The sequence below is a fragment of the Clostridium sp. MCC344 genome (assembly GCF_018785365.1).
GTDB lineage: Bacteria > Bacillota > Clostridia > Lachnospirales > Lachnospiraceae > Pilosibacter.
The window spans coordinates 1-57,671 of record NZ_WQPQ01000114.1 but is presented as its reverse complement, the minus strand read 5'-3'; the positions used below and the strand labels follow the sequence as shown (position 1 = coordinate 57,671).

The 57,671-nt window shown below is 51.2% G+C and carries 52 protein-coding genes (1 of these 52 running past the window's edge); 7 read left to right on the top strand and 45 right to left on the bottom strand.

Annotation, left to right across the window (positions count from 1 at the left end):
* From GPK90_RS18300 to GPK90_RS18275, 6 genes are all read left to right on the top strand, one after another.
* Positions 1 to 170 carry the 3' portion of an ATP-binding protein gene (locus GPK90_RS18300; protein ID WP_215703622.1) on the top strand. 1,453 nt of this gene lie to the left of the window's left edge, so only the last 170 of its 1,623 coding nucleotides appear in the window; the start codon falls outside the window, past its left edge; it ends in the stop codon at positions 168 to 170.
* Positions 158 to 844 (top strand): response regulator, encoded by a 687-nt coding sequence (locus GPK90_RS18295; protein ID WP_215703621.1) that lies wholly within the window; start codon positions 158 to 160, stop codon positions 842 to 844. The genes GPK90_RS18300 and GPK90_RS18295 overlap by 13 nt, the downstream gene beginning before the upstream one ends.
* A gap of 333 nt (positions 845 to 1,177) precedes the next feature.
* On the top strand, positions 1,178 to 2,428 hold the full coding sequence (locus GPK90_RS18290) for a sodium/glutamate symporter (RefSeq protein WP_142412393.1): 1,251 nt from the start codon (positions 1,178 to 1,180) through the stop codon (positions 2,426 to 2,428).
* Between the two features lie 421 nt (positions 2,429 to 2,849).
* On the top strand, positions 2,850 to 4,100 hold the full coding sequence (locus GPK90_RS18285; RefSeq protein ID WP_118297058.1) for a sodium/glutamate symporter: 1,251 nt from the start codon (positions 2,850 to 2,852) through the stop codon (positions 4,098 to 4,100).
* Between the two features lie 210 nt (positions 4,101 to 4,310).
* Positions 4,311 to 5,324 carry a TAXI family TRAP transporter solute-binding subunit gene (locus GPK90_RS18280; protein WP_215703620.1) on the top strand — a complete coding sequence of 338 codons (1,014 nt, stop codon included), beginning with the start codon at positions 4,311 to 4,313 and terminating at the stop codon, positions 5,322 to 5,324.
* 195 nt (positions 5,325 to 5,519) lie between these two features.
* Positions 5,520 to 6,143 carry a DUF1836 domain-containing protein gene (locus GPK90_RS18275; RefSeq protein WP_118297060.1) on the top strand — a complete coding sequence of 208 codons (624 nt, stop codon included), beginning with the start codon at positions 5,520 to 5,522 and terminating at the stop codon, positions 6,141 to 6,143.
* Positions 6,144 to 6,298: 155 nt separating this feature from the next.
* Here GPK90_RS18275 and GPK90_RS18270 read toward each other — a convergent pair whose 3' ends face one another.
* The 36 genes from GPK90_RS18270 to mtaB all read right to left on the bottom strand — a co-directional run bounded on the left by GPK90_RS18270 (position 6,299) and on the right by mtaB (position 45,924).
* Complete coding sequence (locus tag GPK90_RS18270) at positions 6,299 to 6,619, bottom strand: YerC/YecD family TrpR-related protein (protein ID WP_118297061.1); 321 nt, start codon at positions 6,617 to 6,619, stop codon at positions 6,299 to 6,301.
* A gap of 227 nt (positions 6,620 to 6,846) precedes the next feature.
* Positions 6,847 to 7,680, bottom strand: a complete 834-nt coding sequence (locus GPK90_RS18265; RefSeq protein WP_118297142.1) for a Cof-type HAD-IIB family hydrolase — start codon at positions 7,678 to 7,680, stop codon at positions 6,847 to 6,849.
* Between the two features lie 80 nt (positions 7,681 to 7,760).
* Positions 7,761 to 9,380 carry a phosphoenolpyruvate--protein phosphotransferase gene (gene ptsP, locus GPK90_RS18260; RefSeq protein WP_118532853.1) on the bottom strand — a complete coding sequence of 540 codons (1,620 nt, stop codon included), beginning with the start codon at positions 9,378 to 9,380 and terminating at the stop codon, positions 7,761 to 7,763.
* A 16-nt stretch (positions 9,381 to 9,396) separates the two neighbouring features.
* Positions 9,397 to 9,654, bottom strand: a complete 258-nt coding sequence (locus GPK90_RS18255) for an HPr family phosphocarrier protein (RefSeq protein ID WP_118532855.1) — start codon at positions 9,652 to 9,654, stop codon at positions 9,397 to 9,399.
* A gap of 36 nt (positions 9,655 to 9,690) precedes the next feature.
* Positions 9,691 to 11,883 carry a PTS sugar transporter subunit IIABC gene (locus tag GPK90_RS18250; RefSeq protein WP_215703619.1) on the bottom strand — a complete coding sequence of 731 codons (2,193 nt, stop codon included), beginning with the start codon at positions 11,881 to 11,883 and terminating at the stop codon, positions 9,691 to 9,693.
* An 80-nt stretch (positions 11,884 to 11,963) separates the two neighbouring features.
* Positions 11,964 to 13,085: a M23 family metallopeptidase gene (locus GPK90_RS18245; protein WP_215703618.1), complete on the bottom strand. Its 1,122-nt coding sequence runs from the start codon at positions 13,083 to 13,085 to the stop codon at positions 11,964 to 11,966.
* A 216-nt stretch (positions 13,086 to 13,301) separates the two neighbouring features.
* Complete coding sequence (locus tag GPK90_RS18240) at positions 13,302 to 13,718, bottom strand: DUF3842 family protein (protein WP_118297066.1); 417 nt, start codon at positions 13,716 to 13,718, stop codon at positions 13,302 to 13,304.
* A gap of 87 nt (positions 13,719 to 13,805) precedes the next feature.
* Positions 13,806 to 14,720: a ketopantoate reductase family protein gene (locus GPK90_RS18235; RefSeq protein WP_118532861.1), complete on the bottom strand. Its 915-nt coding sequence runs from the start codon at positions 14,718 to 14,720 to the stop codon at positions 13,806 to 13,808.
* A 3-nt stretch (positions 14,721 to 14,723) separates the two neighbouring features.
* Positions 14,724 to 15,689: a TPM domain-containing protein gene (locus tag GPK90_RS18230; RefSeq protein WP_252197620.1), complete on the bottom strand. Its 966-nt coding sequence runs from the start codon at positions 15,687 to 15,689 to the stop codon at positions 14,724 to 14,726.
* Positions 15,689 to 16,867: a TFIIB-type zinc ribbon-containing protein gene (locus tag GPK90_RS18225; protein WP_215703616.1), complete on the bottom strand. Its 1,179-nt coding sequence runs from the start codon at positions 16,865 to 16,867 to the stop codon at positions 15,689 to 15,691. Before GPK90_RS18225 ends, GPK90_RS18230 begins: the two co-directional genes overlap by 1 nt.
* Positions 16,868 to 16,936: 69 nt before the next feature.
* Positions 16,937 to 18,259 (bottom strand): SPFH domain-containing protein, encoded by a 1,323-nt coding sequence (locus GPK90_RS18220; protein WP_215703615.1) that lies wholly within the window; start codon positions 18,257 to 18,259, stop codon positions 16,937 to 16,939.
* Positions 18,260 to 18,276: 17 nt separating this feature from the next.
* Entirely contained in the window at positions 18,277 to 19,107 is an 831-nt protein-coding gene (locus tag GPK90_RS18215; protein ID WP_118297071.1) for a deoxyribonuclease IV, read from the bottom strand.
* Positions 19,108 to 19,164: 57 nt separating this feature from the next.
* A complete protein-coding gene (locus GPK90_RS18210; RefSeq protein ID WP_215703614.1) occupies positions 19,165 to 20,085 on the bottom strand; it encodes an ABC transporter permease in 921 nt (306 codons plus the stop codon).
* Positions 20,075 to 21,025, bottom strand: a complete 951-nt coding sequence (locus GPK90_RS18205) for an ABC transporter ATP-binding protein (protein ID WP_118321126.1) — start codon at positions 21,023 to 21,025, stop codon at positions 20,075 to 20,077. The genes GPK90_RS18210 and GPK90_RS18205 overlap by 11 nt, the downstream gene beginning before the upstream one ends.
* Complete coding sequence (locus GPK90_RS18200; protein ID WP_215703613.1) at positions 21,025 to 23,499, bottom strand: hypothetical protein; 2,475 nt, start codon at positions 23,497 to 23,499, stop codon at positions 21,025 to 21,027. The genes GPK90_RS18205 and GPK90_RS18200 overlap by 1 nt, the downstream gene beginning before the upstream one ends.
* 18 nt (positions 23,500 to 23,517) lie before the next feature.
* Positions 23,518 to 24,660 carry a sensor histidine kinase gene (locus GPK90_RS18195; RefSeq protein ID WP_118532873.1) on the bottom strand — a complete coding sequence of 381 codons (1,143 nt, stop codon included), beginning with the start codon at positions 24,658 to 24,660 and terminating at the stop codon, positions 23,518 to 23,520.
* Positions 24,650 to 25,354, bottom strand: coding sequence for a response regulator transcription factor (locus GPK90_RS18190; RefSeq protein WP_118297076.1), 705 nt, complete (start codon positions 25,352 to 25,354; stop codon positions 24,650 to 24,652). The genes GPK90_RS18195 and GPK90_RS18190 overlap by 11 nt, the downstream gene beginning before the upstream one ends.
* Positions 25,355 to 25,857: 503 nt before the next feature.
* On the bottom strand, positions 25,858 to 27,540 hold the full coding sequence (locus tag GPK90_RS18185; protein ID WP_215703612.1) for a M3 family oligoendopeptidase: 1,683 nt from the start codon (positions 27,538 to 27,540) through the stop codon (positions 25,858 to 25,860).
* A gap of 72 nt (positions 27,541 to 27,612) precedes the next feature.
* Positions 27,613 to 28,104, bottom strand: coding sequence for a DUF5721 family protein (locus GPK90_RS18180; protein WP_118532877.1), 492 nt, complete (start codon positions 28,102 to 28,104; stop codon positions 27,613 to 27,615).
* A 265-nt stretch (positions 28,105 to 28,369) separates the two neighbouring features.
* On the bottom strand, positions 28,370 to 29,491 hold the full coding sequence (locus tag GPK90_RS18175; RefSeq protein WP_346011305.1) for a peptidylprolyl isomerase: 1,122 nt from the start codon (positions 29,489 to 29,491) through the stop codon (positions 28,370 to 28,372).
* Positions 29,481 to 30,068 (bottom strand): Maf family protein, encoded by a 588-nt coding sequence (locus tag GPK90_RS18170; RefSeq protein ID WP_215703610.1) that lies wholly within the window; start codon positions 30,066 to 30,068, stop codon positions 29,481 to 29,483. The genes GPK90_RS18175 and GPK90_RS18170 overlap by 11 nt, the downstream gene beginning before the upstream one ends.
* Positions 30,069 to 30,231: 163 nt before the next feature.
* Positions 30,232 to 31,620, bottom strand: a complete 1,389-nt coding sequence (locus GPK90_RS18165) for a glycine--tRNA ligase (RefSeq protein ID WP_118532883.1) — start codon at positions 31,618 to 31,620, stop codon at positions 30,232 to 30,234.
* Positions 31,621 to 31,791: 171 nt separating this feature from the next.
* On the bottom strand, positions 31,792 to 32,433 hold the full coding sequence (locus tag GPK90_RS18160) for a hypothetical protein (protein ID WP_118532885.1): 642 nt from the start codon (positions 32,431 to 32,433) through the stop codon (positions 31,792 to 31,794).
* A 186-nt stretch (positions 32,434 to 32,619) separates the two neighbouring features.
* Positions 32,620 to 33,273 carry a DNA repair protein RecO gene (gene recO, locus GPK90_RS18155; RefSeq protein WP_118603289.1) on the bottom strand — a complete coding sequence of 218 codons (654 nt, stop codon included), beginning with the start codon at positions 33,271 to 33,273 and terminating at the stop codon, positions 32,620 to 32,622.
* Positions 33,274 to 33,376: 103 nt separating this feature from the next.
* Positions 33,377 to 34,279, bottom strand: a complete 903-nt coding sequence (gene era, locus GPK90_RS18150; RefSeq protein ID WP_015555002.1) for a GTPase Era — start codon at positions 34,277 to 34,279, stop codon at positions 33,377 to 33,379.
* 132 nt (positions 34,280 to 34,411) lie between these two features.
* A complete protein-coding gene (locus GPK90_RS18145; RefSeq protein ID WP_215703609.1) occupies positions 34,412 to 37,345 on the bottom strand; it encodes an insulinase family protein in 2,934 nt (977 codons plus the stop codon).
* A 209-nt stretch (positions 37,346 to 37,554) separates the two neighbouring features.
* Positions 37,555 to 38,376, bottom strand: a complete 822-nt coding sequence (locus tag GPK90_RS18140) for a YdcF family protein (RefSeq protein ID WP_486463526.1) — start codon at positions 38,374 to 38,376, stop codon at positions 37,555 to 37,557.
* A gap of 66 nt (positions 38,377 to 38,442) precedes the next feature.
* Entirely contained in the window at positions 38,443 to 39,672 is a 1,230-nt protein-coding gene (locus tag GPK90_RS18135) for a peptidase U32 family protein (protein ID WP_118321136.1), read from the bottom strand.
* 2 nt (positions 39,673 to 39,674) lie between these two features.
* Positions 39,675 to 40,331, bottom strand: a complete 657-nt coding sequence (locus GPK90_RS18130) for an O-methyltransferase (protein WP_118532889.1) — start codon at positions 40,329 to 40,331, stop codon at positions 39,675 to 39,677.
* Positions 40,328 to 40,732 (bottom strand): endolytic transglycosylase MltG, encoded by a 405-nt coding sequence (locus tag GPK90_RS18125; RefSeq protein WP_118297088.1) that lies wholly within the window; start codon positions 40,730 to 40,732, stop codon positions 40,328 to 40,330. Before GPK90_RS18125 ends, GPK90_RS18130 begins: the two co-directional genes overlap by 4 nt.
* Before the next feature lie 169 nt (positions 40,733 to 40,901).
* Positions 40,902 to 42,569 carry a ribonuclease J gene (locus GPK90_RS18120; protein WP_118297144.1) on the bottom strand — a complete coding sequence of 556 codons (1,668 nt, stop codon included), beginning with the start codon at positions 42,567 to 42,569 and terminating at the stop codon, positions 40,902 to 40,904.
* Positions 42,559 to 43,044 carry a Fur family transcriptional regulator gene (locus tag GPK90_RS18115; RefSeq protein ID WP_118297089.1) on the bottom strand — a complete coding sequence of 162 codons (486 nt, stop codon included), beginning with the start codon at positions 43,042 to 43,044 and terminating at the stop codon, positions 42,559 to 42,561. Before GPK90_RS18115 ends, GPK90_RS18120 begins: the two co-directional genes overlap by 11 nt.
* 101 nt (positions 43,045 to 43,145) lie before the next feature.
* A complete protein-coding gene (locus GPK90_RS18110) occupies positions 43,146 to 43,415 on the bottom strand; it encodes a DUF1292 domain-containing protein (protein ID WP_118297090.1) in 270 nt (89 codons plus the stop codon).
* Between the two features lie 98 nt (positions 43,416 to 43,513).
* Positions 43,514 to 43,939, bottom strand: coding sequence for a Holliday junction resolvase RuvX (gene ruvX, locus GPK90_RS18105; protein WP_118532891.1), 426 nt, complete (start codon positions 43,937 to 43,939; stop codon positions 43,514 to 43,516).
* Positions 43,940 to 44,057: 118 nt separating this feature from the next.
* Positions 44,058 to 44,321 carry an IreB family regulatory phosphoprotein gene (locus tag GPK90_RS18100; protein ID WP_215703608.1) on the bottom strand — a complete coding sequence of 88 codons (264 nt, stop codon included), beginning with the start codon at positions 44,319 to 44,321 and terminating at the stop codon, positions 44,058 to 44,060.
* Positions 44,322 to 44,604: 283 nt separating this feature from the next.
* Entirely contained in the window at positions 44,605 to 45,924 is a 1,320-nt protein-coding gene (mtaB, locus tag GPK90_RS18095) for a tRNA (N(6)-L-threonylcarbamoyladenosine(37)-C(2))-methylthiotransferase MtaB (protein ID WP_118321137.1), read from the bottom strand.
* Between the two features lie 272 nt (positions 45,925 to 46,196).
* Here mtaB and GPK90_RS18090 point away from each other — a divergent pair, with 272 nt between their 5' ends.
* Positions 46,197 to 46,433 (top strand): HPr family phosphocarrier protein, encoded by a 237-nt coding sequence (locus GPK90_RS18090; RefSeq protein WP_015555013.1) that lies wholly within the window; start codon positions 46,197 to 46,199, stop codon positions 46,431 to 46,433.
* A gap of 93 nt (positions 46,434 to 46,526) precedes the next feature.
* Here GPK90_RS18090 and thiI read toward each other — a convergent pair whose 3' ends face one another.
* From thiI to hrcA, 9 genes are all read right to left on the bottom strand, one after another.
* Positions 46,527 to 47,708, bottom strand: coding sequence for a tRNA uracil 4-sulfurtransferase ThiI (gene thiI, locus GPK90_RS18085; RefSeq protein ID WP_118297094.1), 1,182 nt, complete (start codon positions 47,706 to 47,708; stop codon positions 46,527 to 46,529).
* Positions 47,709 to 47,735: 27 nt separating this feature from the next.
* Positions 47,736 to 48,899, bottom strand: a complete 1,164-nt coding sequence (locus GPK90_RS18080; RefSeq protein ID WP_118297095.1) for a cysteine desulfurase family protein — start codon at positions 48,897 to 48,899, stop codon at positions 47,736 to 47,738.
* Between the two features lie 109 nt (positions 48,900 to 49,008).
* Positions 49,009 to 49,764, bottom strand: coding sequence for a 16S rRNA (uracil(1498)-N(3))-methyltransferase (locus GPK90_RS18075; protein ID WP_118530814.1), 756 nt, complete (start codon positions 49,762 to 49,764; stop codon positions 49,009 to 49,011).
* Positions 49,764 to 50,720 (bottom strand): 50S ribosomal protein L11 methyltransferase, encoded by a 957-nt coding sequence (prmA, locus tag GPK90_RS18070; protein ID WP_118297097.1) that lies wholly within the window; start codon positions 50,718 to 50,720, stop codon positions 49,764 to 49,766. Before prmA ends, GPK90_RS18075 begins: the two co-directional genes overlap by 1 nt.
* Before the next feature lie 263 nt (positions 50,721 to 50,983).
* On the bottom strand, positions 50,984 to 51,391 hold the full coding sequence (locus tag GPK90_RS18065) for a hypothetical protein (protein ID WP_215703607.1): 408 nt from the start codon (positions 51,389 to 51,391) through the stop codon (positions 50,984 to 50,986).
* A 757-nt stretch (positions 51,392 to 52,148) separates the two neighbouring features.
* Positions 52,149 to 53,309: a molecular chaperone DnaJ gene (gene dnaJ, locus GPK90_RS18060; protein ID WP_118299190.1), complete on the bottom strand. Its 1,161-nt coding sequence runs from the start codon at positions 53,307 to 53,309 to the stop codon at positions 52,149 to 52,151.
* Between the two features lie 266 nt (positions 53,310 to 53,575).
* Positions 53,576 to 55,453 carry a molecular chaperone DnaK gene (dnaK, locus tag GPK90_RS18055; RefSeq protein WP_118299191.1) on the bottom strand — a complete coding sequence of 626 codons (1,878 nt, stop codon included), beginning with the start codon at positions 55,451 to 55,453 and terminating at the stop codon, positions 53,576 to 53,578.
* A 91-nt stretch (positions 55,454 to 55,544) separates the two neighbouring features.
* Complete coding sequence (grpE, locus tag GPK90_RS18050) at positions 55,545 to 56,123, bottom strand: nucleotide exchange factor GrpE (RefSeq protein WP_243022267.1); 579 nt, start codon at positions 56,121 to 56,123, stop codon at positions 55,545 to 55,547.
* Between the two features lie 8 nt (positions 56,124 to 56,131).
* Complete coding sequence (hrcA, locus tag GPK90_RS18045; protein ID WP_118299193.1) at positions 56,132 to 57,184, bottom strand: heat-inducible transcriptional repressor HrcA; 1,053 nt, start codon at positions 57,182 to 57,184, stop codon at positions 56,132 to 56,134.
* Between the last annotated feature and the right edge of the window lie 487 nt (positions 57,185 to 57,671).

The window sequence follows — 57,671 nt, the reverse complement described above, 5'->3', positions numbered from 1 at the left end:
ATGAGCGTGGAGTCTCATCCAAAGGCGAAAACCGCGGAACCGGACTTTTCCTGATCAAACAACTTGTCGAAGAATCGCACGGGGATATCTCCATCGAAACAGAAGAAGGAGAAGGAACCTGCTTTACCATTACATTTACCGGAAAGGAGAAACCATCATGTACCATGTAATCATCATTGAAGACGACCCGATGGTCGCATCCATCAATAAACAATATATCGAAGTCAGTACCAACTTCCGTGTAGAACATCTCTTCAAAAACGGAGCGGAGGCTCTGCCCTATATCAAAACAAAGCCTGTTGATCTCGTGATCCTCGATTACTATACGCCAGTCATGAACGGCGGTGAATTCCTCGACGCGCTCCATGCGGCAGGACTCACCCCGTATGTGATCATGGTCACCTCCGCGAATGACACGGATATCGTCCGCTCGCTCTTAAACCGCGGCGTCACGGATTATCTTGTAAAACCGTTTGAATATACACGTTTTAAGGCGGCTCTTGACCGTTTTGCGGAGATGAAGAAGTACCTGGAAGATTCCCATGCCAATCTGGACCAGCACGCCATCGACCGTCTGGTTTCCGGAAGCGAGCCCACAACAGAGGCAAAACCGACGCTGGCAAAGGGATTGAACGAGACTACCCTCAATATGATCCGGGAATATCTGATGGCAAATCCTGACGGCTTCTTCACCAGCGAACAGATCGCCGAGCAGATCCATCTCTCCCGCATTACGATCCGGCGATATATGAATTATATGGTGGACACCGGAGAGATCATCAGCACCATCGACTATAAGACGGGAGGACGCCCTTCCATCAAATACGGATTCGGGAAAAAATAATAAACAGGCATTTCTTAAGACTCCGCACGGATCTGATCCGGCGGAGTCTTCTGTTCAGAGCGTGGCGAACGAAAGTGATTTTTCCGGTTACGATAATTACATAATTCGTTAGATACTTACATAAATTGACATTATATACAAAATATTTTATTCTTTTTATAAAGTTTTTACACTTTTCCCACCAAAATAAGCGGGGTATAAACGGTGGAAGCTGTTTTTTTACTGTGAGCAGTTTTTAAAAATACAGAAACTGAAAGATCTCAGCAACGCAAAAGGTAAAAACGACTGTAACTGATGCAAGACAGTTACCAAAAAAGGATTGGAGGATTTTTTATGGAAAGTATCATCAGCTATTTCGGCACCTACACACCAGCTGCCGATGGTGCAATCGCAAATTTCAAATTTGAGTATTTATGTACTCTCGGCTTTGCAGCAATCGTAATCTTCCTCGGACGCGCGATCGTCGCACATTCCGCGGCATTAAGAAAATACGCGATTCCTGCTCCGGTCGTTTCCGGTATCATCTTTTCACTTCTGATTTCCGCGATCAAGATGACCGGCACAGTCAGTATCAGTTTTGACGCAAAGGTCATGAAAGATCTCTGTCAGAACCTCTTCTTCCTCTGCGTGGGCTTCGGCTTCAGCGCAAAGATGTTAAGACATGCCGGCGGAAAGCTCTGCGTCATGATCGCATTTGCAGCCTGCCTCCTGATCACCTGTCAGGATGTTCTCGGTGTTGCGATCGCTCACCTGATCAATTTAAATCCGCTCCTCGCTCTCCAGTGTTCTTCCTCAGCGATGTCCGGTGGTGTTGGTACCGCATCTGCCTTTGGTCCGATCTTCGAGGGCTGGGGTGCACAGGATGCTACAACGATCGGTGTTGCGGCAGGTACTCTTGGTAACGTTATGGGCTCCCTCATCGGTGGTCCGGTTGCGGCTTTCCTGATCGCAAAGCACGGTTTAAAGGCTGACCCGAACGATAAGCCGGAAGCAAAGGCAACCGGCAAGGCACCGGAGCTTGACAACACAAAGATGATCATGATGTTCGCAATGTGCTTACTTCTCGCAGCTCTCGGTATGCCGATCTACTGCTTACTCGACAATATCCCGATGATCGAGATGCCGAAATTCATCGGCTGCCTCTTCGCAGGTGCCATCGCAAGAAACGTCATGGAAGCTGCAAACATCAAGTTCTATGTTCCGGAGGTTGACGCCATCGAGCATATGTTCCTGGAGCTTTACCTTGCACTTGTTCTTATGACAACAGACTTCACAAAGCTTGCCCCGGTTGCAGGCCAGATGGGTATCATCCTCGTGGCACAGGCGATCCTCATGGCTCTGTTCGGTATCTTCGTATCCTTCAATCTCTTCGGTCGTGACTACGGCGCAGCTGTTATGACAGCCGGCAACATCGGTTGGGGCTGCGGTTCCGGTCCGAATGCCGTTGCGAACGAGAAAGCCGTTATGGATCAGTACGGATGGCACAACATCGCATGGGTTCTTTACCCGTCCTTCGCGGTTATCATCGATGATATCTACAACCCGATCTTCCTTTCCATCTTTGGTGGATTATTCAAAGGCTGATCGGAAACATAAGGTTTTCACGAATTATACAGAACCTCCCTTAAAAATCCCTCAGGAGAGCTCCCCACTCTCCCGGGGGATTTTTTTACGACTTATTTCTTACTGTCAAGTCTTTCTCCGTTAAGTATCTGTTCATCTTTATTGTTTCTCTGTATCTGTTTTTGTAAGTTTTTTACTGTGATTTTATAACTTTAGTTACTTTTATCGGTTAATAGTTTCGAAAAATTGCAAATATTTTTATAATATTTTATACTTTTTTCATAAATTTTAGCAACGGTCCTTCCTGATTTTCAAGTTACTAAAGTTTTATCTTCCGGGTGATCCGACCGTTTCCTCTGTGGGGAGACAGAAAACCTTCCGTTCTCAGAAGCGGACGGAATGATATGACCCGGAAAGCAAAAAAAGGATTGGAGGAACTCTTATGGAAAGTATCATCAGTTATTTCGGCACCTACAAACCGGCAGCCGACGGAGCAGTCGCCTCTTTCAAGTTTGAGTACCTGTGTACTCTCGGTTTCGCGGCCATCGTGATCTTCCTCGGCAGGGCCATCGTTGCCCGTTCTGAGACGCTCAGAAAATATGCGATTCCGGCGCCTGTTATTTCCGGTCTGATCTTCTCGATCATCGTATCCTGCATCAAGGGGGCAGGAATCGTCGGAATCTCCTTCGACGCGACGATCATGAAGGATCTCTGCCAGAACTTATTCTTCCTCTGCGTGGGCTTCGGCTTCAGCGCAAAGATGTTAAGACATGCGGGCGGAAAACTCTGTGCCCTGATCGCATTCGCTGCATGCCTCCTGATCACCTGCCAGGACCTTTTAGGTTATGCCCTGAGCCAGCTGATCGGCATGCATCCGCTCCTGGCCCTTCAGTGCTCTTCCGCAGCCATGTCCGGCGGCGTTGGTACTGCTTCTGCATTTGGCCCGATCTTTGAAGAGTGGGGCGCTGCAGACGCTACCGTTGTCGGTGTTGCGGCAGGTACCATGGGAAACATCATGGGCTCCCTCATCGGCGGCCCGGTCGCTGCTTTTCTGATCGCAAAGCACGGCTTAAAAGCTGATCCGAACGACAAGCCGGAAGCACACGCAACCGGTAAAGTTCCGGAACTCGACAACACAAGAATGATCATGATGTTTGCATTATGTCTTCTTCTCGCAGCACTCGGTATGCCGATCTACTGCTTACTCGACAACATCCCGATGATCGAGATGCCGAAATTCATCGGCTGCCTCTTCGCAGGTGCGATCGCAAGAAACGTCATGGAAGCTGCCGGCATCAAGTTCTATGTTCCGGAAGTAGAAGCGATCGAGCATATGTTCCTTGAGCTTTACCTTGCACTCGTTCTCATGACCACAGACTTTACAAAGCTTGCTCCGCTTGCAGGTCAGATGGGAATCGTTCTCGTTGCACAGGGTATCTTCATGGCACTCTTTGGAATCTTTGTATCCTTCAATCTCTTCGGCCGCGATTACGGCGCAGCTGTCATGACAGCCGGAAACATCGGCTGGGGCTGCGGTTCCGGTTCCAATGCCGTCGCAAACGAGAAAGCGATCATGGACCAGTACGGCTGGCACACCATCGCATGGGTTTTGTATCCGTCCTTTGCCGTTATCATCGACGATATCTACAACCCGATCTTCCTTTCTATCTTCGGAGGCTTATTCCGTTCATAGAAATACATGTGACATTCACCAAAGGTCATTTGACCTCCCTCTTTTCACCGGGCGGAATCCCCCACTTTCCGCCCGGTTTTTTGCCCGGTTTTTTCAAAATAACATTGAATCTGCGATGGTTTTTATGCTATACTCATTCCAAAAGTTACAAAACTTGTCAGGTTCTTTTTACAGCCGACAGGTTTTAATACAAGGAATGGGATATACTTCATGCATAAATTTTTACACACAATTTCTTTGTTCCTCGCCTGTACCGGTCTTGTCCTTGGTGGCTGCGGAAAATCATCCGAAACTGCGCAGCGCCAGACAGAAGCAAGATCAGATTCTTTAAAGATCCTTACGATCGGAACTGCCGACAGCGGCGGAACGATGTATCCGGTCGGAAAGGCGATCTCCCTCGTGATAGGAGATGCTGATTCTTCCATCAAGATCAATATCAGCGCCTCGACCGGCTCCTCCGGAAATGTCCACTCTCTCCAGGACGGCAGTATCGATCTCGGACTTGTGAGCGGCGACATTGCTTTCTCCGCGGTAAACGGGACCGGTGAATTCAAGGATCACGAATTCAAAGATCTGAAAGTCATTGCGGCTCTCTATCCGAGTCTTTCGAACTGGATGGCGCGGGATGACTCCGGGATCTTTTATGTTCACGACTTAAAAGGAAATCGTCTCGGTGTCGGTCCCCAGGATTCCACCACAGAGCTCGCGGCAAAGGTTTCCCTGGGCACTCTCGGAATCACCGACCAGAACTCCACCTTCGTCAACTGTGGTCTCGGATCAGGCGCTGACAAGGTTAAAAACAGGGCGCTCGACGCGATCCATGGATTTACCGGGGTGCCGATCTCCGGGGTTGCGGAGCTGGCAGACACGGTTCCATGCCATCTTTTAAAATACACAGACTCTGAGCTCCGCTCCATCATCCGCTCGAACCCGTTCTACTATATGGATCAGATCCCGTCTGGAACTTATAAAGGCCAGGACGAAGATATCGCAACCTTCGGGATCAAGGCCCTCCTCTGCGTCCGCGCAGATCTGGATGAAGACCTCGTCTACGAGATCACCTCGATCCTCTATGAGAACCGTGACCGCTTAAAGGACCTTCACCCCGCCCTCTCCTACACCGCCCAGTCCGGGTTCATGTTCAACGATCTCCCGATCGAACTGCATGCCGGAGCAGAGCGTTTTTATAAGGAAAAGGGACTTTTGGAGGAACACAGCAGGTAGGCGGCAGGATTTCGAATGCATGGTTTCCACACATCACCAGATTTTTTCTGGTGGTGTGTTTTTTGTTACAGTGCGCAGGCATAGAGTGCCCGTGTACTGTAACGTGTTTTTCTTTTCGTACGCAGAAAAATCATCTTTACCCCTTGTCATATAGTTTTTAATACTATATAATAGATGGATGAAAGGAGTTTCACCATGAAAACGAATGAAGAACGACTGAATGAGCTGCTCGCTCACCTGGACAGCCTAGACCATATTCATGTAGACGAGATCCCGCAGATCGACCTTTACATGGATCAGGTGACGACCTTTATGGAGAAGCACCTCGGTGAGTTAAAGCGCTACCCGGAAGACAAGGTCCTGACAAAAACGATGATCAACAACTATGCGAAGAACAACCTGCTTCCATCCCCGGTAAAGAAAAAGTATACCCAGGAACATATCCTGCTCCTGGTATTTATCTATTATTTTAAAAATCTGCTGAGTTTTACGGATATCGAAACGGTTCTTTCCTATGTTACAGAGCACCATTTCGATACGGATGACGAATCTTCCCTTGCGGAGATCTACACGAAGGTCTTCTCGATGGAACACGGACAGATGGATCGGTTAAAGGAAGATGTGAAAGAGAAATTTGAGAAGGCGAAGGAGACGTTTCCTTCCGGCGCAGAGGGCAGCGCAGAGCCGGAAAATGCGGAATCGCTCCAGCTTTTCGGGTTTATCTGTGAGCTCGCCTTTGATGTGTTCTTAAAAAAGCAGATGATCGAGCGCCTGGCCGACGAACTCAGGGCTGAGAATCCGCCGAAAAAGAAAAAATAATGTAGCTGTTCAGTACCTTCACACCTACGGGGACCTCCCCCCGGAGCTTCCCTTCGGATGCATGGCAGATTACGGGCAAACTAATATACCAAAAGACCTTCGTCCGGAAGCAGATCCCCATTCCGCTCCTGTACGAAGGTCTTTTTCTTCATATCTTATTTTTCCGCATCGTCCTCATCATCGAGTTTTTCGAATCCGAGACGTTTAAATACCATATCATATCCGTCGCTTCCGTAGTTTAAGGAACGGTTTACACGGCTGATCGTCGCGGTGGAAGCACCTGTGCTCTCCGCGATATCGAGATACGTCCGTTTCTCTCTCAGCATTTTTGCAACTTCATAACGCTGGGATAAGGACAAAAGCTCATTCACTGTGCAGACATCCTCAAAAAACGCATAGCACTCTTCCGGTGTCTTTAATGTCAGGATTGCCTCAAAAAGATGGTCGACCGCATCTGTCTTGATTTTCTTGTTCATGATACCTGTTACCCCTTCTGCTTCATATTTGCAGCAGAGTCTGGATCTTTTTCTGCTGCATTTTTATGGATCGATCTGTTTCACGCACTAATCACAGTTTAACACGTTAGATTCAAAAAGTCCAGTCTTTCTGTATAAAAAAGCGGAAATAGTTATGGCTGCCATATCCCGATGGAATATCGGCAGCCAATTTTGCATTTCGATATCATGAACCTTTTTTTCATTTCTCACGCCAGCATAAATTTCTCGACAACCAGCCCCACCCCGTCATCGTTGTTCGATGCCGTGATATAGTCCGCCGCGTTCCGCACCGGAAGGACCGCATTCTCCATCGCGACGCCGAGACCGGCGTATTTGATCATCGTGAGATCATTGTAACCGTCCCCGCAGGCGATCATCTGCTCTCTCGTGAGTCCCAGAACTTCCAACAGGCGCTCCAGACTCTGGGCTTTGTCGATCCCCTTCGGGAGGATCTCGAGAAAGAACGGATCTGAGCGGTAAACACTGAAATTCTTTCCCATCGCCGCCTTCACCTTCGGCTCCACCATTGCGAGGTAATCCCCGTCCTCCATCATGAGGAATTTCGGCACCTCGAAATTTACATACTCCGCCATATTCTCCGGCTTCCAGATCTCCATCCCGTTGATCCGGCTCTCCAGTTTTGTGTATGGGGATTCCGGGTTCGATGCGATGATCCTGCTGCCCTCGTATGTCACGATATCCACCTGATTTTCCTCCGCAAGTCCGATGATCTTTTTATTTGCGGACACCGGAAGGGATCTCGCAAACACCGTCTCCCCGGTCTTGCAGTTGATGATCCGCCCGCCGTTGAAGGAAAGAATGTATCCGCTGTATTCCTCCAGGCGAAGCTCTTTTGCGAGCGGCATTACGCCCTGCGTGGGACGTCCCGACGCGAGGACCACCTTTTTTCCGCGCTCCTGCGCCTTCATGAGTGCCGCTTTCGTCCTCGGTGTGATCACCTTGTCCCGGTTCGTCAGCGTGCCGTCAAGGTCCAGGACGATGATCTCGTAAGGACCTGCCATATTTTTTTCTGTCTGCATATCTTCTCCTGTATCAGCGGACTCTGAAACCGGATCCGTTTCCGGTTCTCCCGCAGTATTCATTTTTATTCGCTCAGACATCAGGAGAGATCGATCTCCCTGATCTTCTTTCTCACCGTCAGTAAGAACGACGGGGACACAGAGAGTTCGTCGATCCCCATCTTAAGGAATTCCTCCGTGAGATCTGTCTCCGCACCCAGCTCACCGCAGATTCCCACCGTACATCCATATTTGTGGCCGCTCTCCGCCACATAGCGGATCAGTTTCAGGACGGCCGGATGTTTCGGATCGTAAAACTGGTCCAGTTTTTCATTCTGCCTGTCGATGGCGAGTGTGTACTGGACAAGGTCGTTCGTTCCGATGCTGAAGAAATCCACCTCTTTCGCGAGGTCTTCGCTGATGATCGCTGCCGCTGGGGTCTCGATCATGATGCCGATCGCCACATCGCCGAACGGAACTCCCTGTTCCTTCAGCTCATCCCGGACGGAAGCGGCGATCTCCTTCGCCTTTTTTACCTCCCAGAGGGACGCAATCATTGGGAACATGATCGAGATCTTCCCGAAGGCACTCGCGCGATAGATTGCCCGAAGCTGCGTCCGGAAGATCTCCGGTCTTGTCAGGCAGATCCGGATCGCGCGGTATCCCATCGCCGGGTTCTCTTCTTTCTTTAATTTAAAATAGTCCGCCTGCTTATCGGCGCCGATGTCAAGCGTCCGGATGATGACTTCCTTTCCCGCCATCATCTCCGCCACCTGGCGGTATGCGGCAAACTGTTCCTCCTCGGTCGGGTACGTCTTCTTCTCAAGGTACAGGAATTCACTCCGGAACAGACCGATCCCAGCCGCATTGCTCTTTAATGCCTCCGCGACATCTGAGACGTCCCCGATGTTCGCATAGAGTTTTACCTTCGTCCCGTCCAGGGTGACATCCTCTTTATCCTTTAACTCCTGGAGCAGACGCTCTTTCTCTTCCTCCGCCAGCTTCTTTTTCTTCATATCCGCCAGCGTTTTCTCATCCGGATCCACATAGAGGGTTCCGGTCTCGCCGTCGATGACCGCCATCTTTCCGTCCCAGGACTCTTTCACCGGCACGGAGACCAGCGCCGGAATGTTCATGCTGCGCGCGAGGATCGCCGTGTGGGAGTTCGGAGACCCCTGTTCGGTGATAAATCCGAGCAGCATGTCTTTTTCCAGCTGGACCGTCTCGCTCGGCGCGAGGTCCTCCGCCATCAGGATCACCGGTTTTGTCAGGAAACCGGATTCCACCGCATCGCCGGAGAGGATCTTTAGCAGCCGGTCTGTGATGTCCTTTACATCCGCCGCCCGGGCACGGAAATATTCATCGTCCATGTCCGCAAAGAGCCGGTAAAAGTTGTCACCGGTCACCGCGGCTGCGTACTCTGCGTTCGTCTTCTGATTTTTGATGATATTCAGAACGGAATCCCGGTAGTCTGCGTCCTCCAGCATCATCATGTGGACCTCAAACACTGCCGCTCCGGTCTCTCCGACCTGCTCACACGCCTTTTTGTGGAGTGCCTTGAGCTCGTCCTCGGCGCATTTCACTGCCGCTTTGTACCGGCTGATCTCCGCTTCCGTATTTTCCACCGTGCGGCGTTTGACCTGGCTCTCCGTCTTTCTGTGGTAGAGGATCGGTCCGATCGCCACTTTATTTAAAATTGATTTTCCTTTAATGATTTCCATACTTTTTGTTTCTGCCTCACAGTTTTGCCTCAAAAAACTTCCGTACCGCTTCTGCCGCCGTCTTTTCATCCGTCCCGTCGATCTCAACGTTGATCGTCTGACCATGACGGATCCCGAGAGCCATCACTGCCATCAGTTTTTCCGCGTCTGCCTGTTTTGTGTCTGTCTTCAAGGTGATCTTTGAACGGAATTCTTTTGAAAGCTTCGCGAGTTCCCCCGCCGGTCTTGCGTGAATTCCGATCTCGTCTGTAATTGTATACTGAAACTTCTCCATAATCAACCCACTTCCTTTTTATTTTCGCATTCCGGATCAGCAAAATCCAACGTCAGCTTTCCGGTGCACTTCCATGAAAGGCTCACCTGCATGGATCTGCCCTTTTTTCAATACCCTGACTTCCATATTCTCCGCAAGGTCCGTGAAGAGGACCGGCGATGCCATGGACGGAACCCGGTCCCCGATCTTCCGGATATCCACCTTTAAAAGCGGCTCTCCCGCCCGCACATGATCCCCGTCGCTCACGAAAGCCTCAAATCCGTCTCCGGACAGGGACACCGTGTCAATCCCGACATGGATCAGCATCTCATGACCGACATCCGTCCGGAATCCGACGGCATGCTTTGTGGGAAACACAAAGGTCACCTCTCCATCCGCCGGGGCCTGCACGATCCCGTCTGTAGGTACGATCGCCGCACCGTCCCCCATCATGGCTCCGGCAAACGCCTCGTCCGGGACCTCTTCAAGCGGAATGACGGTCCCGGTCATGGGACTTCCGATCACAGTTGACGCATTTTGCGCCTGTTCACGCGCTTCCATATATTCTTCCAGATCCGACTTGATGACAGACACCTGCGGACCATAGATGATCTGGACGCCGTTTCCTTTTTTGATGACGCCGGATGCCCCGGTCGCTTTTAAGATCGTCTCATCCACTTTCTTTTCATCTTTTACAGTACAGCGGAGCCGCGTCGCGCAGCAGTCCACATCAGTGAGGTTGTCCATGCCGCCGAGTCCCCGGAGGATTTTTCCCGAGCGCGACTCCCCGGATCTCTCCGGATTTTTTTCGTTATCATTCTGACTTTGGTGCGGTCCCCCGGCTGTCTCTGCGGGATTCTTTGCTTCTTTTGCTCTATCTTTTTCGTTTTTCGCGTTTTTTGAAACAGTTTTGTTTCTTTTATCCTGTTTCCTCTGCTCCACATCATCTCTCGTATAAAGCTTCGCCGCGGTCCCGCTCTCCCGCCCCGGCGTCTTATAATCGAGTTTCCGGATTACGATCAGGAACACCGCATAATACACGAGGAAATAAAACACACCGATCACCACGATCCAGAGCCATCCGGTCTTTTCATTCCCCTGAAGGATCCCGAACAGAAACAGGTCGATCAGTCCGCCGGAGAATGTCATTCCGACGCCCACGCTGAGCATGTGCATCAGCATGTACGCCAGACCGGCAAATACACAGTGGATCCCATAGAGCAGAGGCGCTGTAAAGAGGAATGTAAACTCCAGCGGTTCCGTGATCCCTGTGAGCATGGAAGTCAGTGCGGCGGAGAGGAACAGCCCCGATACCTCCTTTTTCTTTTCCGGCAGCGCCGCCTGATACATGGCGAGAGCTGCGCCGGGGAGTCCGAAGATCATAAGTGGGAACTTTCCCGCCATGAACCTTGTCGCCTCCACAGAAAATCTCGCTGCTGCAGGGTCCGCGAGTTCCGCAAAAAAGATGTTCTGGGCGCCTTCCACGACTTTCCCGCCGATCTCCATGGACCCGCCGACCGCTGTCTGCCAGAATGGGATGTAAAACACATGGTGCAGACCAAACGGAATCAGCGCCCGCTCTACAAAGCCGTAAAACCAGGTTCCCGGGTAACCGGAGCGGAGCACGAACCGGCCGACTCCGGAGATCGCCGTCTGGACCGGCGGCCAGACAAAGTACATGAGGATCCCCACGAGAACGTAAAACAGGGCGCACACGATCGGGACAAACCGCGTTCCGCCGAAAAACGAGAGCACCTGGGGAAGCTCGATCTTATAATACCGGTTGTGGAGCCATGCCGTCCCAAGCCCCACGAGGATCCCGCCGAACACTCCCATCTGCAGGGACCAGATCCCCGCGACCATGGCGCCGGCGCCCTCTTTCAGGGAATCCGCTCCGCCGTTTACTTCGATCATCGCTCCGATCGCAGCATGCATGACGAGGAACGAGATGACCGCCGCTAACGCTGCAACTTCCTTCTCCTTCTTTGCCATCCCGATCGCAACACCCATGGCAAAGAGGATCGGGAGATTTGTGAACACGATGTCCCCAGCCCGGCTCATGACCATGAACAGTGCGTTCCAGAAGGTTCCCGGTCCCATGATCCTCGTCAGCCCGTATGCCTTGAGCATCGTGACATTTGAGAATGAACCGCCGATACCGAGCAAAAGTCCCGCCGCCGGAAGCAGCGCGATCGGCAGCATGAACGATCTCCCGATCCTCTGAAGGACACCAAAGACCTGATCTTTCATGAATCTCACCCTTTCGTTTTCTGTTAGTTTTGCAGGCAGTGCCTTATTACTCTGATTATTATGGGGAGATTCTTAAGATTTTATCCATGACCTCTCTCTGAATTTTCCTCTTCTCCCGGTACATCCGGATCTTTCATCCCGTAGACTCTCGTCCACTCTTTAGTCCCTTCCACCTTCACAGTCTCGCTCTGATTCAGCCGCAGGAACTTCACGATCTCGTAGCAGTCAATCCAGATCTCGTTGTTTCCCTCTTTCTGGGATTCATCGAAGATGAGCTGGATCCCGAAGTGCAGGTGCGGAGTTGTGATGTTGTTGGTGTTCTCCGTGGTGCTGTATCCGGTCCTGCCCAGGTATCCGATCACATCTCCCGCCGTCACGATACTGCCCTCTTTGAGATTTGACTGGTATGGGTAATTCTGGCGCAGATGGGCGTAATAATAGTACCGTTTTTTATCGAAACTCCGGATCCCGATCCGCCATCCGCCGTACTGGTTCCAGCCAAGTGCCTCCACATATCCGGATTCCACCGCGATCACCGGCGTCCCCACCTGCCCCATCATGTCATGGCCCAGGTGTTTTCTCTTGAATCCGTAGGATCGGGATGCACCGAAATCGTCGAAATCACTGTACGGGAAGTTTTTCGCGATCGGTGAGAATGCTTTCAGACCATATTTTCTGAGCCAGACGGTCTTCGCATTTCCATTTTCACCCGTTCCGCTCTGTGTGAGGTCTTCCGGCGCCTCCGTCTCCTGCTCAAAATATCCGACCATCCCGTCGAGGACTGCACCGTATGCCTCCCGGTAATAGGCATAGTATTTCATGTCCTTCGTGAGCTCCTCCATCGTCATCCCGGACTTCAGTTTTTCCGTCACCGCGTCGAGATCTGCCTGCCGGAACCACTCGAAATCCCCGCCGTATTTTGCTCCGAGATATGCAAGCAGTTCCACCCAGTTCAGATGAACATCCTCCTGGATACTTCCCATGTCCAGGCGGAATGCTTTCTGCATGACTTCCGCCGGGACGGTAAATTCCACCCAGTGGATATAGTCTTTCTTTTCCCCGCCGCTCTCCTCCATGATCGCATATGTATTCTCCGCCGCCGCTTTCCTGCTCTGGACACACAGGGAAGCCGTCAGGATCAAAAGGATCACAAGCTGCGCTCCGATCACAGCTCCCGATCCCGGATGCATCTTTTTCCCCATGGCAGACACTCCTTCCGTCACCTTTACGCGCACGCGCCTGATGCGCCTGCATACACATCAGTGTATGCGGACAGGCAGAAGAATATGCGCAGTGGACACGCTGGCAAGAATCACAGAAAAAGCTCTGGATGATATGGAAGAACTAAACAATAAAAAAAGACGAATCCACCCAGATCATCAAAAATCAGGTGTCTTCGTCTTTTTATCAGCGCTTATTTACAGCTCCCCGCGCCGGATCTTCAGCACTTCCTCCACCGCGAGCTTTACATATTCTCCCATCGAAACGTCCCTGCAGCCCACAACAAAATGCTGGCAGCGGTTCACCGGGATCAGAACCTTTTTTGCCGGGCTCTGGCCGATCGCAACGGCCATCTTCGGGGTGATCTCCCCCATCAGGGAGTCCGCGATAACGATCCCCATCGGGCCCACGATGATGTCCGCCGTGCGGCTTGTGACGACCGCCGGGTTTTCTCCCGTCGCACCGGCATCTGCCCCCGCCTTTAACATCGCCGCCGTAGCGATGCTGTTCGTCCCGATTGCTAGGATCTCGTCCTCCGGGCAGCTTTTCTTCAACATTTCCACCAGACCTTTTCCCATCTTTCCGCCCTGGCCGTCGATTACCATGATCGTCATGTATTTCTCCTTCTTTCACCTTCCTGCCATGTTTCAGCACTGCAGGCACAAAGACCTGCCGGAGCGTTCCCGCAGCTCTCCTTACTTTCAATCTTCAGCTGTCTCCAGCTCCTTCAGCCGCTCATACAAAAACGCGTTCACCGGAAGAGAAAGTCCCTCTTCCTCCGCGATCTTTAACATCGTCCCCGCAAACAGCTCCACCTCCGTCGGCCGTCCCGCGAGCACGTCCTGGCACATGGACGTATGTCCATCCGGATTCAGGGTTGCAAGAAGGTCCAGCCAGTAGGAAATGTCCGCCTCCGAAAGATCCACATCCTGAGTGTCCGCCACGCGGAGAACCTCGCGCATGGCCTCGATCATCATGGTCCGCGCCTCTCCCTCTTTCTGGATCAGGCTGTACGGTGCGCCGTAGACTGCCGTCACCTGGTTGACGCCGGTGTTCAACATGAGTTTGTTCCACTGTTCCCTCAGGATATCGTCCGGAACCTGGTAGGAAAGTCCGGTCCGGTCAAACAGATCCGTCACCACTTTTAACTTCTCATCGCGGCTCTTATCCTTATTTCCGATGGTGATGTAGCCCATATTTTTGTAAGTGACCGCGCTCCCATCCTTTCCAGCGTCCATTCCCTGAACGCAGGCATAGAGCACATGATCCGCCCCGTAGACTTCCTCGATCATCCCCTCGCTGGAGATCCCGTTGAGCACCGACAAGAACAGGGTATTCTCCCCGACAAACGGCTTCACGGTCCGGATCGCACTCTCCATTCCCATAAATTTGACGGCAAAGATGATGAGATCTGCCGTCACTGCTTCCGCCGGGGAGCGGTATGTAAATCCGCATTTCTCCCCGTTGCAGCTCATGCCCGTCTTGCGGTATCGTTCCACACGCGTTTCGTCCGCGATAAAAAATACATGCCCATTTCCGAGCTTCTTTGTCAGATGATTTCCGTACATGACGCCGAGCGCGCCCTGTCCGATGATCCCGATCGTCCTGATCTCCATTCCTTAAAACTTCCTTCCCCCGCCGCCGTGGCTGTTTCCACCGTAACTGTGGGTGGATGACCTGCCGCCGCCGGAAAAACTTCCTCCTCCGGTGCCCGGACGGTTATTTTTCTGTGATGCGATCACCTGCTGCGTAATATACGAAGTCAGCAGGGCATCCGCGAGAATATTTCCCATGGTAAACCGGCTGTCACGCCGATAAGAGAGCTTAAAGTTCGCAGCCATCCGCTTATCTTCCCCGTGAAGACTGTAGCTTCTGAGCACAGAGGCCACCGCCGCGCCGCCGCAGACTGCCGCAATGCCGATCGCAAACAGGATCTCATACCATTCCAGATGATGGTAACGGCTGATCTTTCCCGTCTCCGTGTCATAATTGTACTGATCTTTCGAGATCCCGTTCGCATAACACGTTTCCGTATCTGCAAGAAATGCTGAAGCCGCCCCGTAATAATCGGCATCCGATGCATACCCGTAAACATCATCCAGGACGTCCTCGATCCGGCTGTCCGTCATATACCGGATCATCTGTCCGGTCGTGGAAATATAGAGCTCCCGGTTGTCCATGTCGATGAGGAACAGGATTCCCGAATGGTCAGAGCCTGTTCCAAAGCCGCCCTCCGTGTAAAATCCGTCCGCAAACACCTGCGCGGAGTCAGAATTTTCCTCCGTCGTGACGATGACCGCCTCCATCTTCATCTTCTCAGAAAGCGTCTGCGCCTGTCCGGAGAGCTGTTGTTCTTCTTCGTCCGTAAAAAGATCCGCCATATCGTAGACATCGGCATAGTTTTCCGTTCCCTCCGCCATGCGGTACGCGTCCTCACCGGACGCTGCGAAGGCAGTTCCCGAGAGGAAGATCCCAAGGACGCCTGCTGCCAGGAAAACTTTCAGCGATCTTCCTGCCGCTCCCAGAATGCCCCTGTTTTTCCCACTGTTCTTCCCCGTCTTTTCAGTTATCCACTTCATTTTCATCACAGGAACCACCCTCCGATCATCAGGATCGCCGCAACCGGCACAAAGATCTCCAGGAACAGTTTCACAAGCTTTCCTTTTGCGACCGGAAGCTTTCCGCAGATCTTTCCTGTCTGCCCGTTCATCGCAAAGTAATAGAGTTCGTCTTTTCTGACCTTATCCCTATATGTAAGGATCCACACCGGGAGCAGGGCATACTGCCACTTTGCGTCCCGGATATTTGTGTCACTCTGATCCACGCGGACTGCGGAGTACTGTCCCATCACGTCGTTTTTCAGCTGTTCCACCGTGTACTGCTTTACTTCCTGCTCCACCTCCGGCGTCAGAGCTTCTTTCTCCATATCCCGCTTTTCCGCCTGGAATCCCGAGAGGTATCCCATATCAAACGATTTCAGCTTTTCCATATCGAAGGGCAGAACGCCTTCCACGAGTGCGCTGTTATTTTTCTTTAAGGCATTTCTCGTCACATTTCTGACATCGAGTTCCCCTGCGCGCTCCATCCGGTATTTTTTATGCTCTGTATACCGGATATTTCCTGCAACCCAGGTCCGCTGTTTTTCACCTTCCGCCTGGATCTTTCCCTCCACCTTGCAGCTGTACATCAGGTACGGGAAATACACGCCGGAGAACTTCTCGATCTGACTTTTTGAGAAAAAGTCATCCGGGATATATTTTTTCTTTTTGATCCAGTCAAGGAAGATCCCCGTCGCCTGTTTCTTATCCATCGCAAACGGGATCACATAGTCCGGCAGGAATTCCCCGGAAAGCTTTCCGGAGAGGACGACCGGGTTGTGGCAGTAATAGCAGAACGTCGCCGCTGTCGTGGCATCCGTCACGACCTCCGCACCGCAGCTCGGACAAATGTAGACGAGAGCGTCCTCTTTCTGATCTGTGCTGCCTGCACGGCCACTCTGTGCCATATCGGATATTTGATCTGCACCTGTTTCGGTGCCTGCTTTCGCATTAACCCCGCTTTCTGCCTGTGCCTCCGTTCCCGCTGTCCCGGAGGTATCACCCCCATCCTGCACACCGCTGGTCTCTGTTGAACTCAGAGCCGCGGCTTTCATCTCTTCCTCCGTAAATTCTGACATGCAGAACTCACAGCAGAATTTCTGCTTTTTCGGATCAAAGACCACTGAGCCGCCGCAGTTGGGGCATTTATAACTTACAAGTGCCATCTCTTTTTCCCCCTGTATCTGGCATAACTCCCGGACTGTCATTCCGAAACAATCCGGGAGCTGATTCTTTTATGGTCTCGGCTTTCCGCAGTTCGCACAGAAGTTTCCTTTATTTTCCTGACCGCAGGAGCAGGTCCAGACAGTGTCCGGGCGCTTCTTTCCGCAGTTTGAACAGAAATTGCCCGTATTTACCTGTCCGCAGGAGCAGGTCCAGGAACCGCTCTCCTCCGGCTTCTTCTTTCCGCAGTTGGAGCAGAAGTTTCCGGTATTTCCCTCCTGACCACAGGAGCAGGTCCAGCCGGATAACGGCGCCATCTTTGCCGGTCCGCCGGATGTCTGCGGAGCCTGGGCAGCCATATTGGAATCACCCTGCTGTCCCTGGGCAGCTGCCATGTCAAACAGTCCCTGGGCATTAAATCCGCCGTTCTGTGCAGCCATGTTCATTCCGGCGAACGCCATCATCGGGCCGGTCGAAGTGTTTTTCGCCGCACTCTGCATCGCCTCCGCCTGTGCATTTACGAGCTGCGCTGCCGCCATTCCAGGGTTGCGAAATGTCGCATTTCTCTGCAGCTCCTTGATCATCTTCTCGTCTTCCTCGGAGGCTTTCACGGAGCTCACTCCGATCTTGCTCACCGTGATCCCGTAGACATCGTCCCAGCTGTCGGAGAGGATCTCACGGAGCGCATTTGCAAGCTCTACCGTATGCCCCGGAAGTGCGCTGTAGCGGACTCCCATCCCGGAAATCTTTGCGAATGCCGGCTGCAGGGCTGTCAGGAGCTCGCTGCGAAGCTGGGAATCGATCTTGTCTCTCGTATAATCCTCCTCGATGTTTCCGCAGATGTTCTTATAAAAGAGGATCGGATCCACCATCCGGTAGGAATATTCGCCGTGGCAGCGGATCGCAATATCCATGTCGAGACCGATGTTCTGGTCCACCACGCGGAACGGGACCGCATTCGCCGTGCCGTACTTGTTTCCGACGATCTCCTTTGTATTAAAGAAGTAGACTCTCTGGTCTCTCGCCGTGTCGCCGCCCATCGTGAAACGCTTTCCGAACTGCTTAAAGCTGTCCCCGATGCTCTTTCCGAGATTTCCGTAGAAGATACTCGGCTCCGCGGAGGTATCGTACACAAACTCTCCGGCTTCCGCGCAGACCTCAACGATCGCTCCCTGATCCACGATCATCATGCACTGTCCCTCATTGACCGCAATGATGGATCCGTTGGAGATCAGGTTGTCACTGTTTTTTGTGTTATAGCTTCTATTTGACTTTCTGTTTTCCCCTTTTTTGACAAGGACATCCGGTTCCATCGCCGGACAGTAGAAATACTCGCGCCAAGAATCCTCCAGTACACTCTTTAACGCGCCGACACCAACTTTTAAAATACCCATATCCCATGTTCTCCTTTTTATTGTCTGTGTTCTTTCAGAAAGCGGATCTCTTCTGCATATCCCGGAAGCTCATTCGGAGTCTCCAGACAGAACGGCAGATCGCGCAGCGCCGGGTGGTTGATCACCCTGACAAGCGCCTCCGCACCGATCTCGCCTTCCCCGATCCGTGCGTGGCGGTCCTTTCCGGCTCCCCGCACATTCATGCTGTCGTTCAAATGGACCGCTTTCAGACGGTCGAGACCCACGATCCGGTCAAACTCCGCCAGCACGCCGTCAAGATCATTTACAATGTCATACCCGGCATCCCAGACATGACACGTATCCATGCATACTCCCATCTTATCAGAAAGTTCGACTCTGTCAAGAATTTCCCGAAGCTCCTCAAAGCTTCTCCCGACCTCGCTCCCCTTTCCGGCCATCGTCTCGAGGAGTACCGTCGTGTGGAGATCCGGACGCAGGATCTCATTCAACATTTCTGCGATATAAGTGATCCCAGCTTCCACGCCCTGTTTTACATGGCTTCCGGGATGAAAATTGTAGAGATTTCCCGGGATCGCCTCCATGCGCTCCAGGTCATCCGCCATGGTCCGCTTCGCGAAATCACGGATCTTTTCGTCCGCTGAGCAGCCGTTTAATGTATACGGAGCATGGGCCACCAGTGTTCCGATCCCCAGCTCTTCCTTTAATTTTAAAAATGCCTGGATATCCTCATGGTCGAGCGGCTTTGCACTTCCGCCCCGTGGATTTCTCGTGAAAAACTGGAACGTCGTCGCTCCGATCTTTTCCGCGTCCTTTCCCATCGCGAGGAACCCCTTCGCAGAGGAGAGATGGCATCCGATATAAAACATTCCTGTTACCTCCACATGAATTTTTTCTCTCTGACTGTTCCGCCCGTAAAAAGTAACTCAGCGGGTACTCTGAAGATCAGCCTTTTTCTGTCTTCTCACCGGTTCCAGGAAAAAGACGGCTCCCCATATGAAGATCGCCGACAGGACAAGCTGCAGGATGAGGCTAAAGAAGACCCAGTGATCCGTGATCAGATTCCCAGCCTGACTTCCGAGAAAGTTCCGGATCTTAAAGTTTCCTCCGCCTCCCGCAACCTGGCCTTCCAGGATCTGCGCGAACGTGATCGCCGGATTCGCGAGCAGCAGATAGACGGCCGCCCCGGAAGTCGGCTCAGGGATCGTCTCCCCCGCCCCCAGCACCATCATATTGATCTCTGTCTCCGAGATCCTCAGCAGGAACACATTCAGCATGTACGTCCCCACCACGAGGACCAGCATGATCCCGTAGGTGATGACATTCGAAAATGTCGAGCGCTTCATCAACGAAGAAGCAAAGATTCCGAGACTTCCGCAGTACAATGCAACGGTCACATAGCTGAACAGCAGCAGGAAGAGATCCTGCGAACTGATGCTCCCATAGATGAAGGTCAGCATCAGGACCGGAAGACTCGAGAACACGAGGATCATCAGATGCGTGAACGCCGACGCGAGTTTTCCGATCACAATGTCGACCGGGCGGATCTTTGTCGTAAACATCAGCTCCAGCGTGTGGCGTTCCCGCTCCCCGCTGATGCTGGCCGACGTCAGCGCCGGCATGATGAACATCAGCATCATAAACTCCAGGGCAGCCACAAACGTGTAGAGCTGTAAAAAATTCTCATAGGTGACGGATCCGCTCACCTTTACCTGCGCGATGCTCTGGTACATGTTTAAGAGCGCCACCAGAGCCAGGATCCCGTTAAAGATCATGATGATGAGCGGGATCCGGAAACTTCTCGACCGGACCAGCATTTCCCTCTTATAGACCGGATTATTCTTCACTCGTCATCACCACCTTTTCCATATCATGATCCGTGATCTGCATGAAGATGCTCTCCAGGTCCCCCTGTTCTCTCCAGAATCCGCAGATCCCGATGTTGTGCGCTACCAGTTTTGCGAGAAGCATCGCCTCCGCGTCCTTTCCGCCGTGGAATCCCACGACGAGGTCGTTTCCTTCCACAGTGATCGTCCGGACCTCCGGCTCTGCCCTGAGAAACTGTACCGCCTCCCGGACATTCTCGACAACCTGGACACGGATCGGGTTCGAATCATTGACCTGCTTTAAGATATCCCCCATGTTTCCGGACAGAACGATCTTTCCGGCATCAATGATCCCGATATCGGTACACATCTGCGCCAACTCCGAGAGGATATGGGAGCTCACAAGGATCGTCTTTCCCTCCGCGCACAGCTCCTTTAAGAGCTCCTTGAATTCCACACGCGCTCTCGGGTCCATCCCGGAGGTCGGCTCGTCCAGGATCAGAAGCTTCGGATCGTGGATCATTGCGCGGGCCAGACAGAGCCGCTGCTTCATTCCGCGCGAAAGACTGTCCACGAAAAAGTCTTCCTTATCCGCAAGCTTTACCTGTTCCAGGAGGTTTGTACACCGCTCTCTCGCCACCAGGCCGGAAAGCCCGTAACAGGAGGCAAAAAAGTCCATGTATTCCCAGACTTTCAGATTGTCATACAGACCAAATTCATCCGGAACGTATCCAAACAGATCCTTCACCTGGTCCCGGTAGCAGAACGCATCTTTTCCGTCGATCAGGACAGAACCTTCATCCGCATTCAGGAGTCCCGTGATGATACGGATCGCTGTGGTCTTTCCGGCTCCGTTCGGTCCGACAAAGCCGTAAAGCGCTCCCTCCGCAACTTCCATGTCGAGTCCGGAGAGCGCCTCAAAATTGCCAAATTTCTTTTTCAGTCCCTGTATCTTCAGCATCAGTTTTCCCTCCCCGTGACCATCAGGAGCGGAAGTGCCTGACTGGTTCCATTCTCCGCGTCATTCCCGCCGGAATAGCGGACCGTGATCTTTCCGTCCGCGGCAATGTAATCGCTCAGTTCCTCCCTCGTAAAATCCTGTTTCCGGATATCGACCGGATCGTAGGTTCCCGTCTTCTCATTATAAAATGACGCTTCTCCGGAAAACCGGCCGATATAGGAATATCTCGCATCCTCGAAAAACTGCTCCGAAACAGGCAGGAAGGAATATGTCCCGATCTGAATATCCGTTCCCGGATCATATTCCACGATCACCGGATCCGTTCCGTACAGGACCATGGCGTTTCCGTAGCTGACGCCCATTCCGGTACTCACAGACGGCTCCGCCATCTGACCACAGCGGTAGATCTCCCCGTCCTTTCCCATCTGACAGCTCACCGATTCCGTATAGAACGTCTTTCCGTCCTGGTTGTCAGCAGGGATTCCGGCCGATCCCGCGTAGGATGACGGAATAAAGCCGCCGAGTCGGACTTCCGGGTTATATCTGGAATAATAATGATCCGCAAAATATCCTCCGAGACCGGATTTCTGAATATTTTCCATGTACTCCTCGTTCGAATCGTCCGCGCGGTCCGGATAGCCGCAGACCCGATCCGCGAGCAGCCATGTCATTCCGACCGGCCATACCAGAAGCTTCTCATTCTCCAGTTCGATCCTCTGTCCCGGCTCCAGATCGCCCAGGATCACGACCTGTCCGTAGAGATAGACCGCCGCATTTTCCAGCTTCACAGGCAGATGATTCTCAACATAACCGCTGATCTTTCCGCCCGATACCGTGAGACTGGCATCCGTTTTGCCCTGCATCTCTGTCTCCCGTTCCAGAAGAAAATACCGGGAGTCAAACGCTTTTGATCTTCTGCTGAAGATCACGGTGTCATCCGCCTCTTTCCGGATCCCAATCGCAGCCTGAATGTTCTTTTCAAAGTTCTCCACGCGGACCGTATCATACCGTCCGCTCCTTGTCAGCGGGGAGACCCGGTAGTCCGGCGTGAGCTTCACGGAAAATCCGCTGCTGTCCGGCGTCCGGATATTTAAGAATGTCTTCTCACGGACGGTATCGTTCTCCGCATCCAGGATCGTCGCACTTGTACAGAACTCACTCGTGAATCTCGTCTTTCCCCCCATCGCCCAGATCACAACGCAGGCTGCTGCCGAAAAGACAAGCAAAGAACCGCCGTAATACCTGTTCAGTCCTTTTCTTTTCAGCGTCAGATAGAGACCCGGCCCCGCGATGACCAGATATCCAAAGATCACAAAGCCGTAGAGGACAAGGTTCGGAAGCCGCTTCGCATTTCCTCCGCTCACAAGATTCTGGGCATTCCAGTAGCCGGCATCCCGGCCATAGGAATAGTAATAGATCCTGTTCAGTTCTTCCTCCCGGAACACCTCCCCGAGAAACCAGGCCGCGTAGGAAGGATTTCGTTTCACGAAGCCGGTGATCTCCGAAAGATCGATCCCCAGAACGCCGATCCGTCCGTTTCCGCAGCTCATGATCTTTAAGAGCGGGGTCCCGTCTGTGACCATCCGTTCCGAAGCGCCAGGAATCTCCGCCTGCGCGTAGTTTAAGCGCACCTCAGATTCTGCCGGATTCTGATCCGCGTACTCGGTTCCCATTCCGATCCACACGGTCTTCGCGTCCTCCAGCGTGATATCCGTCTGCATTTCACTCAGGAGTTCCAGTGTTTTCCCGCCGTTTTTTCCGGTGCCGAGGATCAGGGTACCACCGTCGCTCACCCAGTCCGCCACGGCCTCTTTCTGTGCCTGGTCAAGAGTCCCGCAGTCGATCCCGTTTACAATGAGCAGGTCGAACATCGAAAGTCCTCTCGGGTCATCCGGAAAGTCCTCCTTCGCGATCTCGACCGTTTTCGACTGGACCATCCCGTAATTCAGACCGACTCCGTCGAGCCAGTTTAAGTTTCCCGGTCTGTTTTCGATAACTCCCGCAAGGAGACGGCTCTCTTCCTTTGAAACGTCAAAATCCATGGAGGTTTCCCCCATGGTCCTGTTTTTCGCGTCTTTTAATGTCAGATAGATCCTGCCGTTTTTCTGCCCCAGCGGGACGTAGAGCTCCATGTTCTTTGTCTCCGCAGGCGAAACCTCGACCGACCAGGAATATTCATACGGTTCCGCCGTCCCGTTGTTTACGCTCTCCAGCGTCGACACGGTAAGAGTCCCCTGAAACGCACTCTCCGACTGGCCGTAGAGGCGGATCTTTAACGGGACAAAACTCCCGAGCCTGGCCGTCTTCCCATACACGGCCGTGATGTCCAGAGCGACCGGAGCTTTCGCCTGTTCTTCCTGATCCAGGCTGACTCCGTAGAGTTCCGAATCCCCGGCAAAAGCGGGAAAGCTGTCCGCCGTCACAAGGACGGCAGCCATACACCCAAAAAGCAGATATTTTTTCGTCTGATTCATATATTTCCCCTGATATTCCTAGCGTGAAGCATTGCCTGCAAAATTTTCCTTATTCACATCAAAATCCACCTTCAGCTTTACGGTGAACACCGTTCCGTTCAGGTCACTGGCCACGCTGATCGTTCCGCCATGCATGTCCACGATGCTCTTTGCAATGGCAAGTCCCAGACCGGTTCCTCCGGTCTTTGATGAGCGGGACTGCTCCACGCGGTAAAATTTATTGAAGATCAGCGGCAGCTCCTCCGCCGGGATCACATAGCCGTAGTTCGTGACGGACACCGTGACTATATCGTCCTTCGCGAGCACCTGGACCAGGACTTTCTTTCCTTCGGCCCCGTATTTGATCGCGTTGTTGATCAGGTTGTCGAAAAGTCTCGCGAGGAGATTTCCGTCCGCCGTGATCACCTGGGACGGGACATTGCTCTTTAACTCGTAAGTCAGGTCCTTATCCATAAAACTCGGATAAAATTCCTCCAAAAGCTGCCCGAGAAGCTTAACGATGTCCACTTTTCCGACGTTCATGGAAATCCTGCCGTAGTTCATCTTCGTAAAGCCGAAGAGATCTTCGATCAGTTTTTCCAGGCGTTTTGCCTTCACATAAGCGATATCGATATACTTTTTCTGCATCTCCTGGCTGATCGCCGGTCCGGAGGAGAGAAGCTCCAGATAGCCGATGATGGACGTGAGCGGTGTCCGAAGGTCATGGGCGACGTTCGTGATCAGCTCATTCTTCGTCCGCTCCGATTCGCGCTCCTTATCCATAAGCTTCCGGATATCTGCTTCCATCCTGTTCAGATTGGATGCCATTGCAGAGAATTCATCGTCTCCCACGACCTCGATCTGGGTATTCAGATCGCCTTCGGAGATGTTCTGGATCGCCATCGCGATCTTTCCGATGTATTTCATCGTCTTTCTCTCAAGCAGCAGAAGCGTGAGGGAAAAGACTCCGATCCCGATGAGGACATAGAGGATCGTCGTGATCGTCCCCATCCGGAAGATCTGGAAGATCATCATATTCGCGTACCTGGTCTGGTCCAGATATGCCAGCAGAAGGTTGATATTCATGATCAGGAACGCGTCCACCAGACATGCGATCAGAGCGCTGTAAAAGATATTGACCGCGATCTGCGTGTAAAAGTTTCTGCTCCAGTCACTTTTCAATTTTGTATCCTACCCCCCAGACCGTCGTGATGATCTTATCCTGTCTCGTGTCTTCTTTCATCTTTCCGCGCAGTCTCCGGATATGTACCATGACGGTATTGTTTGCCTCGTATACTTTTTCGTTCCACACCTTCTCAAAGATTTCATCCGTGCTGAACACGCGGCCCGGATTCGACGCGAGAAGGTACAGGATATCGAACTCGATCGGAGTCAGCTTGATCTCCTCCCCGTACACGATGACCTTGTGGTTGTCTTTGTTGATCGAGAGTCCGCGGATCGTGATCTCGTTCTTTGCCGCCTTTCCGGTATTGCTGTTCGGGTTTAACTGGGTATAACGGCGGAGCTGGGATTTCACACGGGCCGTGAGTTCAAGCGGATTGAACGGTTTTACCACATAGTCATCCGCGCCGGTCCCAAGTCCCAGGATCTTGTCGAGATCCGTTGATTTCGCACTCAGCATGATGATCGGGATGTTGTTCGTCTCCCGGATCTTTCTGCACATCTCGAGTCCGTCCATTCCCGGCATCATGATGTCCAGGAGCACCAGATGGATCTCCTCCTTTTCCAGGATCTCCAGTCCCTCTTTCGCATTGTTTGCCTTAAATACTTTATATCCATCGCTGACCAGGTAGATCTCCACAAGGTCCGCGATCTCTTTCTCATCATCCACAACAAGGATTGCGATCTGTTCCATGATTTGTCCTCCTTTTTAGGTTTCTTATGATACCGTATTGTTCCGCACTTCGTGCTCTCACAATACTCAAAAACATTCATAATCCGCTCATTTTTCTGCGAAAAATGGCTGCTTATTCATGTTTTTGGCGGGTCCCAAGGTCGGAAATCCTCTTGCAAGCAAGCTTGCATCGGATTTTCGTCCTTTTGACCCTAGTATCATCCTACCATATTTCGATCCTTTTTTCCTTACTTTTTTCTGAAAACTAAGAGGAAGTTTTTACAATTTATGTTACAGTACACGGGCACTCCATGCCCGCGCACTGTAACAGGATTTTGCCGATGCTTCGCATTCCAAATCGGCAAAATCCGCGGCCATAACGGTATCATACGGAATTTTCAGTTCAGAAAATTCCTACCCGTGAAAAGTAACCAATTTATGCCGTATTGCATGTTGTATTCTTCTCGATGAAAAAAGCAGCGGAACTACTCTCAGAGAATAAGTTCCGCTGCTTATCTTTCTTTTTATAATCCCAGCTCCTCAAACACGCCCTTCATGATGATCTTCACAGAACCGTCATCCAGGACTTTGTGGAGTCCGCTGTATTTTAAGAGATCGAAATATCCCATGGAACCGCCGGCTGCGCAGAGTTTGTAGTAGTCTGCCCATGCCGCTTTCCGGTCTTCCTTCATCTTTGTGTAGAACTCAAACGCCCCCATCTGGGCCATCGCGTAGTCCACATAGTAGAACGGATACAAGAAGATGTGCTGCTTCTGCATCCAGAATCCGCCGCCCTCAAGGAATTCGTTGCCGTCATAATCTCTCCACGGCATATAGATCTTTTCCAGGCTGCTCCAGACTGCTCTCCGCTCTATCGCGGTCATCTCCGGATTTTCAAAGACCTTGTGCTGGAATTCATCCACGCAGACCATATACGGGATCTTCATGAGAGCGTCCGCGAGGTGCTCTTTCCGGTACTGCTCCGCGCGGTCCCCGAAGAATTTCTCCATCCAGGGGTAAGTCCAGAGTTCCATGCTCATCGAGTGGATCTCCGCGATCTCACTTGTGGAGTGGCAGAGCTCCGGGATCTTCTGGAATTTTGCCGCTGTGAAACCGGCAAACGCATGGCCCGCCTCGTGGGTCAGGACATTCACATCGGCGTCCGTGCCGTTGAAGTTGGAGAAGATAAACGGTGCATGGTAGAGAGGAAGTGTCGTGCAGTATCCGCCCGCGCGCTTTCCATGTTTCGACTCCAGGTCGAAGAGATCATGTTCGATCATGAAATCGAAAAACTCTCCGCTCTCCTTCGAGAGTTCGCGGTACATCTTCTGAGCCTCACCGACCAGGTATTCCTTATCACCGACCGGGACCGGATTTCCGTCCGGGGAGGTCAGGGACTCATCGTAATAATAGAGATGCTCGATGCCGAGTGCCTCTTTCTGGCGCTCATAGAGCTCCTTCGCAGCCGGGACAATGATCTCCCGCACCTGTTTCCGGAACACTTCCAGGTCTTTCGCCGTATAGTCGAAACGGCGGCGGCGCAGATATCCCATCGGGATAAAGCTCTCAAATCCGAGCTTTTTCGCCATTCCGGAGCGCACCTTCACGAGACCGTCATAGACTTCGTCGAGCTTCGGGGCGATCCCCGCATAGAGCTTCGCCCACGCCTCAAACGCCGCTTTTCTCTCAGTGCGGTCCGTACTCTGCATGTGTTTTAAGAGTCCGTATGTCCCGAGCTGCTCTCCGCGGAAATCCACGGTGGCCGCCGCCTGGGTCTTCATGTACTGGTTGACAAGCTCGGCTTCCTCCACCTGATCGTCCACAATGCACTCGTCGGAGAGCTGTTTCTGCGCTTCCATGTTCTGCAGGAGGATGGAGCCGAATTCTTTCTCCATCTCGCCTTTGAACGGGGATGCCACAATGACCTCTCCCATCTCTTTTTTCAGGATCCCGTATTTCGGCATCTGGCTGTTGAAATATGCCATCTCGCCCTCGTAGAAGCTGTCTAAAAGGTTGATCGTGTTCCGGATATGAGCGACTGTCTTTGCCGTCTCAAGCTCCGTATCCGCCTCCACGAAGTCCATGTAGGCATTTTTAAACTCCTCATAGCTCTTTGCTTCCTTTAACGCTGCGATATCCCCCGATACGCGCGCAAAGACTTTTTCCATGTCCGGACGGACATACTGAAGATCCGCAAATTTTTCCATGATAGTAACCCCTTTCCCAAAATGATGCTGCTTTCCGGTCTGTTCCCCATATTTTACAGACCGCAGCCGGTCCTAGCTGACTGCTACCCCGTTTTTCCGGAGGAATTTCCTTACATTCTCGTCCCATTCATTCTCCAGCGTCCGATCCATGGTAAACTGTTTCATGGACGTCCCCGTAACGCAGATCATCTCTTGGTTTTCATACTGGACATTGATGTAAAGTCCTCCTACCTGATCCGGACTGATCCCCGGAACTCTCCCGGAAACAAACCGGTCTCTTGCCGACGGCGGCATCAGAAATACGATCCGGAAGCTCTCCGGCAGCCGTTTTCCCCTGATCAGGGAGTAGCAGATCGGCTTTAAGCTCTTCCAGGAAGAATATTCTTCGATCCGGTTCTCCTCTAGCTCTTCTTCCGAAAAATATCCCTGACGGATCTTTCCGTCGATGGAAAACCGGTTCCAGGTCACGATCTCCGCTTCCCTGACAAGAAATTTATCAAAGATCTCCCCGATAAAAAGCCCTTCCGTAAATGCTTTCTGCTCTTCGACCTTTAATGCTACCATTGCTTACCTCCATATATTTTTTGCCGTTCCGTAACTGTTCAGCACCCTCACACCTACAGAAACCTCCCCTGGAGCTTTCCTTCGGATGCATGGCAAGTTACGAGCAAAAATCCATTCCAGATCGGCTTCGCCAATGGGATTTTTGCCTACAATCCTGTGCTTTATTATGGTCAGCGCAGCAAGTGCGCAGACCTACTGAATAGTTACGCCGTTCCGTCTATGTGATCTCACAGTCCGCAAACAGATGCGCAGACCAGAGGGACCGTCATTCCGTCTCCTTACATACCGTCTCAAAGATCTCGAAGAAATCTGCCGATGTCTTCTCCCCGTCTGTGATGGAAAGATTTTTCCACAGACTGTCATCCTTCGCGAGATGGACCTTCGCCGCGTACTCCGAGTATGTCTCATAGAACGCCTCGTTCTTCTTCTCCCGGACCATCTCTTCCTTCCGGATCTTCGTCGCGGCCTCATCGTAATCGCTCACGCAGCGCAGAATATAATATTTTCCGTCTGCCCCGATCACATCGCTGATCTCCCCGGAAGCCAGCGCGTAAGCGGCCTGCTCATATTCTTCTGACCTCATGCCTCTGGAGATCTTTTTCTCGATCTCCTGGTCCTCGGACACCTCTTTTGCGACCGTCATAAAATCCGTTCCCTCCGTCCGGACCTTTTTTAAGGTCTCATCCGCCTGATCTTTGTCGGAAAGTACGATCTCATCGACCGTGATGACCTTCGCCTCGCTGTCGCTGACCTCCAGATTGACATTTTCCGTCAGGGTCTCCACCAGTTTTTCCGCTTTCCAGTAGTCCTCATATAAGGATTCTGCCACATCCCGGGTGATCTCGAAGCTGTCCCCGGCGTTTTTCAGATTTTCCATATACTGAGCCGCCGCCTGCTTCACAAGCTCCCGCTCTTTTCCCGAGAGTGTGACGTTCTCCTCGTCGGCCATGCGGCTCATCGTCTTTAATTCCTTTAAAAAATCATGGATCTGGTTTACCAGAGTCTCCTCAAACGTGGTTCCGGACTCGTCCACCGCGACATCCCAGATCTTGTCTGTATATAATTCTTCATAACGGAGCCGCTCCGTGGTGACGATCACCATGGTCTCGGCTTTCCCGTACTCTCTTTCACTTTTTCTGCCGGAAAGCAGCGTCTCTTTCACGCCGCATCCGCAGACGATCACTGCCGTGAGGACGACCGCCGCAAGCGTCCTTCCCCACCGGTTCCATTTTCCCATATTTCTGTCCTCAAGCTTATGTTTTCCTGTGTCTCCCGCAACAGGTACGCAGACCTCACAGATCGTTGTCTGCAAGTATGTTTTATTACGGTCAGCACAGCAAGATGCGCTGACCTGATGAATCAACCCGTCTGCACATTTATAAAGCACCAAGTTTTTTCAATTCCTGATATACAAGATGCACCGGAAGTCCCATCACATTCGCGTAAGATCCCTTTAATCCGTCGATATATCTTGCAAAAAATCCCTGGACCGCATACGATCCCGCCTTGTCCATCGGCTCCTCGGAATCCGCATACTCCCGGATCTCTTTTTCCGTCATCGGGGAAACATTCACGTCCGTCTCATCATAGAAGGAAACGACCGTATCCGCTTCTCCCTCCGGTCCTTTTTTCACGAGGCAGACGCCCGTATAGACCTGATGGCTGCGCCCCGCGAGACGCCTGATCATCTCATACGCCTCCTCGTGGCTCTTCGGCTTCCCGAGGATCTTTCCGTCCGCCGCGACGACCGTATCGGACCCAAGGATCACGGTTCCCTCCGACATCTCTTTTGCCACATCGACGGCTTTCTGCTCTGCGAGACTCATCACGACCTCAGCAGGGACGTCCGATGTGATCTTCTCTTCCACATGGCTCACGATGATCTCCGGGACGATCCCGATCTGCAAAAGCAGTTCTTTCCGTCTCGGGGAACCGGATGCCAGAATGATCTTACTTTTTTCCATTTTTCTTTCCTGTCTGTCATTTCCTGTTATAGAAGAAAGAGGCGGTCTGACATAAGATCCAGCCGCCTCATCCTGTCATAAAGTCCTAAATCACATGCGGCTCACACGCCGTCTGCAGATCCGCTCCGCAGCCAGTCATGTGCTTTGCACGTTCCGGACTCCATTAGAAACTTAATTTATCCTCAAAATAGCTCTTTAACTCTGCGATCGGGATACGAACCTGCTCCATCGTGTCTCTGTCACGAACGGTTACAGCGCCGTCTGTCTCAGAATCAAAGTCGTATGTTACGCAGAACGGAGTACCGATCTCGTCCTGTCTTCTGTATCTCTTACCGATATTTCCTCTGTCATCGAACTCACAGTTGTAGTATTTGGAAAGTTCTGCGTATACCTTCTCAGCGCCCTCGTTTAACTTCTTGGATAACGGAAGGATGCCGACTTTCACCGGTGCGATCGCCGGATGGAAGTGCATAACGGTGCGGACATCGCCGCCCTCTAACTCTTCCTCGTCATATGCGGAGCAGAGGAATGCAAGTGTTACACGGTCTGCGCCGAGTGACGGCTCGATAACGTACGGGATGTACTTCTCGTTTACTTCATCGTCGAAGTAGGACATATCCTGTCCGGATACGTTCTGATGCTGTGTCAGGTCGTAATCGGTTCTGTCCGCGATACCCCAGAGCTCGCCCCAGCCGAACGGGAATAAGAACTCAAGGTCTGTGGTTGCCTTACTGTAGAAGCAGAGCTCCTCCGGAGAATGGTCACGTGCACGCATCTCGTCCGGTTTGATGCCGAGATCCTGCAGCCACTTGATGCAGAACTGTTTCCAATATGCGAACCAGTCAAGGTCTGTACCCGGTTTGCAGAAGAACTCTAACTCCATCTGCTCGAACTCTCTGGTACGGAATGTGAAGTTGCCCGGTGTGATCTCGTTACGGAAGGACTTACCGATCTGTCCGATACCGAACGGAACTTTCTTTCTGGATGTTCTCTGGACATTCTTGAAGTTTACGAAGATACCCTGTGCAGTCTCCGGTCTTAAGTAAACGGTGTTCTTTGCATCCTCGGTAACGCCCTGGAATGTCTTGAACATTAAGTTGAACTGACGGATATCCGTGAAGTCATGCTTTCCGCAGCTCGGGCACGGGATCTGGTTGTCGTCGATGTACTTCTTCATCTGCTCCTGGCTCCAGCCATCGATCGGAGTTTCCGGCTCGATGCCTTTCTCTGCCATATAATCCTCGATGAGCTTGTCGGCACGGAAACGCTCTTTACATGCCTTACAGTCCATTAACGGATCGGAGAAACCGCCGATATGTCCGGATGCAACCCATGTCTGGGAGTTCATTAAGATCGCGCAGTCCACACCTACGTTGTACGGATTTTCCTGGATGAATTTCTTCCACCACGCACGTTTTACGTTATTCTTAAGCTCTACGCCCAGATTGCCGTAATCCCATGTGTTTGCAAGACCTCCGTAAATCTCGGAACCCGGATAAACAAAGCCTCTGGATTTCGCAAGTGCTACAATTTTTTCCATTGTCTTTTCCATTGTGACTCTCCTCTTGATCTCTTCCGCACTGGTTTATGCGGAAAGTAATTCTATCTACAACCACCTGGGATTTCGGGGTAATTCCATCCCATCCGGCGTATTGCCATGATCACAGGATCTTAAACTGAAGATCCCGTCTCTCTAAGATCCGCGGATTTCCGTCGGATCCTTTTATCTGAAGATAATATAAGACGTCTCGCCTTTCGGCGTCTCGGCCGTATTCCCGTTTAAGGTCACCCCCTCGGACACATACTGGATCGCACCGTCCGTCTGGATCTTCGCGCTGCCGGTCACACAGACCACATAGAACTTTTTCTGTTTTGTGATGTCCACAGCGGATACTTCCGTCTTTTCATCGCCTGCTTTATAGAAATTTGAACCGACGATATAGCCTTTTTCCACTCCGTCCTGCACGGAAACCACATCCAGACTCTCGACCTGGATCCCGCTCTCCTCATCCGGATACTCCGCCGCAAAGCGAAGGTATTCCTCCGCATCCGGGAAGGTGATGAGAAGTTTCGCAGTCCCATCCTTCACGGTACATTCCGTGATCTCAGCCTTTTTCTCACTGCTTCCGGACTGGTTTTCGCTCTCGAATGCGTCCAGCATCTCCTGCGCATAGGCTTTTAATTCATCGGCGCTGTAATAATCATTCTCGCAGATTTCCACATCTGCGCTGGTGACGGTGCCTTCCTTTGTGACATAAAGGCTGGTCTCCGTCGGGGCAAATGCGGTCTTTCCCACTCCGCCGCCGCAGCCGTTTAAGGCAAATGCGAGAAGGAGAATGGCTGCCGCCGTCTGTCCTTTTTTCATAATTCCTCCTTGATCCTCAAAAACGATTTTTAAGGATAAACCTGTTTATGATACCGATGCTTCGCATTCCAAATCGGCAAAATCCGCGACCGCTACTGTATCATACGGAATTTTCAGTTCTGAAAATTCCTACCCGTGAAAAGCAACGAATGATCCATTGCCAAAAAAGTCAAAAAACCTTTAACATCATTTATATACAAGAACATCCAAAATGTCAAGTGAATGGAAGGTTTTATCCACAAATCGCCGCTTATTTTCCGCCACGCACTTTGTGAATTCTTCCAGGACTTTCTCCGTGACTGTAAAGGTGTAAAGCTTTTCCACCGGAGACGCGAGAACGTATTCCCACGTATAGATCGTGGAGTCTTCCAGCCTTCCCAGAGGCTTTTCCATGTACTCGCCGTTGATCTCCATGAGCTTTAACTCAAAGACAGCCCTCACGAGCCGATTCGGGATCGCGCTCTTTAAGAGTGCCCGGAGTGACTGGTAGAGAAGTTTTAAGGTCTCGACTGCCTCCAGGTTCTCTCTCCCGTAATAGTCCGCGAACTCCAGAAAATAGGATCCGTAACATGCCGCCTCCATATTTTCCGTGATCTCCCGGAAGTAATTCTGTACCTCAACAGAGACGAGGGAATAGGCGTCCCGACCCTCATAGAGGGAGAATGTGCCGAACACAAAGGGGGCGGAGGACGCCATCAGCGTACTTCCGGGTCTTCTCGCACCTCTTGCAAAAGCCGTGATCTTTCCCCGCTCGCAGGTTAAGATCACGAGTCTTCTGTCATATTCGCCCGCCGGGGCAGATTTGATGACCATCCCGGTCAGGACTACCTGTTCTCTCATTTCTTCGTTCCTTTAATAACCTCTTGCATCTGATCCAGAGCTTTCCCGCTACGGCCGCAGACAGAAATCTGTCTGCCTGACCAGCCATGCTGCAGCAGAGTGATCAGATATCTTTCGAATTATATCCGTAGTTCTTCATATACAGCTCGGAATCTCTCCACTCCTTGCGGACCTTGACCCAGAGCTTTAAGTTGACCTTCGTGTCCATGAGGTTCTCGATCTCGATCCTCGCGGAGGTTCCGATGCGCTTTAACATCTGACCGCCTTTTCCGATCACGATCCCCTTGTGGGACTCTCTCTCACAGATGATCGTCGCATCGATATCGAACATGCCGTTGTCGCGCTCCGTCATCCGCTCGATCGTCACTGCGATCCCGTGCGGGATCTCATCCGACATCATGCGGAGTGCTTTCTCACGGATCAGTTCCGCAGCGATCTGGCGCATCGGCTGGTCGGTCACGGTGTCCTCATCATAGTACTGCGGTCCCTCCGGCAGATACTGGAAGATCGTGTGGATCAGCGTGTCGGTGTTCGTCTTCTTCATCGCCGATACCGGGATCACCTCTTTAAAGTGGTATGCATCCTTGTAGGTCTCGATGGTCTTTAAGATATCCTCTTTCTTCACCGTATCGATCTTGTTGATGACGAGGATGACCGGTGTCTTTACGGTCTGCAGCACTTTTAAGATATGCTGCTCACCGGAACCAATGTAGGTTCCCGGCTCCACGAGCCATAAGATCACGTCGACCTCACGGAGTGTATGCTCCGCAACGTTTACCATGTACTCACCGAGCTTGTTTTTCGCTTTGTGGATCCCCGGTGTGTCGAGGAAGATGATCTGACCATGCTCGTCTGTATACACGGTCTGGATCCTGTTTCTCGTGGTCTGCGGTTTTTCCGACGTGATCGCGATCTTCTGTCCGATCAGATGGTTCATCAATGTGGATTTTCCAACATTCGGACGGCCGATCAGTGTCACAAAACCTGATTTATATCCTTTTTTCATGAATTCTCCTTAGCTTTTTCAAAAACGTTTCCGTACTTTTCCCTGTATTTTTTCTTCCTGTCCCAGGTTCTGTTCCGGTCGGTGCAGATGGTATGCAGACCTGCCGAACAGTTCCCTTTGCAGTCTTTTTTCTTACTCAAATAACGGTTTGATCTCCTTGAACAGTTCCCTGTCCGCCTTGATCTTATCCTCATTTCCGACTACACACACAGCTCCTGTCTCAAGGACTGCCTTTGTGATCGGTGCGAGGGCGCGGATATCTTCCACGGTCGCGTTTAAGATCTCCTCGCGCTCTTTTTTCAGCATCTCATCCGTCACTCCGGAATACCATGCGGAGAGTCCGCGGCTTCCCTTTAAGGACGGAGTCAGCGGAGTATCAATATCGCTGATGGTTCCGATGACATATTTTGTCATCGTGCGCTCATCCGCCTCGAAATTCTCCAGATAATCCGGAATTCCGAGATAGATATCATCACTCTTCTTCACCTCCGGATCACGGTAGGAGACAAAATATCCCTCACCGGAACGCCCGATGCCGCTCATGCAGCCGTATGCGCCGCCTTTCACGCGGATGTTAATCCAGAGATAATCATAGCTTAACATCACTTTTAAGATCCGCAGCGCGCCTGTGTAGGAATATCCGCTTCCCGCGAAGGTTCCGCAGTGTGCCACATAGTTGACCTTGGAGGAGGAAGTAAAGCCCTCATTTCTGTTCTCCTTCGGTGCTGTGAACGGATAGATTTTTCCGGTTCCTGCTGGGATCTTCTCAGAAAGCTTCTTCATCGCGCCTTCCAGATAAGAGAATCCTTCCTGGTCAGCTGTGTAGCTGACTGTCATGTTCTCTCTCGTAAAGAGCGCTGCCATCACACGCTTCAGGCCGGCAATGATCTCGTCTTTCTTTGTCTCAAAGTTCTTTGCCAGGTCCTCTAAGAATTTATAGTATCCGATCCCGCCTGTCATATCGTTGAAATAGGAAGTATCGGAGAAGTAGGAGGTCGCTCTCGCAACGGCCGCCGTGTGACCGGATCCCATGAGTTTCATCTGGGACTTTGACTTTCCTTCGCTCAAGATCTCATTTAAGCGCTTTTCATCATCGAGAACCGAGCGGTTGATGATCTCTTCCAGGATCTCGAATCCAAAGTCAAGTTTCTCATAGAGGACTCTCGCGCTGCAAACGAAAACTCCTGTGAAGCTTCCCGCTTTCGCAAGATCCGGGTAGGAGGTTACGGAGAAGGAAACACCGCCGCTGTTTAAGAAGATCTCACTGCTCAGATCACTGTAGCTGTAGTTCTTCGTATCCACATATCCGAGGACGGATTTTAAGAGTCCGAGATACGGCAGGTCTTCCAGCGGAACCCGGTTCGTATTAAAGAGGACTTTCAGATATCCGATCCCGGATGTGAACATCTCGTGGCGGACCACGGTGATGCCGTCAAGCTTTGTCTCCTCAAAGATCAGCTTCGCAGGCTCTCTTCCGATCTCATCTCTCGTCAGCATCGGGATCTTCTCGAGGTCTTCCTTCGGGGACGGGGTGTCCTGGTACTCTTTTAATTCCTTTGTCTGGCGAACCAGCGCATCGATTTCCTCTTTGGAGAGGCTGTCCTTGTATTCCTTTAACTTCTTTGCAGTCTGCTCTTCGATCCGGGCGGTAAGGTTCTTCTTCGGGCTTGCGATCACAACCGCCTCATATGGGTTGTCGAGAAGGTATGTCCTGATAAGTCCTTCAAAATATCCATGGTCAGCGCCTTCTTTTAAGGCTGCGAAGGTCTCCTCATACTCTAAGTGCATCATCGGATCGCCGCCGTAGAGCCAGCTGTCCAGGCACTGGAGACCGTACATGAGTCCCTTCGGCGCAGAACCGTAGTCCGCCTCGCGGTACTGGAATTCGTAGTTGTTGATCCCGGCCTTCAGGCTCTTTTTCTCGATGCCGCCGTCCACCAGTTTTCTCAGTGTGGATTTTACAACTTTCACGAACTCATCTTTCTGCTCACGCTCTGCATTCTTTGCGATCACTGAGAAATACGGCTGCAGGATCCCATACTCGTAGCCGCCCATGATATCGTCGCCGATCCCCGCGTCTAAGAGTGCTTTTTTAAGCGGTGCGCCCGGCGCATCTAAGAGCACATACTCCAGGATCTGAAACGCCACATACTCCTTCGGGGAGAGCTCGTTTCCGGCCTGCGTGTTGATCGAGAGGTAAGTCGCATGGTCAAGGCTCTCAGACTCGGAGACGGAATAGAAGATCTCCCTCTCGATCGGCTCCTTGAATTTTTTCTGGATCCGGATCTCGGAATCGATCTCTTTTCTGTCGTACTTTCCGAGATATTCCTCATCGAGCCATTTTAATTTTTCCGCCATGTCCATATCTCCGTAGAGGTAGATATAGCTGTTGGACGGGTGATAATATTTATGATAAAACGCAAGATAATCCTCGTAAGTCAGCTTAACGATGTCCTCCGGGTCTCCGCCGGACTCCACGCCATAGCAGGTATCCGGGAACATTGCCGTGTGGATGAAGCTGTCCAGAACGCTCTCCGGCGAGGAAAACACCCCTTTCATCTCGTTGTATACAACGCCGTTGTAGGTGATCTCATCTTCCGGACTCTCGAGCTCATAGTGCCAGCCTTCCTGCATGAAGATCTTCTTCTCTTTTCCGATATTCGGATGGAAGACGGCGTCCATATATACGTCCATAAGGTTCTGGAAATCCGTCTCATTGCAGCTCGCGATCGGGTACACGGTCTTGTCCGGGTAGGTCATCGCGTTTAAGAATGTATTCAAAGATCCCTTTACAAGTTCCACAAACGGGTCCTTCACCGGGAATTTATCAGATCCGCAGAGCACGGTGTGCTCGATGATGTGCGGAACACCGGTGCTGTCCGCCGGCGGTGTCCGGAAACCGATGCAGAATACTTTGTTGTCATCCTCGTTGCTCATGAGGAAAATATTTGCCCCTGTTTTTTTATGCTCTAAGATCATACCGTCGGAATTCAGTTCCGGGATATGTTTTACCTGCCGAAGACGATACGCGTCAAGGGCTTTGACTGATTCGATCTGGCTCTCCATGTCTGAAAAAATCCTTTCTTTTTTACGCTATAGTCGTAACCGGATTGCTCCGCACTTCGTGCTCCCGCAATCCTGCCCCCCCCACATTCGTAATCCGCTCATTTTTTCTTCGAAAAAATGGCTACTTACTCATGTGGGGAGTGGGTCTCAAACTTATAATCCCGCCTGCAAGCAAGCTTGCGTCGGGCTTCTAAGCTTGATCCCCTTGGTTACATATTCCCCACAAATTTATCTTTTAATATCGCAAAACACTCTCTCACGCAAAAATGTACAAACAGCACGGGATCCGACTTTGCGGAGATGCCGCTGACGTTGGGGAGACCGACGTGGCGGGCGATCCCTTTGGCGCGGAGTTCGTGGAAATTGCTGGTGAGAATCCCTACCCGGATCACGATCTCCTCATCCGGGGGGAGAAGATATCCGGATTCCGCCATGGCGGCGCGGAGTGTCGCACGGCGGATCCGCTCACGCTCTGTAATCAGCATTTTGCTGTATACCATATTTTCGTAAGTGCTGCGGGATGATTCCTCAAGAAGCAGCTGGTAATCCGGGACTCCGCGGCTCTTCATGTAGCGGTACATGGCGGATGCCTCCGTCACGTCCTCGTCATCCCCCTGTCCGCCGGAAAGCACAAATACCGTGTTCGGATGATATGCCGCGTACTCCACAGCCTTTTCCAGACGCCGCTCCAGCGTGCGGCTGATCGTATTTCCGCGCACCTGCGCACCGAGAACGATCACATAGTTGACGCTCTCTTTCTGAAAAGACAGCGCGCCAAATCCCATAAGGAGCTCCACAACGATGAAGATGAATGCGATCGCTGAAAAGAATGTGATCACAGCTACTTCGATCTGCACCGGTACTCTATCACGGATCCGCGGATAAAACTTTCCCACGGCCGCCATGATAAAAAATCCCAGCGCCAGCACGATCCAGATGGCGGAAAATGAGGTTCCCGCACCGGAGTAGATCACGATCACACCATAATAAATGAGACACAATATTCCCAGGATGCCAAAAATTACTGTCACGATCATGCCTCCTTTCTAAATCCTGCACGCAGCCATTCAGCTTTGTCTTCTTTCCGGATCCGGATCTTACTCCGCCTCTTTCTTGCGGAGAATATCGTACTGCTCCACTTCCCCGTCCAGATCGATATAAAGGATCTGTTTCGGATGCGGTGCGCTCTCCTGACTCTCGCCTTCCTCTGTGTAGATGCCGCGGACAAGCGCGGAAATATTTCTTCCATCCGGCTTCATGATCTCGATCGTCTCGCCGACAGAGAATTTATTCTTCTGCTCGATCTTCGCGAATCCTCTCGCATCCCGCTCTTCCACGGTTCCGAGGTAGATATAGTTCTTCACATAAGTATTGCTGTCATAGATCTGGGTCTCGGAAGTCGGTTTTCCGAAGTAGAAGCCTGTGGTAAACTCACGATACGTACACTTTCCGATTTCTTCCTTGTACCACTCCATGTTCGCCTTATATTTTTCCGGGTCCTCCAGATAATCATCGATCGCTTTGCGATAGGTTCTCGCGACAGTCGCCACGTAGAGGGCCGTCTTCATGCGTCCCTCGATCTTAAAGCTGTCGATCCCCGCATCGATCATCTCCGGCACATGTTCGATCATGCAGAGATCCTTGGAGTTGAAGATATAAGTTCCGCGCTCATTCTCATAGACCGGCATGTACTCGCCCGGTCTTGTCTCCTCGACAACGGAATATTTCCAGCGGCACGGATGGGTACAGGCACCCTGGTTCGCGTCGCGCCCCGTAAAGAAGTTGCTGAGCAGACATCTTCCGGAATAGGAGATGCACATGGCGCCGTGGATAAAGCTCTCGATCTCCATGTCCTCCGGGATATGTGCACGGATCTCTTTGATCTCCTTTAAAGATAACTCTCTGGCGGAGACGACGCGTTTTGCGCCGAGTTCATGCCAGAAAAGGTAAGTTCCATAGTTTGTATTGTTCGCCTGTGTGCTGATATGGATCTCCATATCCGGGAGAACTCTCTTTGCGATCGTAAAGACACCTGGATCCGAGATGATCAGCGCGTCCGGACGGATCGTCTTTAATTCCTCAAAATATGCCTCCACGCCCGGGAGGTCATCGTTGTGTGCGAGGATATTCGCCGTGATATATACCTTTACGCCGTGGTCATGGGCAAATTTGATCCCTTCCATGATCTCTTCGTTCGTAAAGTTTTTCGCTTTGGCGCGGAGTCCGAATGCCTCACCGCCGAGATATACGGCATCGGCGCCGTAGATCACGGCCGTCTTTAAGACATCAAGGCTTCCTGCCGGAATCAGAAGTTCTGTTTTTCTCATAACTAATCCTTTCCTGACCTGTTTTTTACACTGAGCGCGACCCCATCGCCCACCGGCAGGATCGAAGTCTCAAATTCATCCATATGTTTCAATGTGTACAAATACTCTCTCATTCTCTCATGGATCGTGCGGTCCCGACGCTCCACCGCGTAGCGGGATTCCATGATCGTCCCGTCCTGCAGGACATTGTCAGACATTAAGAGTCCGCCGTCTCTCAGCAGGCGCAGGATATCCGGCAGCCAGTTGATATACTGCCCCTTTGCCGCGTCCATGAAGATAAAATCAAAGGAGCCGGAAAGCCCCGCGAGGATCTCCCCGGCGTCGCCCTCCAGCAGCGTGATCTTTTCTTCCATCCCTGCGAGGCGGAAATTTTCCTTCGCCTCCGGGATCCTTTTTTCATATTTTTCGATTGTCGTGATCCGGCAGTTTTCCGGCATTACAGACGCCATCAAAAGCGCTGAATACCCCACCGCCGTTCCGACTTCCAGGATCCTGGCAGGGGAAACAAGCGTCACCATTGTCTTTAAAAGTGCCGCCGTCTCCCTGCGGATGATCGGAACTCTGTTTTTTACCGCAGTCTCCGCGATCTGTTCAATGAGCTCCCCATCCCCCTGATCCAGGGAATTTATATAAGCCGTAAGTCTGTTTTCCGTGATCATGATTTCGTATCTTCCTTCGCAGCATCTTCCGGACTTTCCTTTAAAATATCGATCAGCTCTTTGGAGTCCTTCGATGTATTTAACTCATAGGTTCCGGCCTTCACCTCGTATCCATAGCATTTTGCCTGGATCGTAAAGGTACGCGGATCACGGATCAGGCCGGCTTTCTTTAAGATCTTTCCGACCTCTTCCACCGACTCGTTTCCGGTGAGCTTCACGCTCTTCTCTGTTCCCGGCTCCGCCTCCATCGCCGGCGCATAGAAGATCCCGTGGCCAAAGGAGTAGGCACTTCTCGCCCCGGTGACGATCAGGATGGCAGCAAGTCCATACAGGATGATCCGTCCGGATGTGCTGATGACAAACAGGCTGATCTTGTTGATTTCTCGTGTTATCTTGCTCATATCATTCCCCTTGCAGGTAGCTCCGCCGTGTATCTTCTTGTTTTCATGTGCATGAAAACAAGAAGCCGGGGGCGTTCTCCCTATACTGAGCTGTGCCAAAAATTGCTTATGCAAGCAAGCTTGCAACACAATTTTCAGCCCAGCTCAGTGCACGGCTAACTGGGTTCATTTAAACTTCCATGATGATTGGAAGGATCATCGGGTTTCTCTTGATGCGCTTCCATAAGAAGTCGCTTAAGCTGTCGCGGATAATGTTCTTGATCTTGCCCCAGTCGGATACGTGGCGCTCTAAGCAGTCTGCAACAGCCTGATCCACGATCGCCTGTGCCTCCTCCATCAGATCCTCAGACTCACGCACGTAGACAAATCCGCGGGACACGATATCCGGTCCAGAGAGCAGGAGATTGGAGTGTTTCTCAAGTGTCAGGACAACGATAATGATACCGTTCTGGGCAAGGTTCTGGCGGTCACGGAGAACAATATTTCCGACATCGCCGACACCGAGTCCGTCAACGAGAACGCCGCCGGCCTGTACATGATCGATCACATCTGCGCCGCTCTCACCGATCTCGAGCACATCTCCTGTGTGGAGCATCACAACGTTCTCCTTCGGGATGCCGAGAGAAATCGCAAGCTCCTTCTGTGCCATTCTGTGGCGGTACTCACCGTGGATCGGGATCGCATATTTCGGACGTACCAGAGAATAAACGAGTTTGATCTCCTCCTGGCATGCATGCCCGGATACATGGGTATCCTGGGAAATTACGGTCGCGCCCTTCATGGAGAGTTCGTTGATAACTCTCGATACGGCTTTCTCATTTCCCGGGATCGGGGTAGAACTTAAAACGACAACATCGCGCGGGGTAATGGATACTTTTCTGTGCATGGAGGACGCCATTCTGGAGAGGGCCGCCATGGACTCACCCTGGCTTCCTGTCGTGATGAGGACGGTATCCTCCTCCTTATAGTTCTTTAACTGCTCGATATCGATCAGGGTTCCGTCCGGGATGTTGATATATCCGAGTTCCTGTGCGGTTCCGATGACATTGACCATGCTGCGGCCTTCCACAACGACTTTTCTTCCGTACTTGCAGGCGGAGTTGATGACCTGCTGCACGCGGTCCACGTTGGAAGCGAATGTCGCAACGATGATCCTGTTCTGCTGGTGCTCAGCGAAGATCGCATCGAACGTCTTTCCGACCGTCTTCTCGGACATCGTAAAGCCAGGACGGATCGCGTTCGTGGAATCACATAAAAGTGCGAGCACGCCTTTCTTTCCGAGCTCCGCAAGTCTCTGGAGATCGGTCACGTCACCGAACACCGGCGTGTAGTCGATCTTGAAGTCACCGGTATTTAAGATGATTCCCGCCGGTGTAAATACAGCAAGAGCAGCCGCGTCCTCGATCGAGTGGTTCATCTTGATAAATTCCACGCGGAAGCAGCCGAGATTGATGGACTGTCCGTGTTTTACAACCTTGCGCTTTACGCTGCGCAGCATGTTGTTCTCTTCGAGTTTATGGTCGATCAGTCCCATAGTCAGCTTGGTCGCATAGACCGGCGCATTCACCATTTTTAACACGTACGGAAGCGCACCGATATGGTCCTCATGGCCGTGGGTGATGACAAATCCTTTTACCTTCTCATAGTTATCTTTTAAGTAGGTTACATCCGGAATGACAAGGTCGATTCCAAGCATATCGTCGCTCGGAAATGCGAGTCCGCAGTCCATCACGATAATGCTGTCGCCGTACTCGATGGCTGTCATGTTCATTCCGATCTGTTCCAGTCCCCCGAGAGGGATAATTTTGACTTTACAGTTTTCTGTATCATTTTTCACGTTCTTCACGATTCATAACCTCTTTCTTTTTTTCTTCATTTTTCCTGCACTCACTGCAAAGTCCGTAGAGCTTTACCTCGTGGTTCATCACGAGAAAGCCCAGTTTCTCCATCACTTCCGCCTCCAGGCTGTCTAAAAGGTCCGATTCCAGGGAATACACCTTTCCGCAGCCTGTGCAGATGGCGTGGTGATGGCGGTGTCCCGATGCGCTTTCTTCACCGTTCAGCTCATACCGGGTAAAACCGTCATCAAATGTGACTTTGTCGATTACATGCAGATCTAAAAGGACCTGGACAGTCCTGTATATCGTAGCCAGTCCGATCTCCGGGCTGTTTACTTTCGCCAGATCATAGATTTCTTCCGCGGTCAGATGTTCCGCCGGGTGCGACGCAATAATATCCAGCACGATCATACGCTGATTTGTCACTTTTAATCCTGCCTTGCGAAGCAGTCCTTTTACTGTCTCATCGTTCATTTTCTCGTCTCCCAACATCTATCCCGCAAAAATTTACTCAGTCTTATCTCCGTCAGATAAGACCGGGTCAAACGCCCGTTGTGGGCGCGCATTGTCTTATTTTACTGTTTTTCCAGATCCACGTCGTCAAGAAGCTCTGCGAAGATCTTCATGAGTCCTTCCAGCTCGTCCTCATCTTCCACGAACTCATAGAGGGCATCCGCCTCCTCAGCGCCGGACATATCCTTTAAGATATAGCAGTCACCTTCCTCATCGTCATCTTCCGCATCTGTGACGAGAAGATAGTTCGCTCCGTTTAATTTTGTCTCTTCCACAACGTAAAATTCGAGTGTCTGGTCATCGTCGACCAGTGTGATTTTTCTCTCTTCCATACATATTCTCCTGTTTGCTGCAGCCCACAGCCGGGCCACCTGCCGAGTGTTTCCTGTTTTCGTAGTTACACGTTTCGTTCTCAGTCTTCCTGACGATCTTATTTCGTCTTTAAGCAGTCCAGATATCCCTGTAAGATCAGGCCCGCGGCAACTTTATCGATCACCGCTTTTCTGTTCTCGCGGCGCACTCCACTCTCCATCAGGATCTGTTCCGCAGCAACGGTCGTGAGACGCTCATCCCAGTAATGCACCGGAAGTCCGGTACGGCGCTCTAACATTTCTCCGAAGGCTTTCGTTTTCTCAACGCGCTCGCCCTCTGTATTGTTCATATTTTTCGGGAGTCCCAGAACGATCTCCGTGATCTCATACTCCCTGATCAGCTCCTCGATCCGGGCACACGTCTTGCGCAGTTTGTTCTCATCCTTGCGCTCGATCGTCTCCACGCCCTGGGCTGTCAGAAGAAGTCCGTCACTGACCGCGACTCCCACAGTCTTTGAACCGAAATCCAGTCCGAGTATTCTCATAAACTCTGTCCTCTGTTATTTTTCCTCATACCAAAACCAGCCGGATATGTTCCTTCCCGGCTGTTTGTTCTGGCGTCGTATCTGTTCAGTACCTGACATCTCATCCTTTGCGGAAAGACTAGCGGAGTCTCGTCTCGATATAGTTCTCCATCAGCTCTTCCAGGATCTCGTCACGTTCTACTTTCATGATAAGGCTTCGCGCGCTCTTATAGCTCGTAATATAGGTCGGATCGCCGGACATGATATAGCCGACGATCTGGTTGATCGGGTTATACCCTTTTTCGGTCAGTGCTTCGTAGACTTCACAAAGGACCTCGCCGACCTCAAGCTTCTTATCTTCCTGTACCGCTTTAAAATATTGTGTATTACTGATATCGCCCATAAATATCCTCACGTCCTCTTGTGCTGATATAAATCAGATTTATATCAACCCTTTTGTTGCTATTCTTTATTCTACTCTAATTTTATCGTTTCTGCAATACAAACTTGCCCGGCTGAACATCGGCGGCGCTGCGTTACGGTACACGAGCATTCCATGCCCGCGCACTGTAACGTGATTTTGCCGATGCTTCGCATTCCGAATCGGCAAAATCTGCGACCACAACGGTATCATACGGAATTTTCAGTTCAGAAAATTCCTATCCGTGAAAAGTAACTCCGCCGCTCTATGAGAGCAGCATGATCTCCTCCGTCAGGAATTCCTTCAAGGTTCCCCTGACAAATGTATTTTTCAGCATCTTCGGATCGCGCCCGTCAAGTCGGACCGCTGCCTTCACATATTCCTTCGTATATCCGGTCATGCAGACCTCGCTGTCGATCGTCACCGGCTCTTCGAGGAGGATCTCCTGCTCCGTCCCGAGGAATGATTCCCGGTATTCCCCGGACATTTTTTTCTCGAGTTTTAAGAGAACGGCACTCCGCTCCTTCTTCACCGGCTCCGGCACCTGGTCAGGCATCCGGTCCGCGCGGGTTCCGGCACGTCTGGAGTACGGGAACACATGCATCTCATAGAAGTGGACCTTCTCAAGGAATTCCCTTGTCGTCTCAAAATCCGCATCCGTCTCACCCGGGAATCCCACGATGACGTCCGTCGTGATCGCCGGATTCTCAAAATATTTTCTGAGGATCGCGCAGCGCTCCGCGTACTCCTCACAGGTGTAATGGCGGTTCATGCGCTTTAAGGTGTCATCGCATCCGCTCTGTAAAGAGAGGTGGAAATGCGGGCAGATCTTCGGAAGCTTTGAAAGCTCCTCCGCGAACGTTTCCGTGATCACACGCGGTTCCAGGGAGCCGAAGCGGATCCGCTCGATCCCATCGATCGCATGCAGCCGTTTGATCAGTGTCAGAAAGTCGATCCCCTCATCCTTGAAGTCGATGCCGTAGGAAGTCAGATGGATGCCTGTGAGGACAATTTCCTTGTAACCTTCCTCCGCCAGGATCTTTACTTCCTCCTCCACGTCCTCCGGCCGGCGGCTTCTGACGCGGCCTCTCGTGTACGGGATGATGCAATAGCTGCAGAACTGGTTGCATCCGTCCTGGACTTTGATGAACGCACGGGTGTGTTCCGCCTGCTTTTTAATGTGAAGCTTCTCGTACTCATTGGATCCCGCGAGGTCCGTGATGGACTCTTTGATCTCTTTTCCGGCAAACCAGGCGTCTAAAAGCGGAACTAGATCCGCCTTGCGGTTATTTCCGATGATCAGATCGACAGCGGCGTCCTCTCTCAGTTTGTCCGCTGCCGCCTGCACATAACAGCCTGCCGCGACAACGACCGCGTCCGGATTTTTCGCCTTCGCGCGGTGCAGCATCTGGCGTGATTTCTTGTCTGCCACATTCGTCACGGAGCAGGTGTTGATGACATAGACGTCCGCTTTCTCCTCAAATCCCACGATCTCATATCCAGCGGCCTCCAGAAGCTGTTCCATCGCCTCCGTTTCATACGCATTTACCTTGCAGCCAAGATTGTGAAGCGCTGCTTTTCTCATATTCTATCTCCTCATATTATATAATCAGTTTCTGTCACTATACCCGGATTTTGCCGATGCTTCGCATTCCGAATCGGCAAAATCTACTGCCACAACTGTATTGTACGGAATTTTCAGTTCAGAAAATTTCTACCGTGTACAGTAACATACAGTAACACTTAAACATTATTCAAGATACCTCTTGACTTTTCATGCATGTCCATTTAGTATGAAAGTAGGTTTTTCTATTTTATCAGAATAACAAATATTCGAGTATTGGGAGGAACACTGACATGAAAACCGTTAAAATTTCTTTAAACTCCATCGATAAAGTGAAGTCTTTTGTAAACGACCTTACAAAGTTTGATACCGATTTCGACCTTGTTTCCGGCAGATACGTCATCGACGCAAAATCCATCATGGGAATCTTCAGCCTGGATCTTTCCAAGCCGATCGATCTGAATATCCACGATGGCGGAAACACAGAAGAGATCCTTACCGTACTTGCTCCGTATATCATTGAAGCATAAGAAAAAAAGGGTGTAACTGTAAAGGTACTGAACAGTTACAAGGTTTTAAAAACTGCCGGAATCTTACTTCCGGCAGTTTTTTTGCACCTTTTTTTAGATGCAGCGGATCACTTCTCTCGTCTCAAGTGCCGTCTTCATCAGTTCATCGATCTTCTCATCCAGCTTCTTTTCGGAATTTTTGATTTTCTTTAAGCTCGGCTTTGTGACCGGATGCTTTGCGACGAAGATCGTGCAGCAGTCCTCATACGGAAGAACGGATGTCTCGTAAGTTCCGATCTTTAAGGAAATATCCACGATATCCTGCTTGTCGAACGCGATGAGTGGTCTCATGACCGGAAGCTCGCAGACTTCATTTGTAACGGCGAGGGACTGCATCGTCTGGGATGCAACCTGACCGATGCTCTCGCCGGTGACGAGTGCCAGACAGTCATTCTCCTTCGCGATCGTCTCCGCGATCTTCATCATATAGCGGCGCATGATAATTGTAAGCTCGTCATGCGGGCACTGGTCGTAGATGTAGAGCTGGATATCGGTAAAGTTGATGATATTTAAGCGAATCGGACCTGTGTACTTTGCGACAAGTTTTGCGAGATCAACGACCTTCTGCTTCGCGCGCTCACTTGTATACGGCGGAGCATGGAAATAAGTCGCATCGATCGTAACGCCGCGCTTCGCGATCATCCAGCCGGCAACCGGGCTGTCGATACCGCCGGATAAGAGCAGCATCGCACGTCCTGCGGTTCCGATCGGCATTCCGCCCGGTCCCGGGATCGTCTCGGAGAAGATGTTGATCTTGTGGCGGACTTCCACACGGAGTAATACGTCCGGTGTGTGGACATTTACTTTTGTCTCCGGGAATGCGTTTAAGATCACCTCGCCGAGGTCGCGGTTGATCTGGTCGGAAACGACCGGATACTGCTTATTCGCACGTCTCGCGACAACTTTGAACGTAAAGTGTTTATCTTCATATGCGTCATCGATATACTTGACCACCTGGGCCTTTAAGTCCTCGTAGCCGTTGTCCTCGATCTGGACCATCGGGCAGATCCCGACGATACCGAATACATGCTGGAGAGCGTCGATCACTTCATCGTAATCGAAATCTTCAGATGCCTCCGCATAGATTCTTCCGGCTTCCTTTGTAACCTCGAACTTTCCTTCCAGGTTCTTTAAACGGTGATGGATCTGTTTTACAAGGGCGTCCTCAAAGAGGTAACGGTTCTTTCCCTTTACGCCGATCTCCGCGTATTTAATTAAAAATGATCTGTATTTCACGGAATTTCCTCCATTGGTTTTCTATATTTACGCTCTGCGGTATCTCCGCAGCATCGGAACAAGCTCTTTTAACACGTCCAGGCAGTAGTCCACCTCTTCCTCCGTATTGAATGCGCCGAAGGAGAAGCGGAGTGTGGAATCGAGCAGGGAATCCTTCACGCCGATCCCCTTTAAGGTTCCGGACACACCCGGATGGTTGGATGAACATGCGGAACCGGAAGAAACGTAGATCCCTTTATCTTCCAATGCGTGTAAAAGCACTTCCGCTCTCACGCCCTCAAATCCTGCCGCCACGATCTGCGGTGCACTGTCACGTCCGGTAAGTCCGTGGACCGTAACGCCGTCCATCGCCTGCAGGCCTTTCACCATGCGATCCTTGATCGCGTAGAGCTTATCGATCTTCGCGTCATGGTCTGTATAGACCATCTTTGCCGCAAGGCCAAGTCCTGCACAGCCCGGAACGTTCTCGGTTCCGGAGCGCATACCTTTCTGCTGACCGCCTCCGTAGATGATCGGTTTGATCTTCACGCGCTCATCGATATAGAGGAAGCCGGTTCCCTTCGGTCCGTGGATCTTGTGGCCGCTGGCAGATAACAGATCGATCCCCTGTTTTTTCGGGCGAATCACATATTTTCCGTAAGCCTGGATCGCGTCAACATGGAAGTAGACGGACGGCTTTTTCTCCTTGATGATCTTCGCGATCTCCTCGATCGGCTCCACAGCGCCGATCTCGTTGTTCACATACATGACGGACACCAGGATCGTATCGTCGCAGATCGCCTCGCGGAGTGCATCCAGGGAGACATGTCCGTTGTGGTCGACCGGAAGGTAGGTCACGCGGAAACCAAGCTCTTCAAGAAATGCTGTCGTATTGTAGATGGACGCATGTTCCACGCAGGAGGTAATGATGTGGTTTCCGGCGCGCTTGTTTGCAAGCGCCGTACCGATCAGCGCCATGTTGTTGGACTCCGTTCCGCCGGAGGTAAAGAGGATCTCCTTGTCCTTTACCTTTAACGTTTTCGCGATCTCCTCGCGGGCAGTCTTAATGTAGTTTTCCGCCTCCACACCTTTCATATGTCTGGAGGACGTATTTCCATAATCCACGGTCATTGTCTCAGCGACGATATCGCGCACCTCATCGAACGCGCGGGTAGTCGCGGAGTTGTCAAAATAAACTTCTCTCTTATCCATGAGTTTTATTACTCCCAGTTTGTCAGCAATAACTCCATGCACACAGTTTTCCTGCTGTCATTTTTCCGTTATCCTGACCGTTCTCCTTATTCTCGTATTCCACGTTTCTTCATGATTCCAGCAATAATCCGACCGCCGCCATCACGAACATTCCGGCCGTCTCGGTTCTCAGGATCCGCTTTCCGAGTGTCACCGGTCTCACGCCGGAGTTCATCGCAATCTCCACTTCCCCGTCCGAAAATCCGCCTTCCGGTCCGATAAAGATGGACAGTTTCTGTCCCGGCTTTAAGCTTCCTATCAGCTCTCTCGTGAGCGCCATTCCGCCCGCACCCGGGAGACTTTCCGAATCCTCATAAGGAATGATCGCCAGGTCATCCGTTTTCGCCGCCTCGATCGCCGCCTTGAATTTCATCACATTTCCGATCTCCGGCACGATCATGCGCTTCGACTGTTTCGCCGCGCTCTCGGAGATCCCGTACCAGCGTTTTCTCTTCGCTTCTTCCTTCTTTGCGTCGAGCTTCACCACCGCGCGGTCGGTATCCACCGGAACGATCTTTGTGACGCCGAGTTCTACACATTTCTGGATGATAAATTCCATTTTATCTGCTTTCGGAAGTCCCTGGTACAGAGTCACCTGTACCGGAAGCTCCGTATCGTCCACCTCTTCCGGCAGGATCTTCGCGAGAACCTTGTCCGGAAAAAGCTCCGTGATCTCGCAGAGGCAGTTCGTTCCCTTTCCGTCGCTGAGCAGGATCTTCTCACCCGGCTTCATCCGCAGCACGTTTTTAATATGATTCACATCCGGGCCGGTGATCACGGCCTCCGTCCCTGTAAAAAATTCTGTTTCCGTAAAAAAATGGTACACTATTTCTTCCTCGCTGTAAAGGATACCCACTCGCCCTGTCTTGTCACTTCAAGGATCTCGAACGCTTCGTTTGCCTCGAGAGCTTCGCGGACCGCCTGTTCCTTCATATCAATGATACCGGAGCTGATGAAGATCCCGCCTTTCTTTAAGTGGAACGGAACCTGTTTCTGGATCAGGATGATAATGTCGGCGAGAATGTTTGCCACAACGATATCGTAGCACTCGTATCCAGCTGCGTCCTGGGTTGCCTTGTCGTCGATGATGTTTCCCTGGATCACGCCGAACTTCTCCTCCGGGATCTCGTTCGCAGCCAGGTTTTCATGGACAGCCGTGATCGCATTCTCATCAAGATCAGTTCCGAATACATAATCAGCGCCCAGTTTTAAAGCCGCGATCCCGAGAATTCCGCTTCCCGTTCCGAGGTCAAGGACCTTTACGCCCGGCTTTACATACTTTTCAAGCTGGCGGATACAGAGCTGCGTTGTCTCATGTTTTCCGGTTCCGAAGGCGGTTCCCGGGTCGATCTGGATCAGGAGCTTGTCCTTATGTTCTTCCGGGATCTCCTCCCAGGTCGGCTTGATCAGGATATGGTCCACGGTAAACGGTTTGAAATACTGTTTCCAGTTGTTGATCCAGTCCTTATCATCCGTCTCGGACTCTGTGATCTTTGCGGTTCCGATATTTACGAACTGGCTGATCTCCTCAAGTCCCTCGCGGACTGCTTTTAACTTTTCTTCCGTATCTTCATCCTCATCGAGGTAGAAGCTTACGCGGGCAGTACCGTCGTCCGGCGGGAGTTCCGGGAGAATATCGATAAACATTCCCTTTGTCTCACTCTCTGTGAGCGGCACGTTGTCCTCGATCTCCATTCCTTCGATCCCGATATCATCGAACATACTTCCGAGATAGTCCACTGCGTCCGTGGTCGTCTCAAGAGTGAATTTCTTCCATTTCATATGCTGTTTCTCCTTTTTTATGATCGCCGGTCAGGACCAATCGTTTTATTCCGTTCTGTCATATCCGGCTTTCCGCACATATGCCTGTATCCTATATGGATGCAGACGAAATCACATGATATCATAACATAGTTTCACAGGCTTTGCAAGGTGGGACTTTACTGCGTCATATACAAAGCGGGACAGAGCTTTCTGCCCTGTCCCGCGAAGTGAATGCTATGAAATTTTGTAAATGTTCAGGCCTGCTGAATCGGTACGAAATTTTATGCCGTCTTTTTGTTCGGACGGACGAATAAGATGCATCCCACGATGATGCAGATCGCAAACATCGCTCCGCCGACGCCCATCGTCATTCCGACGCCTGTCATCGTCCACATCGGAACGAGACCTGCGAATGCTTCCTTCCAGCACATAACTGCGCTGTACACACCGTGGTTATCCGGTGCACTGGAGTTGGAATCCGGGTCAACCGCACGGACAAGCGCAAGACCTGTCGCTGTGTTTCCGGTACCTACGCCGAATGCCATGATCGCTTTCTCGAACCACTCATCTTTACAGAAGAGTTTGCAGAAGCCGAGGGCGATCGCAAGTGTCAGTGCACAGCAGATTGCTGTGTAGACAACGATCGGTACGATATATGTACTGATCAGGTCGATATCTAGAGTTGCCATCGCCGTGAGGACAACGACCTCAAGTAAAAATCCGCTGACATGTTTGATCGTCTTTACATCGATGTAAAGTCTGATTGTTTCAAAGTTGAATCTGGTGTGTCAATGCCCTAAAAGGGGCGACCTTCATTTCTACTTCAGGAAAAAGCACAGAAGGATATGAATGCCCTTGGTAGTGTCAATGCCCTAAAAGGGGCGACCTTCATTTCCACACTTGCCTCTGGGAACCCGCATAAATAAAGGCTTTGCGGACCCGTTTTTGCAAGTATTTTCCAGAATATTCTGAAAAAGGCTTTTTTGAAGGTGATTTTTGGCATGTTCACAGTTTGTTCATATTTGTCGCAGAAACAAAGGTAATTTCTCGCTTTCAGCTGCCCCCATTATAACAGACTTCTTCAGGTTCCACAAGCAGATTATTTCCCATTATTGTGACCATTATTTGCGATCCCACCATCCCCCAGCGGTGAGCTTCCGGACAGGAGTGCATGATCCGGGGATCTGGCTTCCTCTTAGCTCGCGGGTGACTGCGTTAGAAAATCGATGACACTTGTCTGAGCGCAGCGAGTTGTGTCGTCGATTTTCTGCCCTTAGCAGTCCCCCGGGAGGTTAGAGGAACCATCCCCGCATCCCCGGCACTCCTGGCCGGAAACTCACCGCGTACTCTCGCCAACACCCCAAGCAAGCACATACACAAAAAACGCACGCCCTGCATACCGATCCTCCCTGCATGCAAAACGTGCGTTTTCTAATCCAATCTCTATTACTCGTTCTTCAGATCCTCTTTCAGCTTACTAAAGAACCCTTTCTTCTTCCCTTCCTCCGGCGCAATTCCCTTCATCGCGTCATCAAACCGCTTCAGAGCCTCCTTCTGCTCCTCATTCAGCTTCTCCGGAACTGTAACAACAAGCGTTACATAATGATCACCGCGGATATTCTTATTTCTCAGGGACGGAACACCCTTACCGCGGAGACGTACCTTCGTGTCAGTCTGAGTTCCCGGTTTTACCTCGTACTCAACCTCACCGTCAACGGTCTTGATCTTGATCGGACCGCCGAGAGCTGCCGTTGCGAAAGAAATCGGTACAGTCGAGAAGATGGAAGTCTCCTGACGCATGAATACCGGGCTTCTGGATACAGTAACCTCAACGAGAAGGTCTCCTCTCTCGCCGCCGTTCGTACCCGGCTCACCCTTCCCGGCGATACGGATACTCTGTCCGTTATCGATACCGGCCGGGATCTTAACCTGGATCTTCTTCTTGCTGGAGATATATCCGGTGCCGTAGCAATCCGGGCATTTCTCCTTGACAACCTTACCGGTACCGCGGCAGTCCGGACATGTCTGGACATTCTGTACCTGGCCAAAGAACGACTGCTGTGTATAGACGATCTTACCCTTACCGTTACATTTCGGACAGGTGATCGGGGATGTACCAGGCTTTGCGCCGGTTCCGTGACACTTCGGACACTCATCCTTCAGGGTAAGCTCGATCTCCTTCTCACATCCGAAGATCGCCTCCTCAAACGTGATACGGACACCCGTTCTCAAATTTGCTCCGCGCATCGGACCATTGCTGCTTCTTCCGTATGCGGAACGTCCGCCAAAGAAATCTCCGAAGATATCTCCGAAAATATCTCCCATATCGGCTCCGTTAAAGTCGAATCCGCCGTATCCGGCTCCGCCTGCGCCTCCGTCAAAGGCTGCATGACCGAACTGGTCGTACTTCTTTCTCTTTTCCGGATCACTTAAGACACTGTATGCCTCGGAAGCTTCCTTGAACTTTGCCTCCGCCTCTTTGTCTCCCGGGTTTGCGTCCGGATGATATTTCTTTGCAAGAACTCGATATGCTTTCTTTAACGCCGCTTCGTCCGCATCTTTCGGCACGCCGAGGACTTCGTAATAATCTCTCTTGGTCTCTGCCATTGCTTTCTTTACCTTTCTTGTTAATGAACGGTACCACGTACCTTTTGCGGAATTCTGCCGCCGGAAGATCTGCCTTCGCACGCCGTAACCAGATAACGCCAGAACCCATTCCAGACATCACGGTTTTATCTTCTGCCGTGATAAATTTTCTCCGGATCATTCATCGTCCGGAAACAAGGCAGCCGAAAGAACGCCCTTTTGCGGGCGTCCTTCCGGATCTGCTTTGCCTGACAGACTATTTTCAGTCTGTCAATTTATTTTTCGTCTTAGACCTCTTTGTAGTCTCCGTCAACGACATCATCGCCGTAGCCTGCCTGGCTTGCGCTCTGACCTGCCTGCGGACCAGCCTGACCCTGGGCACCTGCTGCGCCCTGAGCTGCCTGAGCCTGCTCATAAACCTTGGAGAATAACTTCTGGGCACTGTTCATGAGTTTCTCTTTCGCCGCCTTGATCTCATCGACCTGAGCATCTGTCATCTGATCTGCCGGAGCTTTTGCGATTGCTTCCTTGAGGGCATTTAAGTCAGCCTCAACAGCAGTCTTGTCGTTTGCATCGATCTTGTCGCCGACTTCCTCGAGAGCTTTCTCTGTCTGGAATACCATGGAGTCAGCTTCGTTTCTCGCATCAATCGCTTCTTTTCTCTTCTTATCCTCAGCCTCGTAAGCTGCAGCTTCCTTAACAGCCTTATCGATATCATCCTTGGACATGTTGGAACCGGATGTGATCGTGATGTGCTGCTCTTTGCCTGTTCCAAGATCCTTAGCGGATACATTTACGATACCGTTTGCATCGATATCGAATGTAACTTCGATCTGCGGAACACCTCTTCTTGCCGGAAGGATACCATCAAGACGGAACTGGCCAAGAGTCTTGTTGTCCTTTGCGAACTCACGCTCACCCTGTACAACGTGGATATCTACAGCTGTCTGGTTATCAGCGGCTGTGGAGAAGATCTGGCTCTTTCTTGTCGGGATGGTTGTATTTCTCTCGATCAGCTTTGTTGCTACGCCGCCCATGGTCTCGATTGCAAGGGAAAGCGGAGTAACATCGAGAAGAAGGATGTCGCCGGCACCAGCATCGCCTGCTAACTTACCACCCTGGATCGCTGCACCGATGGCTACGCACTCATCCGGGTTTAAGGACTTACTCGGCTCTTTGCCTGTTAACTGTTTTACCTTCTCCTGTGCGGAAAGCATACGTGTGGAACCACCTACAAGGAGAACCTTGGAAAGATCTGCTGCTGTTAAGCCGGCATCTCTTAATGCATTCTGTACCGGGATCGCTGTTCTCTCGATGAGGTCGCTTGTGAGTTCATCGAATTTTGCTCTTGTAAGGTTCATATCTAAGTGCTTCGGGCCATCAGCAGTTGCTGTGATGAACGGAAGGTTGATATTTGTTGTTGTTGCGGAAGAGAGTTCCTTCTTTGCTTTCTCAGCAGCTTCTTTTAATCTCTGAAGTGCCATCTTATCACCGGAAAGATCTACGCCCTCTGTCTTCTTGAACTCATCGATCATCCACTGTGTGACACGGTTATCGAAATCATCACCGCCGAGGTGTGTATCACCGTTCGTCGCAAGAACTTCAATAACGCCGTCACCGATCTCGATGATGGAAACATCGAATGTACCGCCGCCGAGGTCATATACCATGATCTTCTGCTCTTTCTCGTTGTCAAGGCCATAAGCAAGGGCTGCCGCTGTCGGCTCGTTGATGATACGCTTTACATCAAGACCGGCGATCTTACCTGCATCCTTTGTTGCCTGACGCTGGGCATCGTTGAAGTAAGCCGGAACTGTGATAACAGCTTCTGTTACCTTCTCACCGAGGTAGCTTTCAGCATCTGCTTTTAACTTCTGAAGGATCATCGCGGAAATCTCCTGCGGTGTGTACTTCTTGCCGTCGATGTCTACCTTGTAGTCAGTACCCATATGTCTCTTGATGGAGGAGATGGTTCTGTCAGCGTTTGTAACTGCCTGACGCTTTGCCGGCTCACCGACAAGTCTTTCTCCTGTCTTTGTAAATGCAACGATAGACGGTGTTGTTCTGACACCTTCTGTATTAGCGATAACTGTTGGTTTACCGCCTTCCATAACTGCTACGCAGCTGTTTGTTGTACCTAAGTCAATACCAATGATCTTGCTCATGATTTTTTCCTCCTGTTATATTTGGAATTAAGTGAATTTCAATGTTAATTTTGATACCGGATCGATCCGCACTTACGTGCTCTCACGATCCTTAGTTCGCAACCTGTACCATGCTGTGACGGACGATCGACTCTTTGTAGGTGTAACCCTTCTGAAGCTCAGCTGCCACAACATTTTCGCCGAGATTCTCATCCTCCACATGCATCACTGCGTTGTGGAAATTCGGATCAAACGGCTTTCCGACGGCCTCGATCGGCTTTACGCCGAGATCATCGAGCGTCTTTACAAACTGCTTATATATCTTTTCCATTCCCTCTGCAAATGCGGTTCCTTTCGCATCCTCCGGGATTGTGTTAAGACCTCTTTCAAAGTTGTCAACGATCGGAAGGATCTTTTCGATCACGTCCTTCGCGCCGATCTCATACATCGCGGACTTTTCCTTGTCCGTTCTCTTGCGGTAATTATCAAATTCCGCCATCGATCTTCTGAGTTTGTCATTTAACTCATCAATCTTCTCGTCCTTCGGATCCTTTTTCTTTTCCGGAGCTTTTTCCTTCTTTCCGGCATCCTCGGACTTCTCAGTTTCTTTATCAGTCTCAGAGGCTTTCGCTTCTTTCTCTTCGGAAGCTTCCGTCTCCTGGTTCTCTTTTTCTAACTCTTTCTCTTCCACTGCTCTCTTCACCTTTCATTTTTAAATGTTTCGTTCAGCTGCGCGACAAGCGATCGCAAGGTTGTTACGACTTTCTCGTAATCCATCCGCTTTGGTCCTACAATACCGATCGTTCCTCGCATTCCATCGCCGAGCGCATAATTTGCGGTTACGATGCTGCAGTCTTTCATGCTCTGGACCGGAGTTTCATCTCCGATGTAGACCTGGATCTCATTGTCCGGGTCATCGGTCTTATTCTGCTGCTGTTCATCGATCAGCCCACGGAGAAGTTCCTTATGTTCTAACGTGCTGATCAGCTGACTCGCTTTCTCTGTATCGGAAAGTTCCGGATATTTGAAAATATTGGTTGCCCCGCTCGTATAGATCTGAAGATCCTCATCCTGGGAACGGATCACTTCGCTGACCTCATTCAGGACCAGATCCACCACTCTTCTGTGGCTTCCGGCCTGCTCCTTCATCTTCGCGATCACACCAAGATTGATCTCCTCGATCGTCAGACCGTTCAGATTGCTGTTCAGGAGAATATTCAGATTCAGGATCTCCTCATCACTGAGTTCCTCATCAACCGTAACAAAAGAGTTCCGGATAATATTTCCTTCCACAACAATTACCACGAGAAGCTTATGTTCCTCAACTCTGGAGAGTTGGATAAATTTAAGCTTCGTCTGGCTGTAACTCGGTCCGCTGATCAGAGTCGCATAATTTGTATTCTTTGCGAGAACCTTTGCAAGCTGCTTCAAAAGCAGTTCCACGCGGTCAACCCGCTGGATCATCAGTTCCTGCATGTGCTCGACCTGACTGTCCTTCTCTTTAATGATCTGGTCAACATAAAACCGGTAACCCTTATCGGAAGGAATCCTTCCGGCTGAAGTATGCGGCTGAAGAATGTAACCAAGCTCTTCCAGATCAGACATCTCATTTCGGATCGTAGCGGAGCTGAGCTTCAGATCCGAGTATTTGGAAATCGTTCTGGATCCGACCGGCTCACCGGTCTCCAGGTACGTCTGGATAATCGCTTTCAAAATTTTCTCTTTTCTCTCATCCAGTTCCAAACCTCTCACCTCTTCTCTCTGATTTGCTAGCACTCTCTTTTGAGGAGTGCTAACATCTACAGTTGCTACTATATTACTTCGCAAGTTTTTTGTCAAGGGCTTTTGATAATTTTCACATTTTTTTCACAAATATAGGAATAATTCCTGTTTTTATCCAGAAACCTCCCGGAAACCCCATAATTTCCCGCGCACTTTACCGACAGTAATCTTCCCCAACCAAACTATTTCCTTATAAGATATCGATTCTTCACACTCACTCCCGCAACTCCCCAGCGGTGAGGCTCCGGGCAAAAGTGCTTTGCTCCAGATATACACTTCCTCTTAATCCGCAGCTGACTGTGTTGAATACAAAATAGTACACGTCCGAGCGCAGGCAGCGAGTTATACCTCTTCCCTTCCTCCCGACATCCCACAGCGGTGAGGCTCCGGGATGGCGTGCTTTGATCCGGGGATCTGGCTTCCTCTTAGCTCACGGGTGGCTGCGTTAGAAAATCGG

Excerpts from the sequence above, each read along its gene's own strand:
- dnaK (WP_118299191.1), bottom strand. The coding sequence starts at position 55,453 with ATGAGCAAGATCATTGGTATTGACTTAGGTACAACAAACAGCTGCGTA.
- GPK90_RS18080 (WP_118297095.1), bottom strand. The coding sequence starts at position 48,899 with ATGGATAAGAGAGAAGTTTATTTTGACAACTCCGCGACTACCCGCGCG.
- GPK90_RS18240 (WP_118297066.1), bottom strand. The coding sequence starts at position 13,718 with ATGACGATCATGGTAATCGACGGCCAGGGCGGAAAGATGGGAAAAGGT.
- dnaJ (WP_118299190.1), bottom strand. The coding sequence starts at position 53,309 with ATGGCAGAGACCAAGAGAGATTATTACGAAGTCCTCGGCGTGCCGAAA.
- GPK90_RS18130 (WP_118532889.1), bottom strand. The coding sequence starts at position 40,331 with ATGATCACGGAAAACAGACTTACGGCTTATATAAATTCCCTGGATCAG.
- GPK90_RS18290 (WP_142412393.1), top strand. The coding sequence starts at position 1,178 with ATGGAAAGTATCATCAGCTATTTCGGCACCTACACACCAGCTGCCGAT.
- GPK90_RS18220 (WP_215703615.1), bottom strand. The coding sequence starts at position 18,259 with ATGGGTATTTTAAAAGTTGGTGTCGGCGCGTTAAAGAGTGTACTGGAG.
- GPK90_RS18215 (WP_118297071.1), bottom strand. The coding sequence starts at position 19,107 with ATGTTTTATATCGGATGCCATCTCTCCTCTGCGAAGGGGTTCCTCGCG.
- prmA (WP_118297097.1), bottom strand. The coding sequence starts at position 50,720 with ATGAAATGGAAGAAATTCACTCTTGAGACGACCACGGACGCAGTGGAC.
- ruvX (WP_118532891.1), bottom strand. The coding sequence starts at position 43,939 with ATGAGAATACTCGGACTGGATTTCGGTTCAAAGACTGTGGGAGTCGCG.
- era (WP_015555002.1), bottom strand. The coding sequence starts at position 34,279 with ATGAAAAAAGGATATAAATCAGGTTTTGTGACACTGATCGGCCGTCCG.
- mtaB (WP_118321137.1), bottom strand. The coding sequence starts at position 45,924 with ATGAGAAAAGCAGCGCTTCACAATCTTGGCTGCAAGGTAAATGCGTAT.
- GPK90_RS18235 (WP_118532861.1), bottom strand. The coding sequence starts at position 14,720 with ATGGAGATCAGGACGATCGGGATCATCGGACAGGGCGCGCTCGGCGTC.
- ptsP (WP_118532853.1), bottom strand. The coding sequence starts at position 9,380 with ATGGAAATCATTAAAGGAAAATCAATTTTAAATAAAGTGGCGATCGGA.
- GPK90_RS18255 (WP_118532855.1), bottom strand. The coding sequence starts at position 9,654 with ATGGAGAAGTTTCAGTATACAATTACAGACGAGATCGGAATTCACGCA.
- GPK90_RS18090 (WP_015555013.1), top strand. The coding sequence starts at position 46,197 with ATGAAAACCGTTAAAATTTCTTTAAACTCCATCGATAAAGTGAAGTCT.
- GPK90_RS18285 (WP_118297058.1), top strand. The coding sequence starts at position 2,850 with ATGGAAAGTATCATCAGTTATTTCGGCACCTACAAACCGGCAGCCGAC.
- GPK90_RS18200 (WP_215703613.1), bottom strand. The coding sequence starts at position 23,499 with ATGAATCAGACGAAAAAATATCTGCTTTTTGGGTGTATGGCTGCCGTC.
- GPK90_RS18100 (WP_215703608.1), bottom strand. The coding sequence starts at position 44,321 with ATGGGCGATATCAGTAATACACAATATTTTAAAGCGGTACAGGAAGAT.
- GPK90_RS18145 (WP_215703609.1), bottom strand. The coding sequence starts at position 37,345 with ATGGAGAGCCAGATCGAATCAGTCAAAGCCCTTGACGCGTATCGTCTT.
- GPK90_RS18185 (WP_215703612.1), bottom strand. The coding sequence starts at position 27,540 with ATGGAAAAATTTGCGGATCTTCAGTATGTCCGTCCGGACATGGAAAAA.
- recO (WP_118603289.1), bottom strand. The coding sequence starts at position 33,273 with ATGAGAGAACAGGTAGTCCTGACCGGGATGGTCATCAAATCTGCCCCG.
- GPK90_RS18270 (WP_118297061.1), bottom strand. The coding sequence starts at position 6,619 with ATGAACAAGAAAATCAAGACAGATGCGGTCGACCATCTTTTTGAGGCA.
- GPK90_RS18245 (WP_215703618.1), bottom strand. The coding sequence starts at position 13,085 with ATGGGGAAAAAGATGCATCCGGGATCGGGAGCTGTGATCGGAGCGCAG.
- GPK90_RS18165 (WP_118532883.1), bottom strand. The coding sequence starts at position 31,620 with ATGGAAAAGACAATGGAAAAAATTGTAGCACTTGCGAAATCCAGAGGC.
- GPK90_RS18110 (WP_118297090.1), bottom strand. The coding sequence starts at position 43,415 with ATGGAAGAGAGAAAAATCACACTGGTCGACGATGACCAGACACTCGAA.
- GPK90_RS18295 (WP_215703621.1), top strand. The coding sequence starts at position 158 with ATGTACCATGTAATCATCATTGAAGACGACCCGATGGTCGCATCCATC.
- GPK90_RS18065 (WP_215703607.1), bottom strand. The coding sequence starts at position 51,391 with ATGGCAACTCTAGATATCGACCTGATCAGTACATATATCGTACCGATC.
- GPK90_RS18280 (WP_215703620.1), top strand. The coding sequence starts at position 4,311 with ATGCATAAATTTTTACACACAATTTCTTTGTTCCTCGCCTGTACCGGT.
- GPK90_RS18275 (WP_118297060.1), top strand. The coding sequence starts at position 5,520 with ATGAAAACGAATGAAGAACGACTGAATGAGCTGCTCGCTCACCTGGAC.
- GPK90_RS18135 (WP_118321136.1), bottom strand. The coding sequence starts at position 39,672 with ATGAGAAAAACAGAACTTCTGATTCCGGCAGGAAGCCTTGATGTCTTA.
- GPK90_RS18250 (WP_215703619.1), bottom strand. The coding sequence starts at position 11,883 with ATGAAAGATCAGGTCTTTGGTGTCCTTCAGAGGATCGGGAGATCGTTC.
- GPK90_RS18125 (WP_118297088.1), bottom strand. The coding sequence starts at position 40,732 with ATGAGCAAGATAACACGAGAAATCAACAAGATCAGCCTGTTTGTCATC.
- GPK90_RS18225 (WP_215703616.1), bottom strand. The coding sequence starts at position 16,867 with ATGGCACTTGTAAGTTATAAATGCCCCAACTGCGGCGGCTCAGTGGTC.
- GPK90_RS18180 (WP_118532877.1), bottom strand. The coding sequence starts at position 28,104 with ATGGTAGCATTAAAGGTCGAAGAGCAGAAAGCATTTACGGAAGGGCTT.
- GPK90_RS18115 (WP_118297089.1), bottom strand. The coding sequence starts at position 43,044 with ATGAACGATGAGACAGTAAAAGGACTGCTTCGCAAGGCAGGATTAAAA.
- GPK90_RS18170 (WP_215703610.1), bottom strand. The coding sequence starts at position 30,068 with ATGGAAAAAAGTAAGATCATTCTGGCATCCGGTTCCCCGAGACGGAAA.
- GPK90_RS18205 (WP_118321126.1), bottom strand. The coding sequence starts at position 21,025 with ATGCTGAAGATACAGGGACTGAAAAAGAAATTTGGCAATTTTGAGGCG.
- GPK90_RS18230 (WP_252197620.1), bottom strand. The coding sequence starts at position 15,689 with ATGAAAATGAAGTGGATAACTGAAAAGACGGGGAAGAACAGTGGGAAA.
- GPK90_RS18190 (WP_118297076.1), bottom strand. The coding sequence starts at position 25,354 with ATGGAACAGATCGCAATCCTTGTTGTGGATGATGAGAAAGAGATCGCG.
- GPK90_RS18160 (WP_118532885.1), bottom strand. The coding sequence starts at position 32,433 with ATGAAAAAAGGACAGACGGCGGCAGCCATTCTCCTTCTCGCATTTGCC.
- GPK90_RS18265 (WP_118297142.1), bottom strand. The coding sequence starts at position 7,680 with ATGCAGACAGAAAAAAATATGGCAGGTCCTTACGAGATCATCGTCCTG.